At 61.2% G+C, this 56797-nt stretch carries 54 protein-coding genes (2 of these 54 cut by a window edge); 18 read left to right on the forward strand and 36 right to left on the reverse strand.

The window, feature by feature from the left end:
* From ABD806_RS13150 to zigA, 3 genes are all read right to left on the reverse strand, one after another.
* Nucleotides 1-25, reverse strand: the 5' portion of a protein-coding gene (locus tag ABD806_RS13150) for a Tex family protein (protein WP_344958717.1). 2309 nt of this gene lie to the left of the window's left edge; 25 of the gene's 2334 nt are visible here — the first part of the coding sequence; it begins with the start codon at nucleotides 23-25; its stop codon lies beyond the left edge, outside the window.
* 202 nt (nucleotides 26-227) lie between these two features.
* Nucleotides 228-707 (reverse strand): transcription elongation factor GreB, encoded by a 480-nt coding sequence (gene greB, locus ABD806_RS13155; protein ID WP_344958719.1) that lies wholly within the window; start codon nucleotides 705-707, stop codon nucleotides 228-230.
* Between the two features lie 112 nt (nucleotides 708-819).
* On the reverse strand, nucleotides 820-2016 hold the full coding sequence (gene zigA, locus ABD806_RS13160; RefSeq protein ID WP_344958721.1) for a zinc metallochaperone GTPase ZigA: 1197 nt from the start codon (nucleotides 2014-2016) through the stop codon (nucleotides 820-822).
* Between the two features lie 99 nt (nucleotides 2017-2115).
* Between zigA and ABD806_RS13165 the strand changes: the two genes are divergently transcribed.
* Nucleotides 2116-2742, forward strand: coding sequence for a DUF1826 domain-containing protein (locus ABD806_RS13165; RefSeq protein ID WP_344958724.1), 627 nt, complete (start codon nucleotides 2116-2118; stop codon nucleotides 2740-2742).
* Between the two features lie 94 nt (nucleotides 2743-2836).
* On the opposite strand, the gene ABD806_RS13170 is transcribed toward ABD806_RS13165, so the two are convergent.
* From ABD806_RS13170 to ABD806_RS13210, 9 genes are all read right to left on the reverse strand, one after another.
* The gene (locus ABD806_RS13170; RefSeq protein WP_344958726.1) at nucleotides 2837-3844 is read right to left on the reverse strand and encodes a catalase family peroxidase; all 1008 of its coding nucleotides are present in this window, start codon (nucleotides 3842-3844) and stop codon (nucleotides 2837-2839) included.
* A gap of 121 nt (nucleotides 3845-3965) precedes the next feature.
* Complete coding sequence (locus ABD806_RS13175) at nucleotides 3966-4211, reverse strand: Rho-binding antiterminator (protein WP_344958728.1); 246 nt, start codon at nucleotides 4209-4211, stop codon at nucleotides 3966-3968.
* Nucleotides 4212-4315: 104 nt separating this feature from the next.
* Entirely contained in the window at nucleotides 4316-4672 is a 357-nt protein-coding gene (locus ABD806_RS13180) for a RidA family protein (RefSeq protein WP_344958730.1), read from the reverse strand.
* 50 nt (nucleotides 4673-4722) lie between these two features.
* Complete coding sequence (locus ABD806_RS13185) at nucleotides 4723-6123, reverse strand: FAD-dependent oxidoreductase (protein ID WP_344958732.1); 1401 nt, start codon at nucleotides 6121-6123, stop codon at nucleotides 4723-4725.
* The gene (locus ABD806_RS13190; protein WP_344958734.1) at nucleotides 6110-6442 is read right to left on the reverse strand and encodes a (2Fe-2S)-binding protein; all 333 of its coding nucleotides are present in this window, start codon (nucleotides 6440-6442) and stop codon (nucleotides 6110-6112) included. Before ABD806_RS13190 ends, ABD806_RS13185 begins: the two co-directional genes overlap by 14 nt.
* Nucleotides 6420-7547 carry an NAD(P)/FAD-dependent oxidoreductase gene (locus ABD806_RS13195; protein WP_344958736.1) on the reverse strand — a complete coding sequence of 376 codons (1128 nt, stop codon included), beginning with the start codon at nucleotides 7545-7547 and terminating at the stop codon, nucleotides 6420-6422. Before ABD806_RS13195 ends, ABD806_RS13190 begins: the two co-directional genes overlap by 23 nt.
* 51 nt (nucleotides 7548-7598) lie before the next feature.
* Nucleotides 7599-8600, reverse strand: a complete 1002-nt coding sequence (gene dctP, locus ABD806_RS13200) for a TRAP transporter substrate-binding protein DctP (RefSeq protein ID WP_344958738.1) — start codon at nucleotides 8598-8600, stop codon at nucleotides 7599-7601.
* Between the two features lie 17 nt (nucleotides 8601-8617).
* Complete coding sequence (locus tag ABD806_RS13205; RefSeq protein WP_344958740.1) at nucleotides 8618-9916, reverse strand: TRAP transporter large permease; 1299 nt, start codon at nucleotides 9914-9916, stop codon at nucleotides 8618-8620.
* Nucleotides 9909-10466: a TRAP transporter small permease gene (locus ABD806_RS13210; RefSeq protein WP_344958742.1), complete on the reverse strand. Its 558-nt coding sequence runs from the start codon at nucleotides 10464-10466 to the stop codon at nucleotides 9909-9911. The genes ABD806_RS13205 and ABD806_RS13210 overlap by 8 nt, the downstream gene beginning before the upstream one ends.
* Nucleotides 10467-10629: 163 nt before the next feature.
* On the opposite strand from ABD806_RS13210, the gene ABD806_RS13215 reads away from it, so the two are divergent.
* Entirely contained in the window at nucleotides 10630-11592 is a 963-nt protein-coding gene (locus ABD806_RS13215; protein ID WP_344958744.1) for a LysR family transcriptional regulator, read from the forward strand.
* A 19-nt stretch (nucleotides 11593-11611) separates the two neighbouring features.
* Here ABD806_RS13215 and pckA read toward each other — a convergent pair whose 3' ends face one another.
* The 3 genes from pckA to hslR all read right to left on the reverse strand — a co-directional run bounded on the left by pckA (nucleotide 11612) and on the right by hslR (nucleotide 14665).
* Entirely contained in the window at nucleotides 11612-13225 is a 1614-nt protein-coding gene (gene pckA / locus ABD806_RS13220; protein ID WP_344958746.1) for a phosphoenolpyruvate carboxykinase (ATP), read from the reverse strand.
* Nucleotides 13226-13392: 167 nt separating this feature from the next.
* Nucleotides 13393-14262 carry an Hsp33 family molecular chaperone HslO gene (hslO, locus tag ABD806_RS13225; RefSeq protein WP_344958748.1) on the reverse strand — a complete coding sequence of 290 codons (870 nt, stop codon included), beginning with the start codon at nucleotides 14260-14262 and terminating at the stop codon, nucleotides 13393-13395.
* Between the two features lie 10 nt (nucleotides 14263-14272).
* Nucleotides 14273-14665, reverse strand: coding sequence for a ribosome-associated heat shock protein Hsp15 (hslR, locus tag ABD806_RS13230; protein ID WP_344958750.1), 393 nt, complete (start codon nucleotides 14663-14665; stop codon nucleotides 14273-14275).
* A 144-nt stretch (nucleotides 14666-14809) separates the two neighbouring features.
* On the opposite strand from hslR, the gene nudE reads away from it, so the two are divergent.
* Nucleotides 14810-15370: an ADP compounds hydrolase NudE gene (nudE, locus tag ABD806_RS13235; protein WP_344958752.1), complete on the forward strand. Its 561-nt coding sequence runs from the start codon at nucleotides 14810-14812 to the stop codon at nucleotides 15368-15370.
* Nucleotides 15367-16185, forward strand: a complete 819-nt coding sequence (cysQ, locus tag ABD806_RS13240; RefSeq protein ID WP_344958896.1) for a 3'(2'),5'-bisphosphate nucleotidase CysQ — start codon at nucleotides 15367-15369, stop codon at nucleotides 16183-16185. The genes nudE and cysQ overlap by 4 nt, the downstream gene beginning before the upstream one ends.
* 81 nt (nucleotides 16186-16266) lie before the next feature.
* Here the strand turns inward: cysQ and ABD806_RS13245 are convergent, their stop codons facing one another.
* Nucleotides 16267-16761, reverse strand: coding sequence for a TIGR00645 family protein (locus ABD806_RS13245; protein ID WP_344958754.1), 495 nt, complete (start codon nucleotides 16759-16761; stop codon nucleotides 16267-16269).
* Nucleotides 16762-16781: 20 nt separating this feature from the next.
* A complete protein-coding gene (metJ, locus tag ABD806_RS13250; RefSeq protein WP_116474952.1) occupies nucleotides 16782-17111 on the reverse strand; it encodes a met regulon transcriptional regulator MetJ in 330 nt (109 codons plus the stop codon).
* Between the two features lie 185 nt (nucleotides 17112-17296).
* On the opposite strand from metJ, the gene metB reads away from it, so the two are divergent.
* From metB to ABD806_RS13270, 4 genes are all read left to right on the forward strand, one after another.
* On the forward strand, nucleotides 17297-18457 hold the full coding sequence (gene metB / locus ABD806_RS13255) for a cystathionine gamma-synthase (protein WP_344958758.1): 1161 nt from the start codon (nucleotides 17297-17299) through the stop codon (nucleotides 18455-18457).
* Nucleotides 18457-20886 carry a bifunctional aspartate kinase/homoserine dehydrogenase II gene (gene metL, locus ABD806_RS13260; protein ID WP_344958760.1) on the forward strand — a complete coding sequence of 810 codons (2430 nt, stop codon included), beginning with the start codon at nucleotides 18457-18459 and terminating at the stop codon, nucleotides 20884-20886. The genes metB and metL overlap by 1 nt, the downstream gene beginning before the upstream one ends.
* A 287-nt stretch (nucleotides 20887-21173) precedes the next feature.
* A complete protein-coding gene (locus tag ABD806_RS13265) occupies nucleotides 21174-22118 on the forward strand; it encodes a LysR family transcriptional regulator (RefSeq protein ID WP_344958762.1) in 945 nt (314 codons plus the stop codon).
* Nucleotides 22119-22316: 198 nt separating this feature from the next.
* Nucleotides 22317-23801, forward strand: coding sequence for an aldehyde dehydrogenase (locus tag ABD806_RS13270; protein ID WP_344958764.1), 1485 nt, complete (start codon nucleotides 22317-22319; stop codon nucleotides 23799-23801).
* 628 nt (nucleotides 23802-24429) lie between these two features.
* On the opposite strand, the gene ABD806_RS13275 is transcribed toward ABD806_RS13270, so the two are convergent.
* The 10 genes from ABD806_RS13275 to ABD806_RS13320 form a co-directional block, all read right to left on the reverse strand.
* Nucleotides 24430-25824: an aminotransferase gene (locus tag ABD806_RS13275; RefSeq protein ID WP_344958766.1), complete on the reverse strand. Its 1395-nt coding sequence runs from the start codon at nucleotides 25822-25824 to the stop codon at nucleotides 24430-24432.
* Nucleotides 25825-26321: 497 nt separating this feature from the next.
* Nucleotides 26322-27755, reverse strand: a complete 1434-nt coding sequence (locus tag ABD806_RS13280; RefSeq protein ID WP_344958768.1) for an APC family permease — start codon at nucleotides 27753-27755, stop codon at nucleotides 26322-26324.
* A 124-nt stretch (nucleotides 27756-27879) separates the two neighbouring features.
* Nucleotides 27880-29037 (reverse strand): acetylornithine deacetylase, encoded by a 1158-nt coding sequence (gene argE, locus ABD806_RS13285; RefSeq protein ID WP_344958770.1) that lies wholly within the window; start codon nucleotides 29035-29037, stop codon nucleotides 27880-27882.
* 184 nt (nucleotides 29038-29221) lie between these two features.
* The gene (locus ABD806_RS13290) at nucleotides 29222-29404 is read right to left on the reverse strand and encodes a universal stress protein (protein WP_344958772.1); all 183 of its coding nucleotides are present in this window, start codon (nucleotides 29402-29404) and stop codon (nucleotides 29222-29224) included.
* A 13-nt stretch (nucleotides 29405-29417) separates the two neighbouring features.
* Nucleotides 29418-30698 (reverse strand): TRAP transporter large permease, encoded by a 1281-nt coding sequence (locus tag ABD806_RS13295; RefSeq protein WP_344958774.1) that lies wholly within the window; start codon nucleotides 30696-30698, stop codon nucleotides 29418-29420.
* A 23-nt stretch (nucleotides 30699-30721) separates the two neighbouring features.
* A complete protein-coding gene (locus tag ABD806_RS13300) occupies nucleotides 30722-31279 on the reverse strand; it encodes a TRAP transporter small permease (protein ID WP_344958776.1) in 558 nt (185 codons plus the stop codon).
* Nucleotides 31280-31354: 75 nt separating this feature from the next.
* Complete coding sequence (gene dctP / locus ABD806_RS13305; protein WP_344958778.1) at nucleotides 31355-32383, reverse strand: TRAP transporter substrate-binding protein DctP; 1029 nt, start codon at nucleotides 32381-32383, stop codon at nucleotides 31355-31357.
* A 142-nt stretch (nucleotides 32384-32525) separates the two neighbouring features.
* Nucleotides 32526-33197 (reverse strand): DUF1028 domain-containing protein, encoded by a 672-nt coding sequence (locus tag ABD806_RS13310; RefSeq protein ID WP_344958780.1) that lies wholly within the window; start codon nucleotides 33195-33197, stop codon nucleotides 32526-32528.
* A gap of 10 nt (nucleotides 33198-33207) precedes the next feature.
* Nucleotides 33208-33627, reverse strand: coding sequence for a RidA family protein (locus tag ABD806_RS13315; RefSeq protein WP_344958782.1), 420 nt, complete (start codon nucleotides 33625-33627; stop codon nucleotides 33208-33210).
* Nucleotides 33628-33704: 77 nt separating this feature from the next.
* The gene (locus ABD806_RS13320) at nucleotides 33705-35063 is read right to left on the reverse strand and encodes a flavin-containing monooxygenase (protein WP_344958784.1); all 1359 of its coding nucleotides are present in this window, start codon (nucleotides 35061-35063) and stop codon (nucleotides 33705-33707) included.
* 851 nt (nucleotides 35064-35914) lie between these two features.
* On the opposite strand from ABD806_RS13320, the gene ltnD reads away from it, so the two are divergent.
* The 7 genes from ltnD to ABD806_RS13355 are packed head-to-tail and all read left to right on the forward strand — an operon-like array spanning nucleotide 35915 to nucleotide 42702.
* On the forward strand, nucleotides 35915-36814 hold the full coding sequence (gene ltnD, locus ABD806_RS13325) for an L-threonate dehydrogenase (RefSeq protein WP_344958786.1): 900 nt from the start codon (nucleotides 35915-35917) through the stop codon (nucleotides 36812-36814).
* Nucleotides 36814-38079 carry a 3-oxo-tetronate kinase gene (gene otnK / locus ABD806_RS13330; RefSeq protein WP_344958788.1) on the forward strand — a complete coding sequence of 422 codons (1266 nt, stop codon included), beginning with the start codon at nucleotides 36814-36816 and terminating at the stop codon, nucleotides 38077-38079. Before ltnD ends, otnK begins: the two co-directional genes overlap by 1 nt.
* Nucleotides 38072-38713: a 3-oxo-tetronate 4-phosphate decarboxylase gene (gene otnC / locus ABD806_RS13335; RefSeq protein ID WP_344958790.1), complete on the forward strand. Its 642-nt coding sequence runs from the start codon at nucleotides 38072-38074 to the stop codon at nucleotides 38711-38713. Before otnK ends, otnC begins: the two co-directional genes overlap by 8 nt.
* Nucleotides 38714-38723: 10 nt before the next feature.
* Entirely contained in the window at nucleotides 38724-39509 is a 786-nt protein-coding gene (otnI, locus tag ABD806_RS13340; RefSeq protein ID WP_344958792.1) for a 2-oxo-tetronate isomerase, read from the forward strand.
* 3 nt (nucleotides 39510-39512) lie between these two features.
* Complete coding sequence (locus ABD806_RS13345; RefSeq protein WP_344958794.1) at nucleotides 39513-40292, forward strand: DeoR/GlpR family DNA-binding transcription regulator; 780 nt, start codon at nucleotides 39513-39515, stop codon at nucleotides 40290-40292.
* Between the two features lie 59 nt (nucleotides 40293-40351).
* On the forward strand, nucleotides 40352-41314 hold the full coding sequence (denD, locus tag ABD806_RS13350; protein ID WP_344958796.1) for a D-erythronate dehydrogenase: 963 nt from the start codon (nucleotides 40352-40354) through the stop codon (nucleotides 41312-41314).
* Nucleotides 41311-42702, forward strand: coding sequence for a GntP family permease (locus ABD806_RS13355; protein WP_344958798.1), 1392 nt, complete (start codon nucleotides 41311-41313; stop codon nucleotides 42700-42702). Before denD ends, ABD806_RS13355 begins: the two co-directional genes overlap by 4 nt.
* 66 nt (nucleotides 42703-42768) lie before the next feature.
* On the opposite strand, the gene ABD806_RS13360 is transcribed toward ABD806_RS13355, so the two are convergent.
* From ABD806_RS13360 to argE (ABD806_RS13400), 9 genes are all read right to left on the reverse strand, one after another.
* On the reverse strand, nucleotides 42769-43704 hold the full coding sequence (locus tag ABD806_RS13360; protein ID WP_344958800.1) for an ATP-binding cassette domain-containing protein: 936 nt from the start codon (nucleotides 43702-43704) through the stop codon (nucleotides 42769-42771).
* A gap of 283 nt (nucleotides 43705-43987) precedes the next feature.
* Nucleotides 43988-44236, reverse strand: a complete 249-nt coding sequence (locus ABD806_RS13365) for a GlsB/YeaQ/YmgE family stress response membrane protein (protein WP_344958802.1) — start codon at nucleotides 44234-44236, stop codon at nucleotides 43988-43990.
* Between the two features lie 29 nt (nucleotides 44237-44265).
* Nucleotides 44266-45420, reverse strand: coding sequence for a DUF1513 domain-containing protein (locus ABD806_RS13370; RefSeq protein ID WP_344958898.1), 1155 nt, complete (start codon nucleotides 45418-45420; stop codon nucleotides 44266-44268).
* Nucleotides 45420-46445 (reverse strand): imelysin family protein, encoded by a 1026-nt coding sequence (locus tag ABD806_RS13375; RefSeq protein ID WP_344958804.1) that lies wholly within the window; start codon nucleotides 46443-46445, stop codon nucleotides 45420-45422. The genes ABD806_RS13370 and ABD806_RS13375 overlap by 1 nt, the downstream gene beginning before the upstream one ends.
* Nucleotides 46446-47834 (reverse strand): di-heme oxidoreductase family protein, encoded by a 1389-nt coding sequence (locus ABD806_RS13380; RefSeq protein ID WP_344958806.1) that lies wholly within the window; start codon nucleotides 47832-47834, stop codon nucleotides 46446-46448.
* 203 nt (nucleotides 47835-48037) lie between these two features.
* Nucleotides 48038-49300, reverse strand: coding sequence for an imelysin family protein (locus ABD806_RS13385; protein WP_344958808.1), 1263 nt, complete (start codon nucleotides 49298-49300; stop codon nucleotides 48038-48040).
* Between the two features lie 145 nt (nucleotides 49301-49445).
* Nucleotides 49446-49913, reverse strand: coding sequence for a Cys-tRNA(Pro) deacylase (gene ybaK, locus ABD806_RS13390; RefSeq protein ID WP_344958810.1), 468 nt, complete (start codon nucleotides 49911-49913; stop codon nucleotides 49446-49448).
* 70 nt (nucleotides 49914-49983) lie between these two features.
* Entirely contained in the window at nucleotides 49984-52605 is a 2622-nt protein-coding gene (ppc, locus tag ABD806_RS13395; protein ID WP_344958812.1) for a phosphoenolpyruvate carboxylase, read from the reverse strand.
* Between the two features lie 115 nt (nucleotides 52606-52720).
* The gene (argE, locus tag ABD806_RS13400; protein WP_344958814.1) at nucleotides 52721-53872 is read right to left on the reverse strand and encodes an acetylornithine deacetylase; all 1152 of its coding nucleotides are present in this window, start codon (nucleotides 53870-53872) and stop codon (nucleotides 52721-52723) included.
* Nucleotides 53873-54122: 250 nt separating this feature from the next.
* Between argE (ABD806_RS13400) and argC the strand changes: the two genes are divergently transcribed.
* The 3 genes in view from argC to ABD806_RS13415 are tightly spaced (at most 9 nt apart) and all read left to right on the forward strand, a layout consistent with a single transcriptional unit that may run on beyond the window.
* Entirely contained in the window at nucleotides 54123-55136 is a 1014-nt protein-coding gene (gene argC, locus ABD806_RS13405; protein ID WP_344958816.1) for an N-acetyl-gamma-glutamyl-phosphate reductase, read from the forward strand.
* A gap of 5 nt (nucleotides 55137-55141) precedes the next feature.
* A complete protein-coding gene (gene argB, locus ABD806_RS13410) occupies nucleotides 55142-55927 on the forward strand; it encodes an acetylglutamate kinase (protein ID WP_344958818.1) in 786 nt (261 codons plus the stop codon).
* 9 nt (nucleotides 55928-55936) lie between these two features.
* Nucleotides 55937-56797: the 5' portion of an ornithine carbamoyltransferase gene (locus tag ABD806_RS13415; protein WP_344958820.1), read on the forward strand. Its footprint extends 60 nt past the window's final position; only the first 861 of its 921 coding nucleotides appear in the window; it begins with the start codon at nucleotides 55937-55939; its stop codon lies off the right edge, out of view.

A 56797-nucleotide genomic window follows, 5' to 3' on the forward strand; every position in this document is an offset into this window, starting at 1 on the left:
CCAGGGCGTGATTGATGTTGGTCATAATATCCGGGCTCCGGGCGGGGCGGCGGCATGTGCCTCGCCGATAACAGAAAGTAGGAGAGCGTTGAAAAAACAGCAGCCAGACCCAAACGCAGACCCGCCGTAAACCCCTCCCTGGGGGCTCCGCCGCGTCGTCCCTGGCGCGGAGGGTCTGTTTATTGGCTCCTGGCTACTGTTCAACATGCTGCAGCTTTTAAAGCCGATCACTCAAAGGGAATGTACTGGATCTTGTTGATATACCACTCTTTCAGGCCGGACGGGGTTTGCACCTGCACCTCGTCGTCCACCTGCTTGCCGATCAACGCCCGGGCCATGGGTGAGTTGATGGTGATGTGGTTGTTCTTGGTGTCGATCTCGTCGGTGCCGACGATGCGATACCAGACGATGTCACCGGCGTCATTCTCCAGCTCTACATAGGCGCCGAAGAACACCTTGCCGTCCTGACGCGGATCGTAATCGACGATTTTCAGCGCCTCCAGCCGTTTCATCAGGAAGCGGATGCGGCGGTCGATTTCACGCAGCCGCTTCTTGCCGTAGATGTATTCGGCGTTCTCGCTGCGATCGCCGAGGGCGGCGGCTTCCGACACCGCCTGGGTGACCGCCGGGCGCTCCACCTTCCACAGGTATTTGAGCTCGTCGTCCAGCTTGTGCCAGCCGGCGCGGGTGATCAGGTTGGTTTTCATACGGATATGTTCAATGGCCTGATAAGTGAGGGCTATTGTGTCCCAGCGCAGGGGAAGAAGGAAGCCCCCCGGGTCAGGGGGCAAAAGGCCAACGGCAGTATGTGGTGCCTTGTTATTCCCAGGCGGGGAAGGGATCGGGCAGCTGCCGCCAACCCGGCTGGCCCGGATGCATTTCCCGCTCGGTGAGCAGGCAGGCGTCCAGCTGGCGGCGCAGTGCCTCTTCGCTCAGGCCCTGGCCGATGAACACCAGCTCCTGGCGTCTGTCGCCGTAAGGCTCCTGCCAGCTGGCCATGATATGTTCCAGGCTTTCCTCGTCTTCCGGCCAGTCTTTGCGGGGAACCGCCTGCCAGAACAGGCCGGCCCCGCCGTGGTAGGCGATGCCGCCGGCCTGGTTCCACTGGCCGGCAAAGTCCGGGCGGCTGGCCAGCCAGAAAAAGCCCTTGGAACGCAACAGCTTACCCTGCTGGTCGGAGCGGTGCAGAAAGTCGAAGAAGCGCCGGGGATGGAAAGGGCGGCGGGCGCGGTACACAAAGCTGCTGATGCCGTATTCGTCGGTTTCCGGTGAGCGTTCGCCGCGCAAGGTCTTCAGCCAGCCCGGGGCGCGGGCGGCACGTTCGAAGTCGAAGCGATGGGTACAGAGTACCTTTTCGATGTCCACCCGGCCCTGGCGGATGGGCAGGATCTCAGCCTCCGGATTCAGCTGTGTCAGTATGGCGGTGAGCTCCGCCAGCTGGGCGGGCGTGACCAGATCCGTCTTGCTGACCAGCAGCAGATCGCAGAATTCCACCTGCTCGATCAGCAGATCGGTCACGCTGCGTTCGTCATCTTCTCCCAGGCTTTCGCCCTGTTCCTGCAGGGTTCGGGCCTGGTTGAAGTCGGCCAGAAAGTTCACCGCGTCGACCACTGTCACCAGGGTGTCCAGCCGGGCGAGATCGTTCAGGCTGGTACCGTCTTCATCGGCGAAGGTAAAGGTCTCGGCCACCGGCAGCGGTTCGGAGATGCCGGTGGACTCGATGACCAGGCAGTCGAAACGACCGGCTTCGGCCAGTCGGCGCACTTCTATCAGCAGGTCTTCGCGCAGGGTGCAGCAGATGCAGCCGTTGCTCATTTCCACCAGCCGGTCCTCGCCCCGGTGCAGGGCCACCTGCTGGTGAACGGTGGCGGCGTCGATGTTCACCTCGCTCATGTCGTTGACGATCACGGCGACGCGCAGGCCCTGGCGGTTGTTGAGTATATGATTGAGTACCGTGGTTTTACCGGCGCCGAGAAAGCCGGACAGCAGGGTAACGGGTAAACGGGAATGGCTCATTGTGATTGCCCCACTGGGTTGCGATGGCTTATGATTAATTGATTTGTTATAACATAACACATTCGTTTTCATGCAGTCATCAGGGAGTTCGAGTCGGCCATGAACATCACCGAACAGTCGTTGTCCTGTTCCGCCCCCGTGAGTGTGCAGGGCGGAGAGCCCGCCACACTCACCAGAATCTATGATCCCGGGTGCAACCTGGCGGTGTGGCGTCGAACCCTGCCGGTCGAGGTGGCAGCCTATGTGCAGAAACTTATGCAGCTGGACCGGCGGGTGAGCGTGCGCGGTCTGCTGACACCCGAGACGGTGATGGATGAACTACATGCCCGCTTGCCGGATTTGCCCGGCCGTGAGGCGCTGGCCGCCGACATCCGGCTGCTGGTGGAGATGTTTGCCTGTCTGTTCGGGCTGTCGCGGGTAGGGGTGCGCCTGGCCAGCCTGCAAACCGCCATGTGTCCGCGTTTTCATGTGGACAGGGTGCCCTGCCGGCTGGTGACCACCTATTCCGGTCCCGGTACCCACTGGCTCAACCAGCAGCAACGGGACCAGTTGCTGGAACAGCAAGGCAAGGAGCCCGAACGGTGGCAGCAGCTGGCGGTGGGCGAGGTGGCTTTGTTGAAGGGAGAGGCCTGGGAGGATAATGACGGCGAAGGTCTCTGGCATCGTTCGCCGCCGGTGCCTACCGGCTACGGCCGGCTGTTCCTGTCGCTGGATGTTGCCGACTAGCGGCGAGCCCTATCAGAGCTGCCGAACCCGAGGAACCTGATTCGGCAGAAATGAGGATGGGCCCGTCGTGCGGGCCTGGGATATTGGCGGGGGATTAATCCTGCCGGGCCGCCTCCTGGCTGCGCTTGGCGAAGGATATCGCATAGGCGGGGGGGCGGGCGTGCAGCACGGGATCATCCGAAGGCTTGACCCCGTCCGACAGTCGCAGCGGATCGAAGTTGATCGTGCGGCAGGCGGCAGTGGCGTCGGTTTCCACCGCGTGCAGCCGCAGGGTACCGGCCTGGATCACCCGATGGGGACCGGTCCAGGGCTGGCTGGGATCGGTGAGCTGATCGTCCTCGTTGGCCAGGGTGAGCTCCATGCGCCAGTGGATGTCACCGCTGTCCAGCCGGTCCTGCAACCTGTCCTGCAAATAGTCGGCGCCGAGCGATTCGGCCTGCTCGTTGCTCAGGTAGGCCTCTTGGTCCTCTGCGGGAATGAAGGCCCAGCGCACCGGGGTGGCCTTGCCGTCGGCGGTTTCCAGGATAAAGGTATTGATGCTGTTGTAGCTCAGCCGGTGATAGCCGGCGGGGATGCGGGATTGGCCCGCCAGCGCCTGCTTGAGTCGCTGGGTCTCGGGAAAGGCCTGCTCAAAGGCCTGTACCTTGGCGGGGTCCGGCTTGCCGGTGGCCGGATCCGGGGTGGTGGCCAGCTGCTTCTGCAGGAAGCCTTCGGGGCTCGCCACATCGAAGAAGGGGAGATCCAGCATGGCCATCTGATGCAGCTGGCCGTCGGGCAGGGTAAAGCGCAGGGCCATGCCGTGGCCATTGGGTTTGTTGTCGGGGGCATGCAGGTTGCCGCCTGCCTGGGAGAAGCGGCCGATAACGGGGATGGCGTTGCCCTGGAACAGCGGGCTGCGGCTCAGGGCTGCGGCCTCGGCGGTGGACTGAAATTCACCGCTGAAGCAGATGCCCTTGGTGTGGTTGCGCCGTTCGCCCGGGTAGACGCCGAACTTGTTTTCCATGGCCGTCACTATCTGGTCGGGGGTAGCGGCGGCATTGACACCGAGGGGCAGGCCGGCACAGAGTACGGAAACGGCCAATGGCAACGCGGATAACTTCATGATCTTCCCTTATCTAGTCAGTAATTGAGACCGAAGGGACCGAAAACCGCTGGAGAAACTTTCGGAGCTTGTGAATTTTTTGCCGCCCAGCCTGCCTGAACCGGATGGATAAGCCAACGGCTCAGTCAAACTCAACCGTTCGAAAGTGCGGATTGTCGATGCCCGCCTCCATCCTTGCCACAGACGCCAGGACCACCAGGCGTTCCGCATCATCGACCCTGAGCTTGATGCATTCTTCCCGGTTGTCATTACGCTGAGTATCGAGGGCGATGCCGGCAATTTCGGCGCCGGATGTCAGGGTTAACCTGATCGGATACTGATACAGGCACGCAATCTCGATATAGTCATGCTGCTCGCAGCTCATCATTATACGGCTCCTCTTGGCTGAATGATTACCTTATAGCAGGGTGGCCGATAATGTCATAAAAAAGCCCCGGACGATGCCGGGGCAATCAGGATGGCAGGCCGACATCACTCCTCGGGAATGGCCGCGATCACCGAGATTTCCACCAGCAGTTCGGGGCTGGCCATGGCGGCTTCCACGCAGGCCCGCGCCGGGGCGTGACCGGCGGGCACCCAGGCATCCCATACCTGGTTCATCTCGGCGAACAGGCTCATGTCTTTCAGGTAGAGGGTGGCGCTCAGCAGGTGCCGGCGGTCGCTGCCGACCTCGGCCAGCAGGGCGTCGACCTTGGCCAGCATGGTGCGGGTCTGCTCGGCGATGCCCTGGCTGCGATCTTCGGCCACCTGGCCGCAGAGGTAGACGGTGTTGTTGTGAACCACGATGCGGCTCATGCGCTCGGAAGTGTGGTGGCGTACTGGGGGCATGGTGTCTCCTGATGATATGAAGGCCGCCGTGTCGGGCACGGCGGCCGGTGTTACGGTTGCTTCCGGTCGGCATCGTCCAGGCCGGCCAGTTCTTTCAGGGTCAGCGGCTTGATCGGCGAGCGGATCCGGTAATAGCCCACTTCCGCCGGCGTGGTCTGGCGGGTGTCGGCGATCAGCTGCGCCACCGTCAGGCCGCACATGCGGCCCTGGCAGGGGCCCATGCCGACCCGGCTGAAGGCCTTGGTCTGGTTGGGGCCGGTGCAGCCCAGCCGGGCGTAGCGGCGGATGTCACCGGCGGTGACTTCTTCGCAGCGGCAGACCAGGGTGTCATCGGCAGGCCGCAGGAACTCCCCGGCGGGCCGATAGAGCACATCCAGGAAGGGGCGGATGGCCAGTACCGGGGCCAGGGCCCGGCGCACCGGCGCCGCCAGCCGGTCCCGCTCATTGGGGCTCATGCGGCCTAGCTGGCGGGCCACCTGCCAGGCGGCCAGGCGACCGGCCTGTTCGGCGGCGACGGCACCACCGATGCCGGCGCCGTCACCGGCGATGAAGATACCTTCGATGTCGGTCTCGCCCCAGGCGTCGGTAGCCGGGCGCCAGCACAGCTGCAGCTCATCCCACCGGTGGTCGATGCCGATGGCCCGGCTCAGCTGGACATTGGGCACCACGCCCTGGTGCACCAGCAGGCTGTTGGTGTCCAGGGACTGCTCCCGGCCTTTATGGCGAAAGCGCACCCGGGTCAGCTTGCCGCTGTCATCGGCCTCGGCCCGCAGGTCGCCGACCCGGCTCAGGCAGGGCACGCCGGAGCGCTTCAGCTTCGCCAGATAGCCCAGGCCCTTAAGCAGCATCTTCCAGCCGCGCAGGGCACCGCCCAGATGACGGCCGGCCTCGAGGTAGTTTTCTTTGGGGGTGGTGTCGAGCACCGCGGCGATGGTCACCCCGGCCCAGTGCAGCTGCAGGGCAATCAGCAGCAGCAGCGGGCCGCTGCCGGCCAGCACCAGGGGAGTCGGGGGCGTCAGGCCGCTGGTCTTGAGCATGATCTGGGCGGCGCCGCAGCTCATGACCCCGGGCAGTTGCCAGCCGGGGAAGGGCGCGGGCCTTTCCTGGGCGCCGGTAGCCAGCAGTATCCTGCGGGCCTGCAGGGTGCGTGCTCGGCCCTGGACCGACAGCCGGACCTCCCGCGCTCCAGTGATTTCCCACACGGTAGTGGACGCCATATAGTCGACCCGGGCGGCCTTGAACGGCGCCAGCAGGCTGCGACCGTGGTAGTAGTCCGCGCCCAGTATGCCTTCATCCCGGAGGGCGGGGGCCGAGATGGCCCTGTATATCTGGCCGCCGGGGGCGGCCTGTTCGTCCAGCACGGCAACGGTCAGGCCCTGTTCGGCGGCGGCGCTGGCGGCGGCCATTCCCGCCGGTCCCGCGCCGACGATCACCAGATCATACTGCTTCATGAAAGTCTCCCACTGTCATCTCACGGGCGCCCGACTGACGACGCACCTTCATGCCTTCGGCCACCTGCACCATGCAGCCCTGCACGTTGGCCAGACCATCGACCTCCACCAGGCACTCGAAACAGACGCCCATCATGCAGTAAGGGGCCCGGGGGCTGCCGGACACCGGGGTGGTACGCGACGGAATACAGCCGGCCGCGAGCAGGGCGGCGGCCACCGAATCGCCCTCCCGGGCGTTAAAGGGCCGGCCGTCTATCTCTATGGTGACGGTGTCGGCGGTCGCCGTGGCCAGCCGGTTAAAGGGGGAATCGGTCTGCACTGAACGCCTCCAGGGAAATATCGATGTCTTTGCCGAGCAGCCAGTCGACCAGGGGGCCGGCGTGAACGGCGCCCAGGGTCACGCCGCTGTGACAGGTCACCACATAGGCGCCCGGATATTGGGCCGACTGCTGATAGATGGGGTAGCCGTCCGGGGTCATTACCCGCAAGGCGCCCCAGGCGCGGATCAGCCGCACCTTTTCCAGCGCCGGATACATGCGGATGGCGCGGGCGGCGATCTTGCCGATTTCCTCGGCGGTGGTGCCGGTGTCGAGGCCCACATCTTCCTTGGAATCCCCCAGCTGGACGGTGCCCTCACCGGTCTGGCGCACATGCCCGGTGGGATAGCTGATAAAAGGCCTGAGCCGCTCGGTGATCAGCACCTGGCCACGGTTGGGCTCCACCGGCGCGTGCAGGCCCAGCTGGGGGGCCAGGGCCTTGTTGCCCAGTCCGGCGGCCAGCACCAGCTGGTTGGCCCACAGGCGGGTGTCGCTCAGCTGGACGTCGAAGCCGCCGCCCCGTCGTGGCTGGATGCGCTGCACCGGCCGGCCGTTGATTAGCCGGCCGCCGCGGGCGGCAAAGGCCTGATGCAGGGCATTGAGCAGCAGCAGGGGGTTGAGGTGGCCGTCCATCGGCGACCAGGTGGCGCCGGCGATGTCGGACCCCAGGGCCGGCTCTTTGGCCCTGGCCTGGGCGGCGCTCAGCACCTCGAAGGGGTAATCGCCCCCGGCCTGCTGTTGCATGCGGGCCAGCATCTCTGCCCGCTGCCGCAGGGCGTCCTGCTCCAGGCAGATATAGAGGCCGCCCTGCTGGCGAAGCTCGATATCGATGCCGGTATCTTGTTGCAGGCTGGCCGCCAGTTCGGGCCAGAGCCGGGCCGACAGCCGGGAAAGCCGGGCATACTCGGGGCAGGTATCACCCTTGCCCTGTACCCAGACCAGGCCGAAGTTGCCGCGGGACGCCCGCAGCGCCTGATCGCCTTCGTCGAAGACGGTGACCCTTTTGCCCTGGCGCAGCAGGCCGTAGGCCAGGGACATGCCCACCAGGCCGCCGCCGATAATGGCCACATCGGTCTCACCGGGGTTGTCATGGTTGCGAACCGACATCCTGTTCTCCTTTGGCAAATAAGTAAGCCGGGCCGGTCAGGCCCGGGGGTGTTATTTGAACTGAGCCAGAACCTGCTCGGCCCAGTCCTGGCCGATATCCTTCATGATCTCGGGCCAGATCTGCTCGCGGGCGACATCGGCATAGGCCTGGATGTCGGCGTCGGTGACCTCCACTATGGTGGCGCCGGCGTCGGCCAGGCGCTGCTCGTAGGCGGCCTGATCGGCCCGGGCTGACTCCCAGCGGCGCCGCTCGAAGTCCTGGGCGGCCTGATCCAGGGCGGAACGCTCGTCTTCATCCAGACTCGCATAGCGCTCGGCATTGATCTGCAGGAACCAGACCTCGAAGTGGGTGTTGAGCGGCACATAGGATTTGGTCACGTCGCGGAACGAGGCATAGTAGCCTTCGGCACCGGAGCCCATGACGCCGTCCACCACCCCGGTCTGCACCGCGGTAAAGGCTTCGGAGAAGGGCAAGGGCGCGCCGATAAAGCCGGTGTTGTCGGCCAGCATCTGGAACGATTTCATCGGCGGCACCCTCAGCTTGGCACCCTTGCCGTCGCTCGGATCGGTGACGTTCGCCACTTCCTTGTTGAGGGCGATGCCGCCGAAGTAGACCGGCCAGGCCGCCAGCACCTTGATGTCCTGCTCCCGGTACAGCTCGTCTATGGTGTTGCGCAGCGTCGAGCCCGGCGCGTAGGCGGTCCTGGCGTCGTCCCAGTTTTTCACCATATAGGGCATATAGATGACCTGAAAGCGCTTGTCGGCGGTGGAGGAGGGCGGCTGTACCGCCATGTCGATGGCGCCCAGGCCGACCCGCTCCTGCACCACCGTGTAGTCGCCGAGGGCGTTGGCCGGATAGATCTTGAGCTTGAGCTCGCCGTCGGTGGCCGCCTTCAGCGCATCCGACAGCCGCTGTACGTCCAGGTCGATGGCGGTGCCCTGGGGCCGCACATGGGAAATCTTCAGGGTATCGGCTGCCGCGGCGGTGCCGGCCAGGGTCAGTGACAGCAGCAGGCTCTTGGCCAGGGTGGTGTATTGGGTCCGTGTTTTCATCTTGCTCTCCTTGAGGATCAGTAGCCAAACAGGCCAGGTATATATTCAGAAAGATCCGGCCATACCGAGACCAGCACCACCACCGGCAGGTAGCCGAACAGCAGCAGGATCATGGCGGGCTTAATCAGTTGGGTGAAGGGCACCTTGCCGATGCGCGCACCCATGTAGAGGATGCTGGCATAGGGCGGGGTGACGCCGCCCATGGCGGTGTTGACGCCCATGATGGCGGCAAACTGGATGGGGGTGACGCCGATGGCGGCCATCAGCGGCAGCAGCAGGGGCGCGGTCAGGATGATGGCGGTCACGTCGTTGACCACCATGCCGATCAGGAACAGGAACAGGTTGATCATGATCAGCAGCAGTACTTTGTCGGTGGTGATCTCGAAGATGGCGTCCACCAGGGCCTGGGGGATGTCTTCCATCACGTAGATCTGGCTGAGCATCAGGCTGAACAGCACCATGATCAGGATGGCCCCCACCGCGGTGGCTGACTCCTTGCCGGATTCGATAAAGGTACGCCAGGTCAACCCCTTGTAGATCATAAAGCCCACCGGGATGGCATAGATCACGGCGATGGCCGCCGCCTCGGTGGGGGTCATGATGCCGCCGTAGATGCCGCCCAGGATGATCACCGGCATCAGCAGCGCCGGCAGGGCGTGCACGGTGCGTGCGGCGCCTTCCCGGATGGCCTCGTTAAAGGGCTTGGGATCGTCCAGCACCAGCGGGAACTTGCGCGCCATCACCAGGTTGACCAGGGAGAAGTTGAGCATGATCAGCAGTCCCGGGCCCAGGGTGGCCAGGAAGCTGGCGAGGATCGAGGTCTCGGTTACCCAGCCGTAGACGATCATGGTCACGCTCGGCGGGATCAGCAACCCCAGGATGGAGGAGTTGGCGATCAGCGCGGTGGCATAGGCGCGGGGGTAGCCCTGGCGCTCCATCTCGGGGATCAGCAGGGGGCCGATGGCGGCGATGCCGGTCAGGCCGCTGCCGGAGATGGCACCTATGATGGCGCAGCTGACCGATGCCACCACCCCCAGGCCGCCGCGGATGCGGCCGACGAACAGGTTGACGAACCTGAGCAGGCTGCCGGCGATGCCGCTGACGCTCATCAGGGTACCGGCAAACACGAACAGCGGCACCGCCAGCAATACGGGCGTGGCCAGCTGGTTGAAGCCCCACAGCATGGTACCTTTCATGGTGGCGTCACCGAGCAGGCTCATCACCATCAGGCCGGCGCCGAAGCAGAACGGCAGCGGCACCCCTATGGTGAGCAGGATAACGAGCACGGCAAAGGCCAGGATGGCGATCTCAACCATGGAACTTCTCTCCTTTTTGTTGTTCCCTGAGCAACTCGAACTCGGTCACCTCGACCGGCTCCGGAATGGTATCGACCCTGTGGGCCTCGCCGCCGGCCAGCAGGGCCTGCAGGTGCTTGAGCAGATACCAGCCGACATAGAGGGTCATCACCGCCAGCCCCAGGAACAGGGCGGATTCATAGACGATGGTGGGGATATAGAGGGTCGGGCTTTCCTTCCAGACGCGCCTGGCGTACTTGAAGTAATCCCAGGCCCACCAGGTCAGCCAGCCGGAGATGATCAGGCTGATGGTTTCCGACACCACTGCCAGCCATCGGCGGGCCCGGTCGGTTTTGAGGAACACCTCCAGCACATTGGCGCGGATCTGGGTGTTTTCCCGGGAGGCATTGACCGCCCCCAGAATGTAGAGCCACATGGTGGGGATCAGCGCCATTTCTTCGAGCCCCATCAGTGGCGTTTCGAACACATAACGCGAGACCACCTGCACGGCCTGAAATCCGGCCACTATGGTGATCAGCAGGGTCAGTGTGTATCTGAATACCGTTTCCATATGCTTGTCCTTGTCCGTTACGCCTGCAGAAACCGGTGTTGATCAGCTTTTCTGCCTGTTGTTCATTTTGATGTCACAGAGTAATAACAACAAATCGTTTTTTGTGAGCTTTGTATAACACTATGTTATTTTGCTGGTGTCGAATCATCTCAGGGAGCGGACAGTGGCCAAGTTAAGCTATCGGCAGGTAGAAGCCTTTCGGGCGGTGATGATCGCCGGCACCACCACGGGGGCGGCGGAGCTGCTCTATATCTCTCAGCCGGCGGTGAGCCGGTTGCTCAATGATTTTGAAGCCGCGGTGCAGGTCAAGCTGTTCGAGCGCCATCACAAGCGCCTGGCCCCGACCCCGGAAGCCCTGCTGCTGTTTGAAGAGGTGGAGCGCTCCTTCGTCGGTATCGACCGGCTGGCGACCATGGCGGAGGAGCTGCGGGATTTCCAGCGCGGCAGCCTCAAGGTGGCGGCCATGCCGGCCATCGCGCTCGGGTTTCTGCCCAGGGTGATGCAGACCTTCAGCGAGCAACACAAGGGCGTCACCCTGACCCTGCAGGTGCGCAGTTCCCAGCAGGTCGCCGACTGGATAGCGACCCAGCACTTCGATATCGGCATCGGCGCCGTCAATGTCGCCGATCCGTCGCTGTCGATGGAGATGCTGGGCGAGGCGGCGCTGATCTGCGCCCTGCCGGCCGGGCATCCCCTGGCCGCAAAAGCGGTGATCGTGCCCGAAGATCTGAAGGATCAGCCATTTATCTCCCTGGGGCCGGAGCAGAGCGTGCGCTACAAGGTGGATGAGGTGTTTGAAAAGGCCAGGGTCAGTCGCCAGCTGGTGTTCGATACCCAGCTCTCCCATGTGGCCTGCTCCTTTGTCGATGCGGGGGCCGGTGTCTCCCTGGTAGACCCGATCACCGCCCTGCATTTCCCGTCCGGTAACCTGGTATTCCGACCGTTCGAACCCTGGGTGTCTTTTTCGTACCACCTGATGTACCCGGCCCACAGGGCCAGATCCCGGGCCACCCAGGAATTCAGCCAGTTGTTGAAGGAGGAATTAAGGAAGCTGGTGGCGAACTCGGGAGGACTGCTGAAGTTGCGGGGGACGAATAAAAAAGCCCCGGGCGATGCCGGGGCTTGATGGCGGGTTATCGGCTGGCTTACAGCTGGGGACCGGCGGCCACCAGGGCCTTGCCTTCTTGGGTGTCGGTGAACTTCTCGAAGTTGTCGACGAAGCGCTTGGCCAGATCCTTCGCCTTGCCGTCCCACTCGGTCGGATCGGCATAGGTGTTGCGAGGGTCCAGGATGGAGCCGTCTTCCACGCCGTTCAATGCGGTCGGGATCGCCATGTTGAAATAGGGCAGTTCAACGAACTCGGCATCTTCGATGGAGCCGTCGAGGATGGCATTGATGATGGCACGGGTCGCCTTGATGGAGATCCGCTTGCCGGTGCCGTTCCAGCCGGTGTTGACCAGGTAGGCTTCGGCGCCGACCGCATCCATGCGCTTGGCCAGTACGTCGGCGTACTGGGTCGGGTGCAGGCTGAGGAAGGCGGCACCGAAGCAGCTGGAGAAGGTCGGGGTCGGCTCGGTAATGCCACGCTCGGTACCGGCCAGCTTGGCGGTGAAACCGGACAGGAAGTGGTACTGGGCCTGCTCGCGGGTCAGCTTGCTGACCGGAGGCAGCACGCCGAAGGCGTCGGCGGTCAGGAAGATCACCTTCTTGGCATGGCCGGCCTTGGACACGGGCTTGACGATATTGTCGATATGATAGATGGGGTAAGAGACCCGGGTGTTCTCGGTCTTGGAGCCATCATCGAAGTCGATGGTGCCGTCTGCCTGCACGGTCACGTTTTCCAGCAGCGCATCGCGGCGGATGGCGGCATAGATTTCCGGCTCGTTTTCCTGGCTCAGCTTGATGGTCTTGGCGTAGCAGCCGCCTTCGAAGTTGAACACGCCGTCGTCGTCCCAGCCGTGCTCGTCATCGCCGATCAGCTCACGCTGGGGATCGGTGGACAGGGTGGTCTTGCCGGTGCCGGACAGGCCAAAGAAGATGGCCACGTCGCCGTCTTTGCCGACGTTGGCGGAGCAGTGCATGGAGGCGATGCCTTTCAGCGGCAGCAGGTAGTTCATCATCGAGAACATGCCTTTCTTCATTTCGCCGCCGTACCAGGTGCCGCCGATCAGCTGGACCCGCTCGGTCAGGTTGAAGGCGACGAAGTTTTCGCTGTTCAGGCCCTGCTCTTGCCAGTTGGGGTTGGTGCACTTGGCACCGTTCATCACCACGAAGTCGGGCACGAAGCCGGCCAGTTCTTCTGCTGTCGGGCGAATAAACATATTTTTAACAAAGTGGGCCTGCCAGGCCACCTCGGTGACGAAACGCACCGAGAGGCGGGTGTCCGGGTTGGCACCGCAGTAGGTGTCGACCACGAACAGGCGCTTGCCGGACAATTGCTGGGTCACCAGCGCTTTCAGCTGGTTCCAGGTTTCGGTGGTCATCGGCTTGTTGTCGTTCTTGCCCTGATCGGCCCACCAGACGGTGTCGCGGGTGACGTCGTCGCGGACGATGTATTTATCCTTGGGAGAGCGACCGGTGAAGATACCGGTATCGACAGAAACGGCACCCAGGTTGGTCACTACGCCTTTTTCATATCCTTCCAGATCCGGGCGGGTTTCTTCGGCAAACAATTGCTCATAGGAAGGGTTATGAAGGATTTCGGTTACATCATTAATACCGTATTGGGAAAGGCCTAATTGTTCCGCCTTGGATGTCATTGTTTTCTCCTGGGTTACAGAGGGTGGTGTTTTTATTAGTGTAATTTTGGGAGCCGAAGAATATCAGCAATGGGGGAAAATTTAGGGGATCAGCTTCAAAATTTGCAATTTTTCGCAGCGAAATAAGACCAAAGGGGCATTTCGCCCCTAATTAATAAAATAAAACGTTAATGCAGCGTGGTTGAATCATTAAATATTTGCTGCAGGTCGGTATTATCAAAGCGATAAGAATTGCCGCAATAGTCACAGTGCATTTTTATCTGGCCCTGCTCCCTCAATAGTTCGAGGGCCTCGGCGTGGCCGAGCTGGAGCAGGGCATTTTCGCTTTTTTCCCGGGAGCAGGTGCACTTGAAACTTACCGGCTGGGGCTCGAATACCCGTACCGTTTCCTGGTTATAGAGGCGGTACAGCACGTCCTGGGCATCCAGCCGCAGCAGCTCTTCCGCCTTGATGGTCTGGGTCAGGGCCTGCAGGTGTTCAAAGTCCTGATTTTCATCCGTGTCTCCGTTGGGCAGGGCCTGCAGCAGCATGCCCGCCGCCGTCGGTTGAGCGGCGGTCAGTTCGGTAAACAGCCAGATGCGGGTGTTCAGCTGTTCGGACTGGGCAAAATAGTTTTCCAGGCTGGCGGCCAGGGAGTCCGCATCCAGTTCTATGATGCCCTGGTAGCGCTCCCCTTCATCCGGGGTGATGGTAATGGCCAGGTAGCCCTTGCCGACCAGCTCGGCGAGTTTGTCGCTGTTGGGTACCTGGCCTTCCCAGCGGGCCACGCCGCGCAGCTGTTGCCGGTGGTCGCCGTTGATCACCGCAAGCTTCACAGGACCATCGCCCTGCAGCTGGACCGTGATATGCCCTTCAAACTTGAGGGTGGCGGTCAGCAGGCTGGTGGCGACCAGCAGCTCGCCCAGCAGCCGCTGTACCGGCGCCGGGTAGTCCTGGGAAGACAGTATCTGCCGGTAGCTGTCGCTCAGGCGGACGAGCTCGCCCCGTACCTGATAGTGATCGAAGAGGTAACGATAAAGCTGGTCATTGTGTGTCATATAGGCAGTCTCACTCACCCTGTTTGATTTTCAATAAGGTACGTCGTTGTTTCTTATCCGGTTTGCGCTCCGGGCTGGGGGCAAACTGGCTGTTGAATTTGCGGGCCTCGGCATTCTGCTCCCGTTTGACCTGGCTTTGGGCTGTTTCCTCATACAGGGCTTGTGCCGTCTCGGCCTTGCCCCTGACCTCCGACAGCACCAGTACTACCACCTCTTTTTCATCATGACCCTGGCGCAGGCGGAGATGGGCGCCGACCTCGACCAGCTTGCTGGGCTTGGTCCGCTGACCGTTATAGTGCACCTTGCCCCCGTCTATCATGGTCCGCGCCAGGCTGCGGGTCTTGTAGAAGCGGGCGGCCCATAACCATTTGTCGAGCCTGACCGGCTTGGTTTCTGTCGTCATCTCGCATTCTCATGCTAAAGCAGACCAGGATTATACCAGATGAGCCAGACTAAGGCGTAGAAGTGGCGTAACATGGCGATGTGTGCGGAAGTTTGTTATTACTTGCAGTAACCTCTCTTTATGGGCCAAGGCGCGGAACAGGGCATGAGTGACGAGAAACAAAAACCTCAGATACTGAACACAGAACTGGTGGCTGAAAGCCGATTATTCAAGGTCGAAGCGGTTCATCTGAAATTCAGCAATGGTGTCGAAAGAGTCTATGAGCGAATGCGCAGCAGCGGCCGGGGCGCGGTCATGCTGGTACCCATGCTCAATGACGACACCCTGTTATTGATCCGGGAATATTCCGCGGGCACCCACAGCTATGAGCTGGGTTTTCCCAAGGGCCTGATCGATCCCGGTGAAACCGCCCTGGAGGCGGGCAACCGGGAGTTGATGGAAGAAATCGGCTATGGGGCGCGCACCCTGCTGCCGATGAAGCAGGTGTCCCTGGCGCCCGGTTATTTCGGCAGCCGCATGGATATCTTGCTGGCCCGGGATCTGTACCCGGAGCAGCGGGAGGGGGATGAGCCGGAGCCGCTGGAAGTGGTGCCCTGGCCCATCGACCAGCTGGCGCAACTGATGGCGTTGCCGGAGTTCAGCGAGGCCAGGAGCATTTGTGGCCTGTACCTGCTGCAAGACTGGCTTAGAAGAGAGGAAGCATAATGGATGCTGATGCCTTACTGCCAGGGGTCAAGGCCGCCGCCCGGGAAGCCGGCAGGCTGATCCTGTCCCTGTATGACAGCGGCCACTATCAGTCGGAACACAAGGATGACGACAGCCCGGTGACCAGCGCCGATCTGGCGGCCCACGAGTATCTCGACAAGGCATTGCGGGCCCTGGCCGATATCCCGGTATTGTCCGAGGAAGGGGGCGATATCAGCCTGGCAGAGCGGCAACGCTGGCCCCGCTACTGGCTGGTGGACCCACTCGACGGCACCCAGGAATTTATCGCCGGCAGCGGTGATTTCTCTACCATGATCGCCCTGGTGGAACAGGGCCAGCCGGTATTGGGCATGGTCTATGCGCCCGTGCATGATCTGATGTATTACGCGGTACGCGGCCATGGTGCCTTTAAAGTAACCGCCGGTGGCGAAACGGTGCAGATCCATGCCCGGCATCATGATGCCGTACCCTTGACCCGTTTGCGGGTGGCGATCAGCCGGCGCCAGGATGTGCAATGGGTCCGTTCCCGTTTGCATACGAGTCTGGACTGCCAGCTGCTGCCCCTGGGCTCCAGCTCGTTGAAGTCCTGCCTGGTGGCGGAAGGGGGGGCCGACTGCTATATCCGTATCGGCCCCACCGGCGAATGGGATACCGGCGCGACCCAGTGCATAGTGGAGGAGGCGGGGGGGCGGCTGCTGGATTTGAGCCTGGAACAACTGAGCTATAACCGGCGCGAGAGCCTGATCAATCCCAATTTTATTACCCTGGGTGATGCGGGGTTGCCCTGGCAACAGATGCTGGTGCAGCCCGAGTAAGGGCCCCCAAAAACATCGCCGCCGCAGGCCAGGGCCTGCGGCGGCGATCTGTTGTCTGCCAGAGGGGGGCGGTGGCGGAGCTCAGTGGTCCTGCTTGGTCAGCTTGTCCAGAAACCCCATGGCAAAGGCCGACAGCACAAAGGTCAGGTGGATCACCACATACCAGAGCAGCTTGCCGTCCGCGATATTCTGGGCGTTCATGAATACCTTCAGCAGATGGATGGAGGAAATGGCGACGATGGAAGCCGCGACCTTCATCTTCAGGGAACCTGAGTCCATCTTGCCCAGCCAGTTCAGCTTTTCCTGGCTTTCGTCTATGTCCAGCTGGGAGACGAAGTTCTCATAGCCGGAGATCATCACCATCACCAGCAGGCCGCCGACCAGCGCCATATCGATCAGCGACAGTATCACCAGGATCAGATCCGCTTCGGCGATGGCGAAGACATGGGGTAACAGGTGAAAGATTTCCTGGAAGAACTTGATCGCCAATGCCAGCACCGCCAGCGACAGGCCGAAATAGATGGGCGCCAGCAGCCAGCGGGAGGCATACAGGAGGTTTTCGACAATACGTTCCATGGTGGTTGAGTGCCTTGTTATTATTCTTCGTCGGCGGCGTAGTCTTCGATCTCTATGCCCAGCTCGGTCATGATGGCCCTGGCCCGGGACGGGATCTGGTCGGGCGTATCTTTACGCAGGTCTTCGTCTACCGGCAACGGCTGGCCGGTATAGGCATGCAGGAAGGCTTCGCACAGCAGCTCGCTGTTGGTGGCGTGACGCAGGTTATTGACCTGCCGGCGCGTGCGCTCGTCGGTGAGTATCTTCAACACCTTGAGCGGTATGGAGACGGTGATTTTTTTGACCTGCTCACTTTTCTTGCCATGCTCGGCGTAAGGGCTGATATATTCGCCGTTCCATTCAGTCTTCATTATCCACCTATTTACAGGTTAAAAATCCGGACCAGATTGTAACCCTTGCACTTTATATTGGCAATCCAACGGCAAAGCCTTATGGACGTCTGGAAGCCTTGACGGCTTTTATTGCCTGGGGTAATGTGGCTTCCCTTGGAAAACTCTATATGCCTAACAGCTGCCAGCAGTGCAAAGGAGCGGATATGCCAGAATACCAGACTCAGACCCATGCCGTACGTACCGGTATCGACACAGACACCCAGCATGGTGCCGTGGTGCCGCCCGTATATCTGACCAGCACCTATACCTTTGCCGATTTTAATCAGCCGCGCCAGTTCGACTATACTCGCTCCGGCAACCCCACCCGCCAGACCTTGATCGAGGCCCTGACCAAGCTGGAAAAAGGCGCGGGCGCCGCCGTAACCTCCACCGGCATGGGAGCCATCAACCTGATCATCACCTCCCAGTTGCAGGCCGGCGATCTGCTGCTGGTACCCCACGACTGCTACGGCGGCAGCCATCGGCTGTTCAATGCCCTGGCCAAGAAGGGCAACTTCCGGGTGGAATATGTGGACCAGACCGATGCCGAGGCGCTGACGGAGGCCCTGGCCAAAGGGCCCAAGATACTGTGGATTGAAACCCCCTCCAACCCGCTGCTGCGGGTGGTGGATATCGCCGGCCTCTGCGCCGCCGCCAAGGCAACCGGGGCGCTGACGGTGGTCGACAACACCTTCCTGTCACCGGCGCTGCAGCAGCCGCTGACCCTGGGTGCCGATCTGGTGGTGCACTCCACCACCAAATACATCAATGGTCATTCCGACGTGCTGGGCGGGGCCGTGGTGGCCGCCGATGCCGAGCTTGCCGAAGAGCTGCGCTGGTGGGCCAACTGCCTGGGGCTGACCGGTTCGCCCTTCGACAGTTATCTGACCCTGCGTGGCCTGCGCACCCTGGGTGTGCGCATGCGTCAGCATTGTGAAAATGCCGAGGCGCTGGTGACCTACCTGCAAACCCGGCCCGAAGTCAAAGCCATCTATCATCCCAGCCTGCCCGGCAACCCGGGTCACGAGGTGGCGGCCCGTCAGCAGTCCGGTTTCGGCGCCATGCTCAGTTTCGAGCTGGATACAGACGAAACCGGACTGAAAACCTTCCTGCAACAGCTGCAGCTGTTCTCCCTGGCCGAATCCCTGGGCGGGGTGGAAAGCCTGATCGCCCATCCGGCAACCATGACCCATGCGGCCATGGATGAGGCGGCGCGCAGTGCCGCCGGCATCAGCAACCAACTGCTGCGGGTGTCCGTGGGCATCGAGGATGTCCGGGATCTGATCCATGACCTGGACAACGCATTCAAGGTATTGGCGGGATAATGAGCAGCTTTCAGCCAGATCCCGGCCTGCACCGTCGGCCGGTACATAAATTCGGTGGCAGCAGCCTGGCCGACAGCGCCTGTTTTCACCGGGTAGCCGGTATTATCGGCCGGCTGCAACAGCCCGATGCGCTGGTGGTGGTGTCGGCCTCCGGCAAGACCACCAACCGCCTGATCGAGTTGCTGAACCTCTTTACCAGCGGCGACAGCGCCGCCCCCGAGGCGCTGTCCGGGTTACATGCCTTTCAGCAGGGGCTGATCGAAAGCACCCTGGGCGAAGCGGGCTCTGAGCTGGTGGCGGCCCTGGATGACGATATCCAGACTATCGCCAGCGTGCTGGAACACCAGCGGCTGGACGAATACACCCGCAACCAGATCCAGTCGTTCGGCGAACTCTGGTCTTCCCGGCTGCTGGCCGCCTTGCTGGCGGGGCAGGGCATACCCGCCGCCAGCCTGGATGCCCGCCGCTTCCTGCAGGTGTCCGGTACGCCGGTGCAGGTGGACGAGGCGGTCTCCCGGCGGCGGCTGGCGGAGCTGCTGGCCGAGCATCCCGACCGTATCCTGGTGGTGACCGGCTTTATCGCCGCCGACAGCGTGGGCCGCACCCGCTTGCTGGGACGCAATGGTTCCGACTTCAGCGCCACCCTGCTGGCGGCGCTGGCGGACAGCAGCCACACCACCATCTGGAGCGATGTGCCCGGGGTGTTCAGCGCCGACCCACGGCGGGTGAAAGAGGCCAGCCTGTTGACCCGGTTGTCGTTGCCGGAGGCGGCCGAACTGGCCCGCCTGGGGTCTTCCGTATTGCATAGCCGTACCCTGGGACCGGTGGCGGCCAGTCGTCAGCAGCTGATGCTCAGGTGCAGCTATCATCCGGACGACGGCCATACCCGCATCCTGCGCCAGGCCCGCCGTGCCCAGGGCGCGCGTATCGTCACCTCGGTCGACGATACCGTGCTGCTGGAGCTGAGCATTCTCGGCAATTACCAGGCCACGGTCGAGGCCCTGACCGAGTGGCTGGGCCGGCGCGAACTGGCCCCCCTGGCCAGCAAGTGCAGGCCGGACAGCAAATTATGGCAGCTGGCCTATACCCGGGAGCAGGCGGGGCAGGTGTTTGAGTTGTTGCGGGATCATCAGCCGGCCGGTGGCTTCGAGGGTCTGCAGGCGAAGGACGGCTATTCCCTGCTGGCGCTGGTCGGCAAGGGGGTGACCGAGCAGGCGGAGCAATGCCTGCACTTCTACCATGCGCTCAATGAGCAGCCGCTGGAATTTATCCAGCCCGGAAAGAATGGCCTGAGCCTGGTGGCCGTGGTGCGCAAGATGGTACTGGATCCGCTGTTGATCCGCCTGCACCAGAGCCTGTTCAGCCGCCCCAAACGGGTGGGGCTGGTGTTGTTCGGGCGGGGCAATATCGGCCAGGCCTGGCTGAAGCTCTATCGGCAGCAGAAGGAACGGCTCGAACAGGAGCTGAATGTGGCGCTCACCCTCTATGGGGTATTTGACTCAAGCGGCGCCATGCTCGCCAGCCAGGGGCTGGAGCTGGAACAGGTGCTGGATGATTTTCAGCCGAAGCGGGTGGCCTGGCCGGACTGGCTCGAAGATCTGGAAGAGCATGGCTTCGACAGCCTGATCGCCCTGGATCTGACCGCCTCCGACGGCTTGGTGCAGTATTATCCGGCCATGGTGCAGCAGCATATCCACCTGATCGCCGCCAACAAGCTGGCGGGCGCGGCGGAGCAGGACAGCTACCTCAGGCTCAAGCAGACCCTGAGCGAGCACAAGGTCCGCTTCTTGAGTAATGCCACCGTCGGTGCCGGCCTGCCGGTGCAGAGCAGCCTGCGCATGCTGCAGCAGTCGGGTGAGCAGATCAGCGCCATCAGCGGTATCTTTTCCGGCACCCTGAGCTGGCTGTTTCAGCATTTCGACGGCAGCCGGCCCTTCTCCGAGCTGGTGCTGCAGGCTTGGCGGCAGGGGCTGACCGAGCCGGATCCACGCCAGGATCTCAATGGCCAGGATGTGAAGCGCAAGCTGGTGATCCTGGCCCGGGAAGCGGGTTTCGACCTGGATCCGGGCCAGGTCCGGCTCGACACCCTGGTGCCCGAGTCACTGGCCGGGCTGGACAAAGGCGGCTTTATCGAGCGGATCCAGGAGCTGGATCAGCCCTTGGCCGAGGCCCTGGCCCGGGCCCGGGAACAAGGCGGCGTGCTGCGCCACGTGGCGCGCTTTGCCGCCGACGGCGAGGCCAGCGTGGGCCTGGCGGTGTTGCCGGTCGATCACGCCTTCGCCCATCTGCGTCCCGGTGACAATATTTTCGCCATCGAGACCCAGCACTATCGCCAGAATCCGCTGGTGATCCAGGGCCCGGGTGCCGGACGGGAAGTCACCGCCGCCGCCGTGCAGGCCGATGTCTGGAGCCTGCTGGCTAGGCTGTAAGATCAAGGCCTCCCTACCGTCAGCGGGTGGCTCCCCCTCGTGCCGCGCAGCCGGACCGATGATGCCGGTAGCGTCAACAATAGGGTCCTTCTGCCCGGAAGCCGGCCTTCCCGCTATTTATCTTTCCCATGCCGCCCTGCGGACTGCCCTTACGGCCGCGGATGGGGTACTGTAGACACCCTTGTATTTGTTTTTTGAATACAGTCTCGCCTTTGGTAAACAGTGTCTTGGTCGCCGGGAGCCGGCGGCTTATGTCCCGATAACCCTTTTTGCAGGAAGCAGGCCCTATGCGATTTACCCTGAAACAGTTGCGTTACTTCGTGGTCGCCGGAGAACTCAGCAGTGTGACCCGGGCCGCCGAGCAACTGCATGTTTCCCAGCCGTCTATCTCCTCCGCCATCCTGCACCTGGAAGATGTCACCGGCTTGCAGTTGTTTGTGCGCCATCATGCCCAGGGACTGTCACTCACCCCCTCGGGACGGCAGTTTATCGTCAAGGCCAAGCAGTTGCTGGGTCAGGCGGACGGGCTTGCCCACTACGCCAATACCCTGGGCCAGGATGTGGCGGGCTCCCTGCGCATCGTCGGTTTTCCCACCTTTACCCCCATCCTGGTTCCCGGTTTGATCCGGCGCTTTAACGATGTCTATCCGGCGGTCAACGTGCAGTGCGATGAAATGCACCAGAAAGACATTATCCAGGGGCTGCAGGACGGCCGTTACGAACTGGCGTTGACTTACGACCTGCAGATCCCCTCGTATATCGAGTTCGAGCCGCTGATGGAATTTCCACCCTATGCGGTGATGGCGCTGGATCATCCCCTGGCGGACCGGGACGAGCTGTCGCTGGCGGAGCTGGCGGATTATCCCATGGTCCTGCTGGACTGGCCGATGAGCCGGGAATACTTTTTCTCGCTGTTCCTGAGCCTGGATCTCGAGCCCAACTTTGCCTATTACGCCAAGTCGATGGACATGGTGCGTGGCCTGGTGGCCAACGGCTTCGGTTATTCCCTGTTCAACACCCCGCTGGCGAACAACCTGGCACTGGATGGTACCGCCTTCAAGCATGTGCCACTGAAGGAAAACCTCCGCCCCATGCGCATGGGGATTGCCCGGCTTACCCAGTTCAGGGTCACGCCAGTGGTGGAGGCCTTTACCAAGCAGCTGGCATTGCAGGCCAAGGAACTGGCCGGCACCGTCTTTACCGATCGTCGCTTCTACCGGAGCCTGAAGTAGGCTGTGTGCGACAGCCATGGATAGAAAAAACTGATTCAAACCAAATGATAATAATATTTTACAGATGCAGGCCGGCTTCTTAGGCTGACACTCATGGGGAGGCCCGGACCCTGTCCCGCAGGGTCGCAGCCTTTGGTATACAAGCAGCCGTTTAACCGGTCTCTTATTATCGAATGTCAGGGAAAGGTGGAGTCAACGATGACAGTACAGGAAAGAACATACTGGCTGAATAAACTCGAGCAGGTCGAGTTGAAGAGTCAGGCCTTTATCAACGGCGAGTTTGTCGCGGCCAGTGATCGGCAAACCTACGATATCGTCAATCCCGCCACCGGCGAGACGCTGGCGGCCATCGCCGCCTGCAATGAGGCGGATGTGGATACGGCCGTGGTTGCCGCGCGCCAGGCATTCCAGTCTGGTGTCTGGTCCGAGGTGGCGCCGCGTGAGCGCAAGGCGGTGATGAAAAAGCTGGCGCAGTTGATCCTGGACAATGCCGAAGAGCTGGCCCTGCTGGAGAGCCTGAATGTGGGCAAACCGGTGCAGGACGCGTTGAATATCGATATTCCCGGTTCGGCGGCCTGCTTCGAATGGTATGCGGAAGCCATCGACAAGCTCTATGGTGAAGTGGCCCCGACCGACGGCAACAATATCGCCACCATTACCCGGGAGCCGGTCGGCGTGGTTGCCGCCGTGGTACCCTGGAATTTCCCCCTGGATATTGCGGCCTGGAAGCTGGCACCGGCGTTGATCAGCGGCAACTCGGTGATTCTCAAGCCTGCCGAGCAGTCGCCGCTGACCGCGCTGCGCCTGGCGGAGCTGGCCCGGCAGGCCGGCTTGCCCGACGGCGTGCTCAACGTGGTCACCGGCCATGGCCATATCGTCGGCAAGGCGCTGGGGCTGCACAATGATGTCGACTGCCTGGCTTTTACCGGCTCTACTCGGGTCGGCAAGCTGTTTATGGGCTATGCCGCCGAATCGAACATGAAGCAGGTCTGGCCCGAAACCGGCGGCAAGAGCCCTAACCTGATCTTTGCCGATTGCGCTCTCGACGATGCGGTCGATAATGCCATCAACGGTATCTTCTTCAACCAGGGTGAGGTCTGCTCGGCCAACTCCCGCATCCTGATCGACAACCGCATCCGGGCGCAGTTTGTCGACAAGTTTCTGGCCAGGGCCAGGTCCCTGAAAGTCGGTGATCCGCTGGAGCCGGATACCCGGGTCGGCGCGCTGATCGACGTCAACCATGCCGAGCGGGTGCGCGAATGCATTCGCAAGGCGCAGGCGGAGGGCGCCCGTTTGCTGGCCGGTGGCGAGGGCGAAGCCGGTTCGACCCGCATCGAGCCGACCGTGTTTGATCAGGTCACCCCGGACATGACCATAGCTCGGGAAGAGGTGTTCGGCCCCGTGGTGGCGTTGATCGGTTTCGACAGTGAAGAGGAAGCGGTAGCCATCGCCAACGACTCCCTCTACGGCCTGGCGGCGTCGGTATGGACCAATGACCTTAATCGGGCCCATCGGGTTTCCCGCAAGCTGAGGGCGGGTACGGTCTCGGTGAATACCATGGACGCGCTGGATTTCAGCACCCCCTTCGGCGGTTACAAGCAGTCCGGTTTCGGGCGCGACTTGTCGCTGCATGCCATCGACAAGTTTACCCAGCTGAAAACTACCTGGATAAAGCTGAGGTAATCCCGGGTTATTCGTTTTACTTGTGCCGGCCGTCCTTAGGGGCAGCCGGCATTTTTGTGTCGTTTGGTTCACCGCCTCGATGCGGCCAGCGTAAGACAGTCTCAAGGTTGATATGGCAGGCTTTGTCGCTGTCCGCCGGGCGCTTCCTTCGTCAAGAGATTGCGCATAGCGTTCCCACTATTATGTATGCCCTCGTTGTTATACGGACCGCGTTACCCATTGAGGACAGCCAAGAAGCATGTCGTGTTATTGCGGTAACGAGTGTGACCGAATATTCAGTCAGTTACATAAGGACCAAGGCATGCGGGTTGTTGCTGGTTCTGCTCCGTCGTGACTTGGGCAGGAGACCCTGCCGTAGGTGGTGAGCGATGTGTTCGTTCAGGCTGTCAGTTGGGACAATGAGCAGAGTAGCTTAAGGAAGGGATTGGTATCCATCATTCGGCCCGCTAGCCAGGAAACCTGAATTAGGTATATAACCACGCTTAACGGGAGCATCGCCGGGTACGGCATAGCTGGCGCCGGTCAGCGCAGGAGGGAAGCCATATTCGTGCGGAAGAGCACGCCGGGCATAAAAAAGGCGAGGAAATATTTTCCTCGCCAAGGGACGGACTGAGACCTGTAAACTGGGTTACAGGAAGCCTTCGGCTTTCAGGTCAGCCATGGTTGCTTCAATGCTTTCCCGCAGGGTGGAAACCAGGAAGTCGATATGTTCCTTGGTCAGGGTCAGGGGCGGAGACAGCACGTTCATATGGGCCAGCGGACGCACAATCAGGCCGCGGGCCTGGCAGTGCTCGGCGATGCGGTTACCGACTCTGGCCTTGGGATCGATCAGCTCCTTGGTTTGCTTATCGGCCACGTTCTCGATGCACATCATGAACTTGCGGCCGCGCACGTCGCCGACAATCGGCAGGTCGAGCAGGGTTTTCAGCTGGTTTTCAAAGTAGGCGCCCATATCGCGCACATGGTCGCACAGGTTTTCGCGCTCCATGATCTCGATATTTTTCAGGCCGGCGGCACAGCTAACCGGGTGGCCGGAATAGGTGAAGCCATGGGTAAAGATGGCGCCGTCGGCCTGGGGCTTGCTGATCACCTCGTAGATCTCGTCGGAGAGGATGGTGGCCCCCAGCGGCAGGTAGCCGGAGGTCAGGCCCTTGGCGCAGGTGATGATGTCCGGCACTATGCCGAATTCGTCTTCGGAGGCGAACATATGGCCGAGGCGTCCGAAGGCGGTGACCACCTCATCGGAAACATAGAGCACGCCGTATTTGCGGCATACCGCGTGGATTTTCTTGTGGTAGCCTTCCGGCTGTACGATGACGCCACCGGCGCCCATGATGGGCTCGGCGAAGAAGGCGGCCACATGGTCCGGCCCCAGCTCGAGGATCTTGTCTTCCAGCTCCTGTACCTTCTCGTTGCAGAAGTCCTCCAGGCTTTGACCCTCGGGACGGCGATAGGGGTTGGGACAGGAAATGTGGTGTACCAGCTGGTCGTCGATATCGAAACCGATATGGTCGAACTTGACCCCGGTGATCGACATCGCCATGTAGGTGCTGCCGTGGTAGCCGTCGATACGGGAGATGATCTTCTTCTTGCTCTTCTTGCCCAGCTGGTTGAAGTAGAAGTGAATGATACGCACCGCGGTATCGTTGGCGACGGAGCCGCCGCAGCCGTAGAACACATGGTTCAGGTTGCCGGGCGCCAGCTCGGCCAGCTTGGCGGCCAGTTTGGCGGCTGGGACAGTGGTGTGGTGCCCAAAGCAGGAGTAATAAGGGATCTGACGCACCTGGTCGGCGATAGCCTGGGCCATTTCTTCTCGGGCATAACCGATATTCACGCACCAGAGACCGCCGATACCATCCAGATAGCGGCGTCCATCACCATCGGTGACATGCACGTTATCGCTGTCTGCCAGCACCATGGAACCTGTCTCTTTAAAGGTAGAGAAGTCTGTCCAAGGATGAATATAATGATCCCTGTCCTGCTGCCATACTTCCTGCATATCTACGTTGTTCAATTTGGACATTTTCGACATCTCCTTTAATCATGCTTGAATGTCTAATAAGTGGTTCTGTCAACACCGGGTGCGACTATGTTTCAGCGCTAACGGGTTAAGTAACTATTGGGTGTTAACAAACCGCTAACCATGAGGTTATGGGTTATTTGATCATTGTTAAAATATTATTTTTTCTCGCACAGGATTAATAAAACCTATGCAATGCCGATGGCACAGTATGGGTTTGAAAAGTGGCTTCTTTCGGATCTTCCCTCTGTTTCGCATGGCGAGTGGCCCGTCACCAGCGTTTTCCTCCTGTCCTGCACAGGTTTGTCCGAGTTTTTCCAACCGGGGCTGATAGCTCAGGTGAACCACATCGAGGTTGCCTATAGTGACGATGGCCCGCCCCCTGGAGACGGTGGAGAGCTGCTGGTAGTCGGTAAATGTTTGCACCTTGGTTCCCAGCAGGATGGGAGGCTGAACGAAAAACGGCGGCCGATGCCGCCGTGTAAATAGAAGGGAATGTTTTAGTCGGCGTTCAGTACCTTTTCAATCGGTTCGGGTTCGAACAGCTTCTTCTTCATCACTACCTTGACCCAGAACACCCCGACAACGGAGACCATCCCCAGCACGACACCGGCGGCGCCGAAGATCTGGCCACTTAGCTCGGGAGCCGGTGAAGCGTAGACGATGGCGTAGATCATGCCGGCGATGCCGATGATCTGCGGCAGCGGATAGAAGGGCGTCTTGTACGGTCGCTTGATATCCGGATAGCGCTTGCGCAGGGCGATCACATTGATGTGGGTAATGATATAGGCCAGCAGCCAGGCGATGGCGGCGGAGATCAGCAGCAGGCCGATGGCATCGGGATCATTACCCATGAAGACCAGGGGCAGGCCGGTGATCGCGGCGACAAAGAGCACCGCGACCCAGGGGGTTTTGGTGCCCGAGGTCAGGCTCTTGAACTGCGGGAAGGCTTGGCCGTTCTGCGCCATGCCGTACAGCATGCGGGGGATGGCGGCCAGCGAAGTGTTGACCGTGCTGCAGGTGGCGGTAATGGCGGCCACCGCGAGGAAGGTCAGCCCGACATCGCCGAATACGGCCTTGGCAAAGTCGTAATGGGGCAGAGCAGAACCCGCCAGCTCATCCGCCGGAATATAGAAGAGGGCGCCGAGGCAGTAGATGGCAATGGTGGCAAAGATCACGGTTACGCCTATGGTCATGGCGCGGGGGATATTGCGTTCCGGGTTCTTGGACTCTTCCACCAGAGGGCAGACGAACTCGGCGCCTACATATCCCCAGATGGCCAGCGCGACCAGGGTGATGACTTCGGCTCCCATCGGGTTCCAGCTGCCGGTGAGATCAATGCCGGTCGGGTGCGGGTTGGCGACCCCGGTGATGGCGGACAGGCCCAGCATCAGCAGCACTATCACCATCACCAGGGCCAGCACGGACTGGAGCTTGGCGAACATATCTATGCCCATCAGGTTAAGCACGGTGAAAATCGCCAGCAGGCCAAAGCCAAGCGTCATCGGCGGGAATACCCCGGGATAGATTTTGTCGATGATCAGATCGACCAGCAGCAGCTCCGCAGAGAGCGCAAACATGGCCACCACTATATAGCCGGAGAATACCGACAGAATCGCCGGGAAATGACCTATGGACACCTCGGTGTAGCTGCTCAGGCTGCCGGCGCGGGGGATCATCAGCGACAACTCGGAAAAAGAGGAAACATAAGTCAGTGCCAGTATATAGCCCAGGGTCAGGGGAATGATGAATCCCAGCCCGGCAATCCCGGCACCCTGCAGCATGATCACCATGACGCCCTGGGACACGACCAGGCCTATCGCCACCGCGAGCAGTGAGCCGAGCCCCAGCACCCGGCCGAAACCGGACTCTTTCTCGGTACGCGCCGCGCCGCTAGGCACCGCTGCCGAGTTGTAAGATACATTGTCAGACATATTCTATTCGCTCCTGAAGAGTTTATGTTGTGGCCTCAATGCATCGTCCATAGGGTACCCGCCCAGGCGGATACCCTGCATTGAGGAAGGGTTAAAGCTGTTGTGAGCGGTTCTCCTCTCCTTGTTACTTGCTCAGTTGCTCAGTCAGCCGCGCCATAAACAGCTCGCACTGTTCGAGCTGGCTGACGTGAATAAATTCGTCCGGCTTATGGCCCTGATCCATGCTGCCGGGCCCGCAGACCACGGTGGGAATCCCCAGTTGGTTGCTGAACAGGCCGCCTTCGGTCCCGAAGCCGATGCGGCCGCCGCCGTCGGTGTCGACCAGGTTGCGGACAAAGCGGATCACCTCCGCGTCTTCGGCGGTGCTCAGGCCGGGATATTCGGTGGTGATCTCGATCTCTATCCGGCAGGCGGGATCGATTTGGTGCATTTCGGCGGCCAGATCATCCGCATAGGCCCGGAAACGGGCCAGCAGCTGGCGGGGATCCTCGGCGGCGACATTGCGAATCTCAAACAGGAAGCTGCAATGGTTGGGGACGATATTGAGCGCGGTTCCGCCCTGCACTGTGCCGGTATGCACCGTGCTGTAGGGGACCTCATAGCCCTGCTCGAAAGGCCCTTCGTTTTTTTTCTGCAGGGCCAGCTGTTCCAGCCAGTGGATCAGGCGGGCGGCGTAGTTGATGGCGTTGACACCGAGTGGTGCCATGCCGGAGTGACATTCCTTGCCCTTGACCGTCACCCGGGCGGCGAGCTTACCCTTGTGGGCGGTCACCACCTGCATGCTGGTCGGCTCGCCGATAATGCAGATAGCCGGTTTGACCGGATGGCCGCGCAGGGTATCTATCAGCCGGCGAACGCCGACGCAGCCGATTTCCTCGTCGTAGGAAAAGGCCAGGTGCACGGGCGTGTGCAGTTCCCGCGAGACCAGGTCGGGCACGGCGGCCAGTACGACGGCGAGGAAGGCCTTCATATCGCTGGTGCCCCGACCATAGTAGCGGCCCTCGGCTTCGGTCAGCCGGTAAGGTTCCCGGGTCCACTGCTGACCGGTGACTGGCACCGTGTCGGTGTGACCGGACAGCATGACGCCGGCCTTGTCCTGGGGGCCTATGGTGGCGTACAGGTTGGCCTTGTTCTGTGGTTCATCGAAGATCAGCTGGCTGTCTACCCCATGATCCCTCAGGTATTGCTGTACGTAGGCTATCAGCGCCAGGTTCGAGTTGGCGCTGGTGGTATCGAAGCCGATCAGCCGGCCCAGAATGTCGAGAGATAATGCCTTTGCCATATGTTCTCCTGAATAGTCACGGCACCTGGGGGATGCTGCCGGCGGCTCCGTTTCTGGTATGGCCGGCCCTGCTCCGGGCGCTGTTAAGCTTGGGTATAGGGTATGTAAATAAACTGTATTCTTAAAATATCTTTAAATTTACAAGAGGATTTGAAAAATCTATGTAGAACCTCCCGGAGGCGGTTCAGCACACCCGGATACAGTTGCATCTGGCCAGGGAGCCTACCTTATGGGAGACGCTGCCCAGCAGCAGGCCCTCGAGTTCGCCGGTGTGGCGCTTCCCCATAATGATGGTGTCTACCGCCAGCTGCTCCGCCACCGTCACCAGCAGGTGTTGAAAAGGGATATCGCCGGGCATGTTGTTCATAAAGGGACTCCTTTTAGTGGGTCAGCAGATCGCGCAGGAACAGGGCGATTTGGGGGAAGGCCCCCAGCAGCACCGAGGTGGTCAGCAGCATAAAGACAAAGGGCGGGGTGCCGCGGATGACATCCATATAGGGCCGGCGGAAGATGGCGATGGCGGTAAAGATGTCACAGCCGAACGGCGGCGTGGCCGAGCCGATGGCCACCTGCAGGGTGATCATGGTGCCGACCAGCACGGGATCCAGCCCGGAGGAGCGGATCACCGGCAGGAAGATCGGGATCAGGATCAGCATCACCACAATGGGGTCGACAAACATGCAGCCGATAAAAAACGCCACCGCAATGCAGATCAGCACCATCGTGGGGCTGGCCTCGTGCAGGTTCAGGCCGGCGATAATGGTCTGCGGCACCTCCGCATAGGACAGCGCCCAGGAGAAGGCGGCGCCGGCGCCGATCAGGATGAACACCACCGCGGTGACCAGCCCGGTGGAGAGGGCGATACGCGGCAGCTCGGTTACCTTCACCGAGCGGAAGATCAGCACTTCGAGCACTACCGCATAGAGCACGCAGACCGAGGCGGCTTCGCTGGGGCTGAAGATGCCGCCGTAGATGCCGCCGACAATGATTAGCGGGAAACCGGCCGGCCATATCGCCCGGCGGATGGCCTGCAGGCGTTCGCTCCAGCTGGCCTTGGGCTCGACCGGGATGCGGTGGCGCCAGGCATAGTAGATGGCATAGGCAGAGAACATCACCAGGATCAGCAGGCCCGGGCCAATGCCGGCGATAAACAGCTCGGAGATGGAGGTGCCGGTCAGTACCCCGTAGACGATCATGCCGATGCTGGGCGGGATCAGGAAGGCGATATCGGAGGCGTTGATGGCCAGCGCCATGGTAAAGGCGTCATCATAGCCGGCCTTGAGCATGCGCGGGCGCATCGGTCCGCCCACCGCCACCACGGTGGCCTGGGTGGAGCCGGACACGGCACCGAACAGGGTACAGGTCGCCGCCACCGTCACCGCCAGGCCGCCGCGCAGATGGCCGACGAAGCGCATCACCAGGTCAAGCAGGCGGTCGGCCGAGCGGCCGCGGGTGATGATATCGGCCGAGAAGATGAACATGGGGATGGCGATCAGGGCCGTGGGCTTCACCCCGCCGATCATCTGCTGCACTATGATGGTCGGGTTGAGCATGTCGAAGAACAGAAAGAACGCCGCCAGGGTGGCGATGATCAAGGGCATCATCATCGGAAATCCCAGCAGCAGCAGGATAACCATGGTGCTGAGCATTATTGCGGTCATAAGCGGTACCTGTCCGGTTTCATTCACATCAAAGGGTCGGTTTGGGATTCGTCGTACACATCCAGCGCGCTGAAAGAAAGGAAAATATCGCGACTCTGCAGGTTCTTGATAAAGGCCAGGCTGTACTGCAGGCCGGCAATGAAAAAGCCGACCGGCACCACGAGCAGCGTCCAGTACATGGGGATCTGCAGGGCGGCGGTGATCATGCCGCGGCGGGCCACCTGGGCCACATAGGCATAGGCGTAATAGCTGAGCAGGAACAGGGTCAGCGCGGTACTCAGGGTGAGCAGCAGCATCAGCCGTTTCTTCCAGGCATCGGGCAGCAGATCATAGATGGCCGACATGCGGATATGGCGGCCCTTGCGGGTGACATAGCCCAGCCCCATAAAGGTGATCACCACCATCAGGATCTGGTTCAGCTCTTCGGAAAAGTACAGGCTTTGGGAGAACAGATAGCGGCCGAAGACATTGACGATGGTGTTGATGGCCATCAGCAGTATACCGCCCGACAGACAGATGGCTTCCAGCCGGTGCACCCAGCTGTCGGCCCGGCTCAGGGCGCGGTTTAGTGTATGGAGCATGGGGTATTCCTCTAATGGCCAGCCGTCCGGTATCGGGTCCGGACGGCTGGCGCGGGCAACAAAGACAGCCGTGGATCAGTTCAGTTGTTGTTCCAGCCGGTTGCGTTCGGCCAGGAAGTTGTCCAGTACCGTCTGGCCGTTGGTGCCGACCAGCTCGACGAACTTCTTGCGGGTCTGCTCGGCCCGGGCCCGGAAGGGCGCGCGCTCCGCTTCGGTCAGGCTGATGTAGGTGAGCTCGGGTTTTTCCTGCCTTATCTTGGCCAGGAACTGCCGCTCAAGTTCCGGCACTTCATCCATCATGTGCTCGGTGACTTCTTTCATGGTGTCCTGGACCAGCTGTTGCCGTGTGGGCGGCAACGAATTGAACCAGTCGTCGCCGGTGATGATGGCGCTGGTGAACAGCTGGTGACGGGCCGAGATCAGGTAGTCGGTGACCTCGAAGAACTTGCTCTGGTAGACGGAGGAGATGGGCTGGCCGACGCCATCGATCACCTTCAGTTGCAGGGCGCCATAGATCTCGCCGAAGGGCAGGGGCGTGGGGCTGGAGCCCATGTCCTTGAAGGCCTCCACCTGCATGGGCGAGACCAGGATACGCATCTTGAAGTTCTCCAGATCCTCCGGGCTGTGGATGGCGCGGTTGGCGGCCCAGGCGTCTTCACCCTCGGAATAGATGCTCATCAGCCGCAGGCCGTTGCGGGCAAAGTCCGCCGACATATCCTGATACAGGGTTTTTGATTCCGTCATCAGTGCCTTATTGACGTCGTTGTTTTCCGAGAGGATGAAGGGGATGGAGAACAGCTGGATTTCGGGCACGAAGGAGCCGAGATGGCCCAGGGATACATTGGCGAACTGCAGGGCGCCGTTGGCTGCCAGCTCGGTGGTGTCCGCCGAGGTGCCCAGGGTACCGCCGTAGAAAATCCTGACTTCGACATCGCCGTCGGTCTTGGCTTCTATGCGTTTCTTGAACTCCTGGGCATAGAGATCCTGAATATCTCCCTGGGAGACCTCGATCGCATATTTCCAGGTTTCGGCCTGGGCGGTAAAGGCCAGCGACGCGAGCGCCACGACTTTGGCCAGGGTGGTACAGGGCTTGAGTAAGTCCATTAGGTTAATCTCCATTTATGTCCATTTATTGTTTGTTGGCGCCTTAATCCCCGCGGGCGGTGATCGAGGCGCCGTTCGGCGGTGTGCTTGCTTGGCTGGTTTTCCTTGTTGTTGAAATGACTTACCGGCAGCGCTACCGGGTTTATTCGTCGCCGGGAACGCCGAAGGATTCCGCGTTGGCGGGATCCTTGGCACGGGTGATGTAGGCCTGCATTTGCGGCTGGTAGTTCTGCCAGATCATGCGCAACTCGCTGATCGGTTCTATATGCCAGTCGACCCGCAGGTCGACCACCGGCCATTTGGGCTCGGCACTCATCAGCAGGCCGGCGGAGTGCACCGTGCCCAGCTCGCCCCCGGCGGCCAGGCCGGCTTCGAGGGCTTGCAGCAGCCGCTCCGCCAGGTGTCCCCGGCTGTTTTCAAAGGCATCGACCATGGCCCGGGGCACCTCGGTATTGGCCAGCAGGTTGCCCATCGCCAGGCAGCCTTTGCCCTGGGCTGTGGCGTGGAGTCCCAGTGCCTGGCTGCCGCTAAAGGTGGCGGCTTCGCCGCGGGTATTGAGTACGCCGAGCTGACGCCATTCGATGTCGGTGTCGGCCTGGGACTGGGCCTCGAGGATCTCGGCCGGGGCCAGACCCTCCTGCAGCAGATCGAGCGCCAGCGGTCCCAGATCCGGGTTGGTGACATTCTGGGTCAGGGCCACGCCGGTGCCGCTGCGCACAAAGGCACAACGGCTGGCAACCGCGATACTGGAGGAGGTGATGGCACAGCCCACCATGCCGGTTTCGGGGCAAATGCCCGCGACAGAAAAGGTCATGATCGGCTCCTCAGCTCTGCTCGTCGGGGATGACGGCGATCACATCGATCTCCATCAGCCACTCGGCCTGGGCCAGGCCGGCGACCACCAGGCCGGTGGAGATCGGATAGACCCCCTTCAGCCACTTTCCCACTTCACGATAGACGGGCTCGCGAAAACGGGGATCGGTAATAAAAGTGGTGGTCTTGACGATATGGCTCATATCGGAGCCGGCTTCTTCCAGCAATTGCTTGACGTTTTTCATCGCCTGCTCGGCCTGGGCGCGGGGATCGCCCAGCCCGACCAGCTTGCCTTCAAAGTCGGTACCGACCTGACCCCGTACATAGACGGTATTGCCGGCGCGAACCGCCTGGCAGAGATCGTTATCCAGGGTCTGATTGGGATAGGTTTCCTTGGTATTGAACATGCGAATGCGAGTATGTGTGGCCATTGGGCGCTCCGAAATAATACTGAAATAAGTAACGAACGGGGGCCGGCGCGGTGCCGGCCCGGGGTAACAGGTTAAGCTCAGGCGACGCTTTCCTTCTTTGCATCGCGAATCTCGCTCACCTTCTCGGCGTCGCGCTGGTCGGCGTCTTTGTAGGCCGCGTATTTGCGCTGGGTGGCGATATGCCCAGCAATATGCTTGGCATCGTGCCAGACGCCCCAGATAAAGCTTGAGCCACGACGCGACTGCCACGGCAGGCCGAGGAAATAGACGCCGGGCTCGCTCGACACACCGCGCTGATGCCGGGGTTTGCCGTTCTCGTCGAAGGCGCCGACCTTCAGCCAGCTGTAATCGAGCTTGAAGCCGGTTGCCCAGATGATGGAGGTCACGCCGGCATCCATCAGGTCGAGTTCGAGAATGGGATTGGTCACGCAATCCGGATCCGGCAGCATATTGCGGGCTTCCGGCTCTTCCGGCAGGTCGAGACCGTTGCGGGCAATATAGGCATCGGCCGCATCCAGCAGTGACAGGTAATTCTCATCGCCGCCCGCAAGGTTTTGTGTGAGGTTGGGCTCGAAGGTGACTTGGCCGTCATTGAACGCTTTCGTCAGGCCAACGAGTATCATCCCCTCGTGGGCCAGTCGGCGGAAGTCGATCGTGTGGCCGCCACGCGCTCCGCTCACGGCGATGGTGACGTGTTCCGTTCCCGGCGCCATGGCCTCGGCGTCCCACTCGCCGAGCACGCCCAGCCACCAGCAGAAGTCACGGTTGCGATAGGCGCGGGGAGGGCGATGGTGCGGCCCGACCGAGAGGTAAACCTGCTTGCCGGCGCGCCGCAGTTCATCCGCGATTTGTACCCCCGACGACCCGGCGCCCACCACCAGTACGGCCCCCTCGGGCAGCTGCGCGGGATTACGATAGTCGGCAGAGTGGATCTGGTGCAGGCGCTCATCCTTGGGCGCGATCGGTGGGATCACCGGGTGCTGGAAAGGTCCGGTGGCGGCAACCACGCGGTTGGCCTCGAACACGCCCTCGGAAGTTTCGATGGTGAAACCCGGACGGCCGGCATTGCGTTCCACCTTCTTCACTTCCACGCCGGTGCGGATGGGCGCGTTGAACTTCTTGGCATAGGCTTCGAAATAGTCGGCAACCCGCTCTTTCGCGGGAAAGGCATCGGGATCGAGGCCGTCGAACTCCAGACCCGGGAAGCGATCGTGCCAGGCCGGGCCATTGGCAACCAACGAATCCCACCGCTTGGTACGCCAGGCTTCGGCGATACGATTACGCTCCAGCACGAGGTGGGGCACCCCGAGCTTGCTCAGGTGTTCGCTCATGGCCACGCCGGCCTGGCCGGCACCGATAACCAGCGTATCTATTTCTATTTTTTCGACTGTCATGTCTGTTCCCTCCTGGATGGCGGTTCGGTTCAGGTCGGTCAAGACCTGTCTCCTCTGTTTGGAACCAGCCTAAGGGGTGAGGGTGTATTGGTAAAATATTATTAACCTTACAATTGAATTTGAAAATTTGATGCGACTGCTTCAAAGCGGCCAATTCCCGAGCGGGGCCGGCATCATGAGCACGATCGGTACCGGGGTAAGCCGATGGGGGAGTCGCCAGCAGTCGCAATTCCGTTTCGCTGGAGTATCGATAAGCGGGCGGTCGGTGTAATGCTATTCAGTTAAGGGGGGCCCTCAGCTACCAAGCCGACCCGTCATGGCCGCAAAGTGCTCCTGCCGTTCCGGCATTCCCGCCATCCCTGGCGGTCAGTGACGCCGCCGAGCCCCCAGGGACGGGATTTCGGCGAGTCGGCGTGTGGAGGGGGACTCCCCTTTCCATCTTAAGTGAACGGCATTGGGCGGTCGGTGTTTCTTTTTACGCCACCCTTGTCGTGGAGGAGCTGCTTATCGGCTCCTGGTCGCTGTCTCGAATGCAGCGGTATTTGTATCGGTTATTTCGGGGCGATGCCCGTCATGCCGATGCAGATCATCGGCATGACGGGCATCGCCCAAAGCTGCTTATTTTCACCTTTTCACATCTTATTTTTATCATCACTATCAACTGCTTGTATTCGGAAGCTGCCAATAATCGGCTTTTTTCAAGGCACTTGACCCCGTTTTGCTCACACCAATCTGTGAATTCCTATTTTTTAACATTAATTAAAACTTCATTAATATCATAATGTTATAATGGTAATGCGATTTATCGCTTTGTGATGCTTAGTCCTAAACTGTGAATAGGTGTGATCAATAATATAGATGTCACAATATTTCACATTTCAGGAGTACGTCAGATGAGCACTATTTCCCGGGTTGGTGTGGTGGGGTTGGGCTCCATGGGCATGGGCACCGCCCTGTCGTTGATACGGGCCGGATTTGATACCTATGGTTTCGATCTGAATGCCGACGCCTGTGCTCGTCTGGCGGAAGCCGGTGCCATTGCATCCGGCCCCTCCGCCCTGCCTTATGTCGGCCAGCTGGATGCGCTGCTGTTGCTGGTGGTAAACGGCGCCCAGGTAGAATCGGTGCTGTTCGGCGAGCAGGGCGTGGCCGCCGCCATGCGCCCCGGCAGCCTGGTGGTGGTGTGCAGCACCATGGCCGCGACCCAGACCAGGGCCATACATCAACGTCTGGCCGAGCTGGGCCTGGAGATGATCGACGCGCCCATCTCCGGTGGCGCAGCCAAGGCCGCCGAAGGCCGGCTGTCGGTGATGGCCTCGGGTAAGCCGGCGCTGTTCGAGCAGGCGCAGGGCCTGTTTGATGCCATCGCCGAGAAGCTCTATGTGATCGGCCCCGATATCGGTCAGGGCAGCACCGTCAAGACCATCCACCAGCTGCTGGCCGGGGTGCATATCGCGGCCGCCGCCGAAGCCATGGCCATGGCCGCCAAGGCCGACATTCCCCTGGAGCTGATGTTCGATGTGGTGACCCACAGCGCCGGCAACTCCTGGATGTTCGAAAACCGGGTACCCCATATCCTCGACGGCGACTACAGCCCCCGCTCCAGCGTGGATATCTTCGTCAAGGATCTGGGCATAGTGCTGGACAGCGCCCATCAGATGAAGTTTCCGCTGCCACTGGCCTCGGCCGCCCACCAGATGTTCCTGGCCGCCAGCAACGAGGGTTTCGGCCGGGAAGACGACGCCGCCGTGGTGAAGATCTTCAAGGGTATCCAGCTGCCGGAGGAAAAATAATGGCTCATCGTTTAGGCGTGATCGCCGATGACTTCACCGGTGCCACCGATATTGCCGGTTTCATGGTGGCCAACGGCTGGCGGGTAACCCAGCTGATCGGCCACGGCCCCGCCGAGGTGCCGGCAGAAGTGGATGCGGTGGTCATTTCCCTGAAAAGCCGTTCCTGCCCGGTGGATCAGGCCGTTGCCGACTCCCTGGCCGCGCTCGCGCGCCTGCAGGCCCTGGGCTGCGACCGCTTCTTTTTCAAGTACTGCTCCACCTTCGACTCCACCGCCGAGGGCAATATCGGCCCGGTGACCGATGCCCTGCTGACCGCACTGGATCAGGACTTCACCGTGATCTGCCCGGCGCTGCCGGTGAACGGTCGTACCCTGTGTCACGGCAACCTGTTCGTGAACGGGGTGCCGCTCAACGAGTCCGGCATGAAGGATCACCCGGTCACCCCGATGAAAGACGCCAGCCTGCCGCGGCTGATGGCCGCCCAAGCCAATGGCAAGGTCGGCCTGGTCGACTACCAGGCGGTGCTGGCCGGGGCCGGTGCGGTCAAGGCGAAGCTGGCCGAACTGCAGGCCGATGGCATCAACTACGCGGTGCTCGATACCCTTACCATGGCGGATCTGCCGGTGCTGGGCGAGGCGGTGAGCGAGCTGCAGCTGGTCACCGGCGGCTCCGGCCTGGGTGCCGGCCTGGCTCGCCATGCCACCGGTGGCGAGGGCGCGGCCCTGGCCCGGGAACTGGGGGCGCCGGATGCCGCCGGCCGTGCCGTGGTACTGTCCGGCTCCTGCTCCCAGATGACCAATGCCCAGGTGGCGGCCTATCGGCAACAGGCGTCGCACCGCATGGTGGCGATCGAGTCCTGTTTGAGCGACCCCGAGGCCTATACCATTGAGCTGGCCGACTGGGTAGTGGCCCAGCCGGCCAGCCCGGCGCCCATGCTTTATGCCACTCAAGCACCCGATGCGCTGGCCCGCATCCAGGCCGAGTACGGTGCGGCTCGTGCCAGCGAGGCAGTGGAAGGGGTATTTGCCCGCATCGCCGCCCGCCTGGCCGAACAGGGCTTCAGCAAGTTTATCGTCGCCGGCGGCGAGACCTCGGGCATCGTCACCCAGTCGCTGGCGGTGAGCGGTTTTCATATCGGGCCCCAGATCGCCCCCGGGGTGCCCTGGGTACGGGCGCTGGACAAGCCCCTGTCCCTGGCACTCAAGTCAGGCAATTTCGGTGACGAGCAATTCTTTGCCAAAGCCCAGGAGTTTTATCATGACTGAATTTTCCCTGCGTCTGGAAATGGTGAACATCGCCAAATCCATGTTCGAGCGCGGCTACAGCAGCGGTGGCGCCGGCAACCTTAGCCTCCGCCTGCCCGATGGCGACCTGCTGGCCACCCCCACCAACAGCAGCTTCGGCGATTTGGATCCGGATCGGCTGAGCAAAGTCGACATGGACGGCAAGCACCTGGATGGCGACACGCCGTCCAAGGAAGTGCTGATGCATATCGCCATGTATAAAGAGCGGCCCGAAGCAGGCGGCATCGTCCATTTGCACTCGCCCTACCTGACTGCGCTGTCCTGTGTAGACGGGGTGGACCCGGCCAACTGCCTGCCGCCGATCACGCCCTATTATGTGATGCGGGTCGGCAAGCTGCCGCTGATCCCCTACCTGCGTCCGGGTGATCCGCGCATCGCCGAGGAAGTGGGCAAGCTGTCGGCGGAGCACAGTGCCGTGCTGCTGGCCAATCATGGCCCGGTGATCAGCGGCAAGGATCTGCGCGCCGCCATGTTCAATGCCGAAGAGCTGGAAGAAACGGCCCGGCTGTATTTTATCCTGCAAAACAGCAAGTTGCGTACCCTGACACCGGAGCAGGTGGACGAGCTGGAACAGGTCTTCAAGGGCAAGATGTAAGGAGCACAAGATGCCGAAGTTTGCTGCCAACCTGTCGATGATGTTTACCGAGGTGCCCTTTATGGCACGCTTTCGGGCGGCCCGTGCCGCCGGTTTCGAGGCGGTGGAATACCTGTTCCCCTATGCCGAGGACAAGGACGCCATCGCCGCCGAGCTGAAGGCCTTGGGACTCACCCAAGCGCTGTTCAACATGCCCCCCGGAGACTGGGACGCGGGCGAGCGCGGCCTGGCCTCGCTGCCCGGCCGCGAAGACGAGTTCCGTGCCGGTGTAGCCACCGCCCTGAGCTATGCCCGGGCGCTGGGCTGCACTCAGCTGCACGCCATGGCCGGCCTGTGCCAGCCTGGCGTATCTGCCGAGCAGCAGCAGGCCACCTACATTGCCAATATCCGTTATGCCGCGGATCAGGCGGTGAAGCAGGGGGTTCTGGTACTGCTGGAGCCGATCAACAGCCGCGACATGCCGGGCTATTTCCTCTCTACCCAGGTGCAGGCCGAGGCGCTGCTGGAACAGATCGACCGGCCCAACGTCAGGATCCAGCTCGACCTCTACCACTGCCAGATCATGGAAGGGGATCTGACCCGCACCATAGACCGGTTGTGGGGCAAGTTCAGCCATATCCAGGTAGCCTCGGTGCCCGGCCGCCACGAGCCGAGCGAGGGGGAAATCAACTACCCCTGGCTGTTCGACTACCTGGATGCCAGGGGTTACCAGGGCTGGCTGGGATGCGAATACCGCCCGCGTGGCAATACCGAAGCCGGCCTCGGCTGGTTCGCGCCCTGGGCATCGAAGGAGTAAGCCATGATCCCCGCCGAACGCCGTGACTACATCTATCGCTATGTGCATGAACGAAACATAGTGCCCATCAACGAGCTGGCCCGGGAGTTGGGCGTATCGCACATGACGGTACGCCGGGATATCCAGTGGCTGGAAACCGAGGGCAAGGTGGTGTCGGTGAGCGGCGGGGTCAAACTCAACGATGCGGTTAAGCAGGAGCTGGCCTACAGCGAGAAGGCCGGTATCCGCCACCACAACAAGGTGGCCATCGGCCAGGCGGCGGCGGCCATGGTGGAAGACGGCCAGGTGATCTACCTGGACGCGGGGACCACCACCTTCGAGGTGGCCAAGGGCATCGCCCGCAAGGCGAACCTGACGGTGGTCACCAACGATTTCACCATCATCAATTACCTGATGCAGTACCCCCAGCTCACCCTGTTCCATACCGGTGGCCTGGTGGATACACGCAACCGTTCCTGCGTCGGCCAGGCGGCGGCCTCGCTGTTGCAGAGCCTGAACCTGGATCTGGCCTTTATCAGTTCCAGCTCCTGGGAGCTGGAACGGGGCATGTCGACCCCTGCCGAAAACAAGGTGATGGTCAAGCAGGCCCTGCTGCAGGTGGCTCGCCGGCGCATCCTGGTGAGCGACAGCAGCAAATACGGCAAGTACGGCATGTTTCGTATCTGCCCGTTGCAGGCACTGACCGACATCATCTGCGATGCCGGCCTGGCCGACGAGACGGCGGAGCAACTCCGCAGCCTCGGCCTGCAACTGACACTGGCGAAACCGTCAGACACACAATAACGAAAAAAACACCAACCGCTGTAGCTTATCTGGCGTCTGAGGACGCCTTGGAGAACCATATGAATATCATCATTACCGGTGGTGCGGGCTTTCTTGGCCAGCGCCTGGCGAGAGCATTGCTTACTCAGGAACGGATGGAGTTCAGCACCCTGACCCTGGCCGATGTGATCCTGCCCAGTGCGCCGCTGGCAGACCCACGGGTGCGTTGCGTGCAAGCGGATCTGGGCAACCAGGCCGAGGTGCAGGCGCTGGTCGGCGCCGATACCGGTCTGATCTACCATCTGGCGGCCATCGTCAGCAGTCATGCGGAAGCCGATTTCGATCTGGGTATCCAGGTCAATATCGAGGCCACCCGCTACCTGCTGGAAGCGGCCCGTTACCAGGCACCCGGCTGCCGCTTCGTGTTCTCCAGCTCGCTGGCGGTGTTCGGCGGCGAGTTGCCGGAACTGATTCAGGACAACACCGCGGTGTGTCCCCAGTCATCCTACGGCATGGAAAAAGCCGTATGCGAGCTGATGGTCAACGACTATGCCCGCAAGGGTTTTATCGACGGCCGGGTACTGCGCCTGCCCACCATCAGCGTGCGTCCTGGCAAGCCCAACAAGGCGGCTTCGTCCTTTGCCAGCGGCATTATCCGCGAGCCCTTGCAGGGCGAAGACACCGTTTGCCCGGTATCACCGAGCCTGTCCATGTGGTTGTCTTCTCCGGCCACGGTGATCGACAACTTCATCCGCGCCGCCCAAGTGCCCGCCGAGGCGTTTGGTGCCAGCCGCACCGTCAACCTGCCGGGCATTACCGTGACCGTGGCGCAGATGATCGAATCACTGCGCCGGGTTGCCGGTGACGAGGTGTGCGCCCGTATCCGCTATCAGGAAGACGAGGCCACTTCCCGTATCGTGGCCAGCTGGCCCGGTCGATTCAATATTACCCGCGCCCAGGCGCTGGGCTTTGTGCAGGACGCCGATTTTGACGCGATGATCCGCAGCTTTATTCAACATGATCTGCAAGGAGCGCAACAATGACTGAAGCAAGTTCCCTGGCCCCGGTCATCGGCCTGGCCGTTGCCGTCGTCGTACTGATTTTTCTGGTGGTAAAAACCCGGGTTCATGCCCTGCTTGCGATGCTGGCGGCAGCCAGTATCGCCGGTGCCCTGGGCGGCATGGCGGCGGGTGACATCGTCAACGTCATTACCAAGGGCTTCGGCGGTACCCTCGGCAGCATCGGTATCGTCATCGGCCTGGGCGTGATGATGGGCCGCATCCTGGAAGTGTCCGGCGCGGCCGAGCAGATTGCCTACAGTGCCATCAAGGCGCTGGGCAAGAAGAAAGAAGAATGGGCCATGGCGATTACCGGTTACATCGTATCGGTGCCGATTTTCGTGGACTCCGCCTTCGTGATCCTTTATCCCATCGCCAAGGCGCTGGCCGAGAAGGGCAAGCGCAACCTGCTGACCGTGGGTGTGGCCCTGGCCGGTGGTCTGGTGGTCACCCACCACACGGTGCCGCCGACGCCGGGCCCCCTGGGCGTGGCCGGCCTGTTTGGCGTCGATGTGGGTGCCATGATGCTGGCGGGCCTGTGCCTGGCCCTGCCCTGTGTGGTGGTCATCGTGCTGTACGCCAAGTGGCTGGGCAAGAAGTACCCTCATTTCCATGCCCCCGTGGTGCAGGAAAGCCAGGATCTGGAAGAGACTTACAACGAATACATGGCCACCAAGGCCGGCAAGTTACTGCCCAGCCTGTTCCTGTCGCTGCTGCCGATCCTGGCGCCGATAGGGCTGATCTTCATCAACACCATGTTCGCTGTTCTGGCCAAGGTAGATGGCTGGGAAGGCCTGGCCGACAATGGCCTGGTGCAACTGTTCACCTACCTGGGTCACCCGGTGATTGCCCTGTCTATTTCTGTGCTGCTGGCGGTGTATACCCTGGTGCCGAAGATGAACAAGCACGACACCATGGAGCACCTGGAAGAAGGCCTGCAGAGCGCCGGTATCATCCTGCTGGTGACCGGTGCCGGTGGTGCCCTGGGCGCCGTACTGCGTGAGTCTGGTGCCGGTGCCATACTGGGCGAGCAGATCGCCAGCCTGCCGATGCCGCCGGTGCTGATCCCCTTCATCGTGTCGACTCTGGTGCGATTGATCCAGGGCTCGGGTACCGTCGCCATGGTGACCGCAGCCTCCATCTCTGCGCCTATCCTGGTCAATATCCCCGGCGTGAACATGCTGGTGGCGGCCCAGGCGGCGACCATGGGCTCGCTGTTCTTCGGCTATTTCAACGACAGCCTGTTCTGGGTGGTCAACCGCATGATGGGCATCAAGGATGTGAAGCAGCAAATCATCGTCTGGTCCATCCCCACCACCCTGGCCTGGGCCACCGGCCTGGTCGGTGTGCTGATCCTCAACGCCGTGCTGTAAATCTGGTTTACAGGCAATAAAAAGGCCGATGGCAGCTGCCATCGGCCTTTTGCTATCTGCCCGGTATTATTCGGCTGCCTCCATGGCAGCCTGGATCCAGCCGTTGGCATGGTGCTCTATGTCGGCCTCCGAGTCTTCACCGCTCTTCATGCGCAGGTTTTGAGCGCTGATGTCGTTGGAGGACATCTGCATCACCTCGAACAACTGGGCGGCGGCCGGGTTGGCATCGGTAAAGGCCTTGTTGGCGATGATCTGCTGGAGCATGGCCGAGCTCATGGAGGCGCCGTCCTTTTCTGCCCGGCTCAGGGAGTCGACGGAGACGGTACCCAGATAGCGGCGCTGCTGGTCGAGCACATAGGCGTAGTCCCTGTCCTGATCGCGCAGGCGCTGCAGGGCGATGCGGATCCCGCCTTCGCCTTTCTGGATCAGGGTGACCTGCCGGCGGTTGGCGACATCCTTGGCGGTAAAGACCCGGCTGACATCGATGCCGTGGAAGAAACTGCGCACGTAATCGTTGGTGGGGTTGTGGAGGATATCGTCGGGGTGCCGATCTGCACCACGACGCCGTCCTGCATGATGGCGCTCCGCCCGGCGGATGCCGTCCAGTTCCAGCCCGAAGGCCACATTATTCTGGATGTTGAGGTGTGGCATGAGCACGAATGACTGGAGCACCATGCTGCTCTTCTTGCGCCTGGCCTGGCGCAATGACTTGTCGTTCATGGTGGCGATGTCTTCGCCGTTCAGATAGACATGGCCCCGGGTAGGTTCGATCAGGCGGTTGAGCAGGCGCACCAGGGTGGATTTTCCCGAGCCGGACAGGCCCATGATCACGAAGATCTCACCGGCATGGATGTCGAAGCTGGTGTCCTTTACCGCTATGGTCAGTCCGGTCTGGCGGAACACTTGGTCCTTGTCGATCCCTTGCTTCAACAGCGGGAAGGCTTGTTCAGGCTGGTCGCCGAATACCTTGTAGAGGTTGGCGACGGAGAGTTTGGCTTTCATATCCTTTAGCCACTTTGTTTCCCTTCGGGGAACTGATTTGTTATCTAAGTAACTTATAGCACTATGCACCAGTGTTTATGGCTGGAACAAGCCGTAAGCTTTATGTGTAAATAAAAATTTAATTATATGATGCTGTTATTTAAGTGATTTTTATGTAGGTGCCGGTGTGATGACCAGAGCGGTGAAGCGGTGTAAAATCAGGGCTAAAGATTACAGTACTGCATAGTTGGTGCTGGGCTGGCCTGTGAACGGCCAACCTCATGGCAACAGCAAGGGGCTGCCGTTATTTCCTCAACAGGCGGAACAGTAACAGCAGCACCAGGGCGCCGATCACGGCGGTGAACAGGCTGCCGAGGTTAAAACCGGTGACCGAGCCAAAGCCGAGCCGGGTGCCGAGCCAGCCACCGACAAAGGCCCCGGCGATACCCAGCAGTATGGTCATGATCAGGCCGCCGCCGTCCCGTCCCGGCATCAGCCATTTGGCCAGTATGCCGGCCAGCAATCCCAGGATAATCCAGCTTAAGATCCCCATGTGTACACCCTCATGCTTTGATTGGTTTCTCAAAGCATAGTGCAGCGGCTGGAGAAAGAAGTCGTGTGAGTCGTTGTTTTCATCCTGGGGGGGGAGTGGGGGTCGATCAGCGCCCAATGGTTATCCCATTGATGGGCGGAGTAGATGGTGCCCTCATGGATCCCGGCGGGCGACGCCGTGATGTGGCGCAGGCTGCCCTGGCCGCTGCCCAGCCAGACTTGCTGCCCGAGGGCCGAGGCCCCGGACGCATCGGGCAGGGGTTTGATGTGGATCAGCTCGCCGTCGTCCCGTCGCCACAGGCCGTAGCAGTTGCCGACCGGTGAGGTCGCGGCGACCAGGCTGTCGGTGACGGCGATGCTGGCGATATAGTGATTGAAGCGGGCCCATTGCAGGGCACCGCCACCTAGCCGGGTCAAGGGCTGGCCTCTGCGGTGGCTGGCCACCAGCGGCGGATAGTCGTCGGGTGAGCCACGGTACTGCTGGCCGCAATAGACCTGGCCGTCGGTGCTCACCGCCAGGTGACGGATCGACAGATGCCGGTCGGGCAGGCCGACCCGCTCGGTCAGCTCGCCGGTTGTGGCATCAATATAACTCAGGCTGGGCCGCATGGTCTCCAGGTTGAGCGGTTCGCGGCCCCGGGTATGGACACCGCCGACGCCGATCACCAGTTCCCGTCCGCCGGGCATCAGCCGGACCTCATGGGGCCCGATACCAAATCCGCTATACTCGGCCACCTTGGTCAATCGCTCCTGTTCGAGTTCATACACCCCTATGATGCCCTCACTGCTGCGGTCGACCCCTTCGGTGGTATACAGCAGCCGGCCATCGCCGCTGAAGACCCCGTGGCCGTAGTAATGGCGATTCTGGTCGGCTGGGCGGGTGTGCAGCTGTTTCCCGCTGTGATGATTGAACAGGCTGATAAAGGTGCCGGGCCGGCGGCCGTGGCAGACCGCCAGGGGCCGGCTCGGATGAACCGCCATGCCGTGCCCCCGGGCGGGCAGCGCGAAGCGGTAACGCAGCTGGCCATCGAGGGTCATGGATTGCACCACGAAGCGGCCCTGACCACTCAACCCGCCGCCGATGAGATAGCTGCCTTGCGTGCGGGGCAAGGCGCAGCCGGCCAGGCCCAGGCTGTACAGCACCCCGGCGGCGGACAGGCCTTGTAAGAAGCGCCGTCGCTGCATCAATCACCGTCCGTGGCGTTAAAGCCCAGCGACAACCCCAACTGCTCGGGCAATCGCTGCTTCAGCTGGTAACCCAGCTGGTCGAGGGACAGCTTGAAACGCAGCAGGGCGGCGTAGCTGTCTCCTTCAAGCCAGTTGGCCAGGCTGTCGCCGGCGGGCAGGCGGGCGAGGGCCTTGGCGAAGGCGTCATCCAGCCGTTCCGCCTGGCGGTTCAACCCTTTTTGCTGCAGATGGTGGCGCACGCCCCCCTGCCGGTATTCCTGTTCCAGGCTCTGCAGACCGGTGCGGATAAAATGCAGCGACTGGCCGCTGCGCCAGCTCTCGGCGAAATAGGGGCGGGGATGCTCTACCGTGTTGAGGGCCAGCGCCAACTTTTTTTCCAGCCGATCGTAGCGGTGGGCCAGCTGGGCGATGATGCGGGTTTCCAGGGCCAGGGCGCCGGCCTGGCCCTGGCCGAGCATGGCGTTGAGTCGGTGGGGGTAATCGGCCTCGTTTGCCCAGGCCGCGGCCAGGGTATCGCCCTGTTGCCGCAACTGCTCGCCGACGGCGGGCAACAGCAGGCAGCGCTGCTCCCGGCTGAGTTCGCTGTAGAGCAGGTACTCGGCGGCACCCAGGGTCGCAGAGGTGCCCGAGGGGATCACCGGCTGGCCCTGTTCCGCGCGGTTAAGCTGTTGCCGCAGCTGCCGGCCGGTGACATCTTTCTTATCGGGCCAGAACTGGAAGGCGAAGATCAGATCCTGCTCATCCAGCGGACCACCGACCTGCCCCTGCTGGGCTGTCCAGCCGGCGAAACTCCGGCGCCATTGCTGCTGCACGCGGGGCAGGGGCTGCTCGCCCTGGCAATAGGCCTGGCTGTCCAGGCTGAACTGGCGCAGCTCGCCGGCCAGCACGCCGGCCTGCTGTTGCATATAGTTGAGATGGTATCGGGTAAGACGGCTCAGGCTCGGATCTGCCGGCGGGGACGACTGACAGGCGGTGAGCAGGACCATGCTGGCCAGCAGGCCTGCGTTCGATAGCGATTTCATCTATAACGACTCCAGAAAGGCGAGCAGCCGCTCGCGTTCGTTGTCAGACATGGCGATCACCGTTTGTTTGGCGCGCTCGGCTTCCCCGCCGTGCCAGAGGACAGCCTCCAGCAGGGAGCGGGCCCGACCGTCGTGCAGGTAGTAGGCCTTGCCGCCGGCTACCTCCGCCGCATAACCCAGACCCCACAGGGGCGGGGTACGCCATTCCCGGCCATCGGCCAGGAATTCGGGCCTGTTGTCCGCCAGCCCCTCGCCCATGTCGTGCAGCAGCAGATCCGTGTAGGGATAGATGCGCTGCCGGCTTAATGTCGGACTGCCGTGTTCCCCGGTCAGATAAGAGGGAGTGTGGCAGGAGCCGCAGCCGGCCGCCAGAAACAGCTGCTCACCCTGACGCACCCGGGGATCTTCCATATTGCGGCGGGCCGGCACTGCCAGGTGCCGGCTGTAGAAAGTCACCGCATCCAGCACGGTGTCGGTTACCTCTTGTTCGCCTGCGCCGGGAAAGCGGCCGCAATCCTGGGCTAGGGTGCAGTCGTCGGCGCCGAACAGGGCGGAGCTTAGCCCCATGTCGCCGGCGAAGGCGCCGGCATTCTGCTGCCGCAGGTCGGGCTGGCCGGCTTTCCAGCCAAACCGGCCCAATACCGTCTGCTGCCGGGTGTGATCCCAGACCCGGTTGGCCCGGCCGCTGATGCCGTCGCCGTTGCTGTCGTCAGCATCTTCCCCCACCAGGATATCGGCCGGCGTGATGGCTTCCAGCAGCCCCAGGCCGATCATCGGCGGGGCTATACGGGCGGAAAGCAGGGTGTCGGGGCGCAACGGGCCGTAGCCGGGATCGCCGATATGGAGAATCGGATGACGTAGTTCAACCAGCGCGCCACCCTGCAGCCGCACCGATTCGGCACGGTAGTCGATGATTAGCTTGCCTTCCGGCACGGCGCCGGGGATGGCCATGTCCTGCAGCTGGCCGCCATAGACGGGCTCGGGCACCACGCCTTGGGTCTTCAGGAACTCGAGATCCGCGGCGGTAGCCGGAATAGACAGCCGCACCAGCATGCTGACCGCGTTATCGCCCGCGTGTTCCGGCGGATGGCCTCGGCCATCCTTGATATGACAGCTCTGGCAGGCGTTGGTATTGAATAAGGGTCCCAGGCCGTCGCGGGCATCTGTGGTGGCCGGCGCGACCACCCAGGGGTTGCGGAAGAAGCTGTTGCCGACGGAGAAATCCAGCCGCTCCTCGAAGCTGAGGTTGCTGGCCGGCATGGAGAAGGCATTGGCGCCGGTTTTGTCGGTGGTGGTATCACCGCCGGGCCTGACCGGGTTGGCCAATGTCTGGGTGGGGAGCGATAGGCTGATTACCAGTAACAGGCAACTCAGGATGGGTTTCATCATTGGCTCCAGAATAAAGGGCGCAGCCTGATTTACAGTTGCAGACTCGACAGGGGTGAGCTCCAAACGCAGACTCGTTGTGAGCCTAATCATGAGCGCTCGAAGCTTGCCATCCTTGGCTCCGACGGTCTGTTTATTGGCATCTCACTCCTGTCTGCGAAACGAGCGAGCCGCATGGGGATCCGCTGCGGCTGATTTTATCGTTATCAGAACTCGTGATCGGCGGTGTCCGGACTCAGATTGGTGATGCCGACCGTGTTGGCCGCCAGCTCGATGGCCCGGGTCTGTTGCACCAGGCTGTCGATGGTACCCTGCACCAGCTGGTTGCCGGTCGGGTTGTCGGCGGCGATCAGCTGATCGAAGGCGACACCCCGTTGTTCGGCGGAGTCGACCAGGGCATGGACCGCCTGCTCGCTGAGCTTGAACTGGGTGGCTATCTTGGCGGCGCTGGCGGCATCCTGCTGACCGACCAGCTGCAGCAGGGAAGGTCCTTGCAGGGTGCTGCCGTCGATGCGCAGGTATTCACCGAACATCAGGTTAACGATGCCCTTTTCGTTGTAATAATGGGAGTTGTGGGTGTTGTCGGAGAAGCAGTCATGTTCGTCCTCGACCGAATTGGCGACTAGGGCCACCTTCATCCGTTCGCCGGCCAGCTCGCCCAGCGACAATGAACCCATGCCGAACAGCATACGCCGCAGGCCTTCATCGGCAGGCAGGGTCGTCAGCTCGGCCCGGTAGTTGTCTGTCTGGTCGGCCCGCCACTGGCCGGCCATCCAGGCCAGATCGCCGGTCAGCAGGGTACTGGCGGCCTGCAGGTAGTCACGGCGGCGATCGCAGTTACCGTTGGTACACTGTTCGCCCGGGACAAAATCCGTATAGGGACGCTCGCCGGCGCCGGAGTTGGTGCCGTTCAGATCCTGGCCCCACAGCAGGAACTCGATGGCGTGGTAGCCGGAGGCGACGTTGGCTTCCGAGCCGGCCAGCTCATTGAGGCCGGCCAGCAGCTCGGGGGTGATCCGGCTGGCATCCAGCTGTTCACCACCGACCTGCAGCATCGGGTTGGCGATGATATTGGCGGTGGCGCCTGCATTACCTAGTTCGTGCTGGTAGCCGCGGTCCACATAGTCGATCAGACCTTCATCGAGCGGCCAGGCATTGAGCTGGCCTTCCCAGTCGTCGACCAGAGGGTTGCCGAAGCGGAACACTTCCGATTGCTGATAGGGCACCCGCGCGGCCTTCCAGGCGGTGCGTGCCTGGGCCAGGGTCTGTTCACTGGGGTTGGCAAGCAACAGCCGAAGTGCGCTATCGAGTTGCTCGGCGGCAGTCAGGGAGTCGGCGTAAACCGCATGGGCGATATCCGCATAATGATTGACTACATCGGCTTTGGTGATCTTGGGCTGAGGCTGCTGGGCGCAGGCGGAAAGCAGGCCGCCTAGGGTGATGGCCATTGTCAGGCGCTTAAAGGGCATGACTATATCCTTATAATTATAATTTTGATTTTGATAATCGTTTTCATTATTACATGGATGTTATCGCCGACCAGGGACTCAGGCAAGTCGAAATTGGTAAAAGCCCTGGCCTGTGGTGGGCAGAGCGGGCCCAAGGGGCGTATCGTTAACTCTGTTCCGCGATATCCGCCGCCTTAGCATTCAACAGCGCCAGCAGCTCCCCGGCCGCGAGGCCGACCGATAGTCCCCGCTTGCCGCCGGATACCAGGATAAAAGGGTAGTCGGCGGCAGAAGTATCGAGCACCGTGGGCAGCGCTCTTTTCTGGGCGAAGGGGCTTATGCCGCCGACTTTGTAGCCGGTCAACCGTTCGGCCTTGGTGGGCGGCATCATCTCCAGTTTCTTGACGCCGGCGGCCTTGGCCAGCCGTTTCAGGTTGACCTTGCCGGAGGAAGGGACCAGCGCCACCACCGCGCCCTGCTCGCCTTCGGTGAGCAACGTCTTGAACACTTGGCCCAGGGGCACCCGCAGCTGCTGGGCCGCATGGGCGCCAAAATCGTCCAGGGCGGTACATGGGTACTGATGCTGGGTAAAGCTGGCGTTGTGTTTTTCCAGAAACCGGATGGCGGGGGTCATGGTGTTGTTCCGTCAATAAAAAGGCCCAGTCTGTTACGACCGGGCCCGGATGACAAGTTGCGGGAGGCGATCAGCCGGTGTTGCGCATGCCGGCGGCGATGCCGGCGATGGTCACCATCAGCGCCTGATCCAGGGAGGGCTGGATATCCCCCTGCTGGCGGGAGCGCTTAAGCAGCTCAGCCTGTAATACGTTCAAGGGATCCGTATAAGGGTTGCGCAGCTTGATGGACTCTTTTATCCAGGGTTGATCGGACATCAGCTCTGTTTCCTGTTTCAGCTGCAGGACCAGCTCCAGGCTGGCGTTCAGCTCCTCCCGTAAGCGGACCCCGAGCGGTCTGAGTGCTTCCGGCACCAGTACGCTGTCGTAATAGGCGGCAAGGCCGGCATCGGCTTTGAGGAACACCATCTCCAGCATATCCAGGCGGGCTCGGAAGAAGGGCCACTGCTGATGCATCTTGACCAGCACTTCTTTATCTCCCTGGGCGATAATCCGCTCCAGTCCTATGTGGGCGCCGAGCCAGGCAGGCAACATCAGCCGGTTCTGGGTCCAGGCGAAAATCCAGGGGATGGCGCGCAGGCTTTCCACGCCGCCGTTGGGCTTGCGTTTGGCCGGCCGGGAGCCGAGCGGCAGCTTGCCCAGTTCCAGCTCCGGGGTGGCGGCGCGGAAATAAGGAACAAAATCCGCTTCGCCCCGGATCAATGAACGGTAATGCTCGCAGGAGGTCCGGGCCACCTGCTCCATTATTTCCCGCCAGCGGGGCTCCGGCTCCGGTGGTGGCAGCAGGTTGGCCTCCAGTACGGCGCTGGCATAGAGGGACAGGCTTTCGATGGCGACTTTGGGCAAGCCGAATTTAAAGCGGATCATCTCGCCCTGTTCGGTGACCCTCAGGCCGCCCAGGGTCGAGCCGGGAGGCTGGGCCAGAATGGCCTGACGAGCCGGACCGCCGCCCCGGCCCACACTGCCGCCCCGGCCGTGGAACAGGGTCAGCTTGACCTCTTCCCGGGCACTGAGCGCCACCAGTTTTTCCATGGCGCTGTACTGGGCCCAGCCGGCGGACATCATGCCCGCATCCTTGGCCGAGTCGGAGTAGCCGATCATCACATACTGATGGCCCTGCATATAGCCGCGATACCAGGGCAGCTGATAGAGCTGCTCGATGACAGCAGCCCCCTGCTCTAAGTCTTCCTGGGTTTCAAACAGCGGCGCCACCGGCATGGCGAAATCGACGCCGGTTTCTTTCAACAGCAGCTGTACCGCCAATACATCGGACGGGGCGCCGGCCATGGAGATAATATAGATGCCGAAAGCCTCGGCGGGGTGTTCGGCAATCACCCGGCAGGTGGCCAGGGTTTCTGCGGTGTCGGCCGAGGGCTGCCAGCGACGCGGCAGCAACGGCCGGCGGGTGTTCAGTTCATTGAGCAGGAACGCCTGCTTGTCGGCTTCATTCCATTCGGCGTAGTCCCCGAGCCCCAGGTAACGGGTGATTTCGGCCAGTGTCTGAGTGTGGCGGTCGCCGTCCTGGCGAATATCCAGTTTGACCAGATGCACGCCGAAGCAGGCGACCTTGCGGATCACATCCAGCAACAGGCCGTCGGCAATCAGCCCCAGGCCGCATTCCTGCAGGGAGTGATAGCACAACTCCAGCGGCGCCCTCAGTTGTTCCGTGGTGGTGATCAGGTCCCGGGCATCGGTTTTCTGCCCCTGTACCTTGGCGTTCAGGTAAGTCAGGGTCTCACGGAGTTCTTCCCTGAGCCGGCGCAGCAGGGCCCGGTAGGGTTCGTTGTCATTGTCGGTCAGCGCCTGCAGCTCGCTGTTGGCGGCCGACATCGACAGTTCGGAGACCAGTTCCTGAATATCATTAAGGAACAAGGAGCTGGCCATCCAGCGGCCGAGCAGCAACACCTCGCGGGTGACCTCGGCGGTAACGAAGGGATTGCCGTCCCGGTCTCCGCCCATCCAGGAAGTAAAGCGTACCGGGGCGGCATCCAGTGGCAGGCTTATACCCAGTTCCTGCTGCAGTTGGCTGTCGAGTTGACGGATAAAGGCAGGCAAGGCCGGCCACAGGCTGTTTTCGATAACGGCAAAGCCCCATTTTGCCTCATCGACCGGGGTGGGTCTGTGCGTACGGATCTCGTTGCTGTGCCAGGCCTGGGCGATCAGCTGTTCGATGCGGGCAAGGATGGTGTTTTTTTCCTGCTCAGATAAGTCCAGCTCCAGGGCGGCCAGGCAGTCATTGAGCTGCACATGCTTATGGATAAAGGTACGGCGGGTCACTTCGGTGGGGTGGGCGGTGAGCACCAGTTCAATATCGAGTCCGGCCACGGCAGACTTGATCTGATTGTCATCCAGGCCCGCCTGTCTTACCCGGCGGAACATCTGGCTGAGCGGATCCGGGCCGGCCTGCTGTTCATAGCTCCGGGAAATGGTGTGAAACTGCTCGGCGACATTCGCCAGGTTAAGGAATTGGCTGAATGCCCTGGCCACCGGTAACAGCTCGTCGTCGCTCAGATTTTTCAGGGTGCTCAGCAGCCGATCCTGATCTTCCTGGTTACCCTGACGGGCCGATTTGGCCAGCTGGCGGATGGTTTCTATCTTATCGAGAAAATCCTGTCCATGGTGAGATTTAATGGTGTCACCCAAGAGTTGTCCCAGCAGGTTGACGTTGGCCCTGAGTGACGCGTGATTATCCATAACAGCCCCTTATTTCCGTTAAATTACTACAAAACAAAAGCGATATTGGACTATATCTAGCCATTTTTCTGATTTCCGGTCAATCCAAACCAGAACTGATCGGGGTATGTGTAACTTATTTACTTAAGCAGAAGCGTTTGACCAGCTGCTGCAGCACCTCGACCGTGGGCGCGACAAAGGACAGATCCAGGTATTCGTCCGGCTGATGGGCCTGGGCGATATGGCCGGGGCCCATCACTATGGTCTGGCAGCCCAGCTGCTGGATAAAAGGCGCCTCGGTGCAGTAGTTGACCGCTTCCGCCTTATGGCCCGATATGGCTTCCGCTGCCTTCACCAACTCGGCATCCGGATCGGTACCATAGGCGGGAATGGGCTCATGTAGGTGGAACAGCTCCAGGGCATTCGGGTACTGGACCTTGATGGGTTCCAGCGCATGATGCAGCAGGCCCATCAGTTCATCCGGGCCGACCCCCGGGATCGGACGCATGTCGAAGTGCAGCTCACAGCAGGCGCAGATGCGGTTGGGGCTGTCGCCACCGTGAATATGACCCAGGTTGAGGGTGGGTTGAGGCACCTGGAAGTGCGGGTTGCTGTACTTTTCCTTGAGCTGGTGCTGCAGTTCCAGCAGGCGGGCCATCACCTGATGCATGATTTCCAGGGCGTTGACGCCGTTGGCGGGATCCGAGCTGTGGCCGCTCTTGCCGGTGATGCGGATGGCTTCTGACATATGGCCCTTGTGCATCATCACCGGTACCAGACCGGTCGGTTCGCCGATTACCGCGTAGTCGGGTTGCAGTGCTTGGGCGCTGGCGATGGCGCGGGCGCCGGCCATGGTGGTTTCTTCATCGGCGGTGGCCAGGATGCGGATCGGCTTGTGCAGTTTGCTCAGATCCAGCCCTTTCAGCGCTTCTACTATAAAGGCAAAGAAACCTTTCATATCTATGGTACCCAGGCCGTAGAGGCGGTTGCCTTCTTCGGTCAGCTTGAAGGGGTCCTTGCTCCAGCGGCCAGGATCGAAGGGTACCGTATCCGTATGACCGGCCAGCAGCAGGCCGCCTTCACCGCTGCCCTTGCTGGCCAGCAGGTTGAATTTGCCATTCAGTCCGGGCACTTCGGTGACTTCTACCTGAAAGCCCAGTTGGCTGAACCAGTCCGCCAGCAGACGGATCACCTGTTCATTGCTCTGATCCCAGCTGGAATCGGTGCTGCTGATCGAGGGCAGGGCGATGATATTACGGTACATATCCAGGAATGTAAGCGAGCTCATAGGGTCTCCGTCGGGATTTTATCTAATTTAAATTCAATGTAATTGCATAAATATGTTTTTGTTGTTAGGCTGCCAGCATATCTTTATTTGGGTGACGCGTATAGCCGATGGTCATGACTTTCCTTCCTCAATTACGGCGACGATAAAGCTTGCCTGAGCCTGATCCCTGGGATGACATAAGCTAAGGGTTCAAATTAGGCAGATACCCTGTACTTCTCAAGCTGATATTGATATTTCGATGGATATGCCCATGTTAAAAGCTGCAATTATTGGTGCCAGTGGCTACACCGGAGCCGAGCTGGCCGGCCTTATTCAAGGCCACCCTTCTTTGACCCTTTCCGGTCTCTATGTATCCGCCGGCAGTCAGGATGCCCACAAGTCGTTTTCCAGCCTCTACCCCCGGTGGGCCGGCCAGATAGAGCTGCCGTTATTGCCCTTGGACGATGAGGCCATCAGCCGCATCCATACCGACGCGGATCTGGTGCTGCTGGCTACGGCCCATGAAGTGAGCCATGATTTGGCGCCCGGCTTCCTGGCCAAGGGCCTGCCGGTGTTCGATCTGTCCGGCGCGTTTCGGGTGCCGGGGGACGGCTTTTATGACAAGTTCTACGGCTTCCACCATCAACATGGCGACTGGCTGGCCCAGGCGGCCTATGGTCTGGCTGAATGGAACCAAGACGCCATTAAGGCCGCCCAGTTGATCGCCGTGCCCGGTTGCTATCCCACGGCGTCGCTGAGTGCGCTTAAGCCATTGCAAAGCGCCGGCTTGATTGCCGCGGGCTCCCGGCCCATCATCAGTGCCGTGTCGGGCGTCAGCGGTGCCGGCCGCAAGGCCAGCATGAACAATAGCTTCTGCGAGGTCAGCCTCAAGCCTTATGGGGTGTTCAACCACCGGCATCAGCCCGAGATCAGCCATCACCTGGGCGAACAGGTGGTGTTTCAGCCCCACCTGGGTAATTTCATCCGCGGCATACTGGCCACCGTCTATGTGCAGCTGGCCGACGGGGTGAGTGACGAGCAGATAGCCGATGCGTATCACGGCGCCTATGACGGCCAGAAAATCGTGCGCCTGGCCCGGCAGTGGCCGCAGATCAACGACGTGGCCGGCACGCCATTCTGTGATCTGCACTGGGCCCGTGACGGGAACCAGTTGATTGTGGTATCGGCCATCGATAACTTATTGAAGGGTGCGGCCAGTCAGGCCATTCAGTGTATCAATATTCATCAGGGCTTTTCGCCGGTGGCGGGCCTGGTCAAGGAGTAATGGAAATGGCAATGCAACAACCGCTGGTGATCAAGCTGGGTGGCACCCTGCTGGAAAGCGACAAGGCCCTGGAGGCCCTGTTTACCACTATCAAGACATTTCTGGATGAAGTGGGTCGTCCTTTGGTGCTGGTGCATGGCGGTGGCGTACTGGTGGATAACCAGCTGAGAGCCATGGGCCTGACCTCGACCAAGAAGAATGGCCTGCGGGTGACGCCGGTCGAGCAGATCCCGGTGATCGCCGGCGCCTTGGCCGGCACCGCCAACAAGCTTCTGCTGGCTCAGGCCATTGCCCATGACATCAAGTCGGTGGGGCTGTGCCTGGCCGACGGCGGCCTATGTCGGGTCAGCCAGCTGGATCCCGAGCTGGGCGCGGTCGGTCAGATAGAAGGTGGCGATGCCACCCTGGTCACTACCCTGCTGGCCGGCGGCTTCCTGCCCGTAGTCAGTTCCATCGGTATTACCTTCGACGGTCAGCTGATGAACGTGAATGCCGACCAGGCCGCCACTGCCATCGCCGAAATCCTGGATGCGGACCTGGTGATGCTGTCGGATGTGAGCGGGATCCTGGACGGCAAGGGGCAGCGCATTGCCCATCTGACCGAAGCCGACGCCGCTGAACTGATGGCCAAAAACATTATCAAAGACGGTATGGCGGTCAAGGTCAAGGCGGCCCTGAAAGCCACCAAGACCCTGGGCAAACCGGTTGCAGTAGGTAGCTGGCGCTACCCGGAGCAACTGCTGTCACTGCTGGCGGGCGAGTCCGAGCATGGCACCCGGATTTCACACTAAGGGGGCCCCATGCAACATTTATTGAGTGTAAAAGACTTCAGCAAAGCCGATCTGGAGCAGATCCTGGCCCTGGCGAAGCAGGTCAAGGCCAATCCGGGAAAATATGCGAACGCCCTCAAGGGAAAAAGCGTGGTCACCCTGTTCGAGAAGCCGTCGCTGCGTACCCGGGTTACCTTCGATGTTGGCGTTAACAAGCTGGGCGGCCATGCGGTCTACTTGGACAGCCAGAACGGCGCCATGGGGTCGCGGGAGTCGGTGCAGGACTTTGCCGCCAACCTGTCGCGCTGGTGTGATGCCATCGTCGCCCGGGTGTACGATCACCAGACACTGGTGGAAATGACAAAATATGCGACGGTACCGGTGATTAATTCCCTCTGTAACCTGTATCATCCCTGCCAGGCGCTGGCTGACTTCCTGACGATCTCCGAGCATTATGATGACCTGAGCAAGGTGCATCTGGCGTATCTGGGAGACGGCAACAACGTGACCCATTCACTGATGTTGACCGGCGCCATCCTGGGTACCAGCGTGACCGCCGTTTGTCCGCGCGGCCACAGCATAGATGCCCAGGTGTTGAAAGAAGCCGAAGCCCTGGCAGCGGTCAGCGGCGCCAAAATCCGGGTGACCGATAGCCTGGATGATATCGAAGGGGTGGATGTTGTCTATACGGACACCTGGGTGTCCATGGGTGATAATACTCCCCTAGAGCAGGTGAAGGAGACCTTTATGCCCTATCAGGTCAACCAGGCCCTGCTCGACAAAACCGGAGCGAAACAGGTGCTGCACTGCCAGCCCGCCCACAGGGAGTGGGAAATTACTTCCGAGGTCATGGACGGCCCTGCCTCTTTGATCCTCGACCAAGCCGAAAAT

The organism is Zobellella aerophila (assembly GCF_039539325.1).
Taxonomy (GTDB): domain Bacteria; phylum Pseudomonadota; class Gammaproteobacteria; order Enterobacterales; family Aeromonadaceae; genus Oceanimonas; species Oceanimonas aerophila.

Coding starts and splice junctions, on each gene's coding strand:
- greB (WP_344958719.1), bottom strand. CDS start 707: ATGAAAACCAACCTGATCACCCGCGCCGGCTGGCACAAGCTGGACGAC.
- zigA (WP_344958721.1), bottom strand. CDS start 2,016: ATGAGCCATTCCCGTTTACCCGTTACCCTGCTGTCCGGCTTTCTCGGC.
- ABD806_RS13165 (WP_344958724.1), top strand. CDS start 2,116: ATGAACATCACCGAACAGTCGTTGTCCTGTTCCGCCCCCGTGAGTGTG.
- ABD806_RS13170 (WP_344958726.1), bottom strand. CDS start 3,844: ATGAAGTTATCCGCGTTGCCATTGGCCGTTTCCGTACTCTGTGCCGGC.
- ABD806_RS13175 (WP_344958728.1), bottom strand. CDS start 4,211: ATGATGAGCTGCGAGCAGCATGACTATATCGAGATTGCGTGCCTGTAT.
- ABD806_RS13180 (WP_344958730.1), bottom strand. CDS start 4,672: ATGCCCCCAGTACGCCACCACACTTCCGAGCGCATGAGCCGCATCGTG.
- ABD806_RS13185 (WP_344958732.1), bottom strand. CDS start 6,123: ATGAAGCAGTATGATCTGGTGATCGTCGGCGCGGGACCGGCGGGAATG.
- ABD806_RS13195 (WP_344958736.1), bottom strand. CDS start 7,547: ATGTCGGTTCGCAACCATGACAACCCCGGTGAGACCGATGTGGCCATT.
- dctP (WP_344958738.1), bottom strand. CDS start 8,600: ATGAAAACACGGACCCAATACACCACCCTGGCCAAGAGCCTGCTGCTG.
- ABD806_RS13205 (WP_344958740.1), bottom strand. CDS start 9,916: ATGGTTGAGATCGCCATCCTGGCCTTTGCCGTGCTCGTTATCCTGCTC.
- ABD806_RS13210 (WP_344958742.1), bottom strand. CDS start 10,466: ATGGAAACGGTATTCAGATACACACTGACCCTGCTGATCACCATAGTG.
- pckA (WP_344958746.1), bottom strand. CDS start 13,225: ATGACATCCAAGGCGGAACAATTAGGCCTTTCCCAATACGGTATTAAT.
- hslO (WP_344958748.1), bottom strand. CDS start 14,262: ATGACACACAATGACCAGCTTTATCGTTACCTCTTCGATCACTATCAG.
- hslR (WP_344958750.1), bottom strand. CDS start 14,665: ATGACGACAGAAACCAAGCCGGTCAGGCTCGACAAATGGTTATGGGCC.
- nudE (WP_344958752.1), top strand. CDS start 14,810: ATGAGTGACGAGAAACAAAAACCTCAGATACTGAACACAGAACTGGTG.
- ABD806_RS13245 (WP_344958754.1), bottom strand. CDS start 16,761: ATGGAACGTATTGTCGAAAACCTCCTGTATGCCTCCCGCTGGCTGCTG.
- metJ (WP_116474952.1), bottom strand. CDS start 17,111: ATGAAGACTGAATGGAACGGCGAATATATCAGCCCTTACGCCGAGCAT.
- metB (WP_344958758.1), top strand. CDS start 17,297: ATGCCAGAATACCAGACTCAGACCCATGCCGTACGTACCGGTATCGAC.
- metL (WP_344958760.1), top strand. CDS start 18,457: ATGAGCAGCTTTCAGCCAGATCCCGGCCTGCACCGTCGGCCGGTACAT.
- ABD806_RS13265 (WP_344958762.1), top strand. CDS start 21,174: ATGCGATTTACCCTGAAACAGTTGCGTTACTTCGTGGTCGCCGGAGAA.
- ABD806_RS13270 (WP_344958764.1), top strand. CDS start 22,317: ATGACAGTACAGGAAAGAACATACTGGCTGAATAAACTCGAGCAGGTC.
- ABD806_RS13275 (WP_344958766.1), bottom strand. CDS start 25,824: ATGTCCAAATTGAACAACGTAGATATGCAGGAAGTATGGCAGCAGGAC.
- ABD806_RS13280 (WP_344958768.1), bottom strand. CDS start 27,755: ATGTCTGACAATGTATCTTACAACTCGGCAGCGGTGCCTAGCGGCGCG.
- argE (WP_344958770.1), bottom strand. CDS start 29,037: ATGGCAAAGGCATTATCTCTCGACATTCTGGGCCGGCTGATCGGCTTC.
- ABD806_RS13290 (WP_344958772.1), bottom strand. CDS start 29,404: ATGAACAACATGCCCGGCGATATCCCTTTTCAACACCTGCTGGTGACG.
- ABD806_RS13295 (WP_344958774.1), bottom strand. CDS start 30,698: ATGACCGCAATAATGCTCAGCACCATGGTTATCCTGCTGCTGCTGGGA.
- ABD806_RS13300 (WP_344958776.1), bottom strand. CDS start 31,279: ATGCTCCATACACTAAACCGCGCCCTGAGCCGGGCCGACAGCTGGGTG.
- dctP (WP_344958778.1), bottom strand. CDS start 32,383: ATGGACTTACTCAAGCCCTGTACCACCCTGGCCAAAGTCGTGGCGCTC.
- ABD806_RS13310 (WP_344958780.1), bottom strand. CDS start 33,197: ATGACCTTTTCTGTCGCGGGCATTTGCCCCGAAACCGGCATGGTGGGC.
- ABD806_RS13315 (WP_344958782.1), bottom strand. CDS start 33,627: ATGGCCACACATACTCGCATTCGCATGTTCAATACCAAGGAAACCTAT.
- ltnD (WP_344958786.1), top strand. CDS start 35,915: ATGAGCACTATTTCCCGGGTTGGTGTGGTGGGGTTGGGCTCCATGGGC.
- otnK (WP_344958788.1), top strand. CDS start 36,814: ATGGCTCATCGTTTAGGCGTGATCGCCGATGACTTCACCGGTGCCACC.
- otnC (WP_344958790.1), top strand. CDS start 38,072: ATGACTGAATTTTCCCTGCGTCTGGAAATGGTGAACATCGCCAAATCC.
- otnI (WP_344958792.1), top strand. CDS start 38,724: ATGCCGAAGTTTGCTGCCAACCTGTCGATGATGTTTACCGAGGTGCCC.
- ABD806_RS13345 (WP_344958794.1), top strand. CDS start 39,513: ATGATCCCCGCCGAACGCCGTGACTACATCTATCGCTATGTGCATGAA.
- denD (WP_344958796.1), top strand. CDS start 40,352: ATGAATATCATCATTACCGGTGGTGCGGGCTTTCTTGGCCAGCGCCTG.
- ABD806_RS13355 (WP_344958798.1), top strand. CDS start 41,311: ATGACTGAAGCAAGTTCCCTGGCCCCGGTCATCGGCCTGGCCGTTGCC.
- ABD806_RS13360 (WP_344958800.1), bottom strand. CDS start 43,704: ATGAAAGCCAAACTCTCCGTCGCCAACCTCTACAAGGTATTCGGCGAC.
- ABD806_RS13365 (WP_344958802.1), bottom strand. CDS start 44,236: ATGGGGATCTTAAGCTGGATTATCCTGGGATTGCTGGCCGGCATACTG.
- ABD806_RS13370 (WP_344958898.1), bottom strand. CDS start 45,420: ATGCAGCGACGGCGCTTCTTACAAGGCCTGTCCGCCGCCGGGGTGCTG.
- ABD806_RS13375 (WP_344958804.1), bottom strand. CDS start 46,445: ATGAAATCGCTATCGAACGCAGGCCTGCTGGCCAGCATGGTCCTGCTC.
- ABD806_RS13380 (WP_344958806.1), bottom strand. CDS start 47,834: ATGATGAAACCCATCCTGAGTTGCCTGTTACTGGTAATCAGCCTATCG.
- ABD806_RS13385 (WP_344958808.1), bottom strand. CDS start 49,300: ATGCCCTTTAAGCGCCTGACAATGGCCATCACCCTAGGCGGCCTGCTT.
- ybaK (WP_344958810.1), bottom strand. CDS start 49,913: ATGACCCCCGCCATCCGGTTTCTGGAAAAACACAACGCCAGCTTTACC.
- ppc (WP_344958812.1), bottom strand. CDS start 52,605: ATGGATAATCACGCGTCACTCAGGGCCAACGTCAACCTGCTGGGACAA.
- argE (WP_344958814.1), bottom strand. CDS start 53,872: ATGAGCTCGCTTACATTCCTGGATATGTACCGTAATATCATCGCCCTG.
- argC (WP_344958816.1), top strand. CDS start 54,123: ATGTTAAAAGCTGCAATTATTGGTGCCAGTGGCTACACCGGAGCCGAG.
- argB (WP_344958818.1), top strand. CDS start 55,142: ATGGCAATGCAACAACCGCTGGTGATCAAGCTGGGTGGCACCCTGCTG.